This is a genomic window from Shouchella xiaoxiensis, assembly GCF_016907895.1.
In the GTDB taxonomy this organism is placed as follows: Bacteria; Bacillota; Bacilli; order Bacillales; family Bacillaceae_D; genus Shouchella; species Shouchella xiaoxiensis.
The window spans coordinates 1-54,178 of sequence record NZ_JAFBCV010000004.1 but is presented as its reverse complement, the minus strand read 5'-3'; the positions used below and the strand labels follow the sequence as shown (position 1 = coordinate 54,178).

At 40.5% G+C, this 54,178-nt stretch carries 72 protein-coding genes and 1 pseudogene (1 of these 73 cut by a window edge); 18 read left to right on the top strand and 55 right to left on the bottom strand.

Annotated features, from left to right (window positions below; genetic code table 11):
• The 15 genes from JOC54_RS07795 to JOC54_RS07725 all read right to left on the bottom strand — a co-directional run.
• Positions 1–130 carry the start of a hypothetical protein gene (locus tag JOC54_RS07795; protein WP_204465532.1) on the bottom strand. The gene continues 179 nt to the left of window position 1, outside the view, so 130 of the gene's 309 nt are visible here — the first part of the coding sequence; the start codon lies at positions 128–130; its stop codon lies off the left edge, out of view.
• Positions 120–344, bottom strand: a complete 225-nt coding sequence (locus JOC54_RS07790; RefSeq protein WP_204465531.1) for a hypothetical protein — start codon at positions 342–344, stop codon at positions 120–122. The genes JOC54_RS07795 and JOC54_RS07790 overlap by 11 nt, the downstream gene beginning before the upstream one ends.
• Positions 334–1,026, bottom strand: coding sequence for a hypothetical protein (locus JOC54_RS07785; protein WP_204465530.1), 693 nt, complete (start codon positions 1,024–1,026; stop codon positions 334–336). The genes JOC54_RS07790 and JOC54_RS07785 overlap by 11 nt, the downstream gene beginning before the upstream one ends.
• A gap of 14 nt (positions 1,027–1,040) precedes the next feature.
• Positions 1,041–1,805, bottom strand: coding sequence for a hypothetical protein (locus JOC54_RS07780; protein ID WP_204465529.1), 765 nt, complete (start codon positions 1,803–1,805; stop codon positions 1,041–1,043).
• Positions 1,805–1,948, bottom strand: a complete 144-nt coding sequence (locus JOC54_RS07775) for a hypothetical protein (protein ID WP_204465528.1) — start codon at positions 1,946–1,948, stop codon at positions 1,805–1,807. The genes JOC54_RS07780 and JOC54_RS07775 overlap by 1 nt, the downstream gene beginning before the upstream one ends.
• A 136-nt stretch (positions 1,949–2,084) precedes the next feature.
• Positions 2,085–2,303 (bottom strand): hypothetical protein, encoded by a 219-nt coding sequence (locus JOC54_RS07770; protein ID WP_204465527.1) that lies wholly within the window; start codon positions 2,301–2,303, stop codon positions 2,085–2,087.
• A gap of 67 nt (positions 2,304–2,370) precedes the next feature.
• Positions 2,371–2,577: a hypothetical protein gene (locus tag JOC54_RS07765; RefSeq protein ID WP_204465525.1), complete on the bottom strand. Its 207-nt coding sequence runs from the start codon at positions 2,575–2,577 to the stop codon at positions 2,371–2,373.
• Positions 2,578–2,799: 222 nt separating this feature from the next.
• Positions 2,800–3,024, bottom strand: a complete 225-nt coding sequence (locus tag JOC54_RS07760) for a helix-turn-helix domain-containing protein (RefSeq protein ID WP_204465522.1) — start codon at positions 3,022–3,024, stop codon at positions 2,800–2,802.
• A gap of 84 nt (positions 3,025–3,108) precedes the next feature.
• Entirely contained in the window at positions 3,109–3,612 is a 504-nt protein-coding gene (locus JOC54_RS07755; RefSeq protein ID WP_204465520.1) for a hypothetical protein, read from the bottom strand.
• A 556-nt stretch (positions 3,613–4,168) separates the two neighbouring features.
• Positions 4,169–4,609, bottom strand: coding sequence for a helix-turn-helix domain-containing protein (locus JOC54_RS07750; RefSeq protein ID WP_204465519.1), 441 nt, complete (start codon positions 4,607–4,609; stop codon positions 4,169–4,171).
• Complete coding sequence (locus tag JOC54_RS07745; RefSeq protein WP_204465518.1) at positions 4,609–5,403, bottom strand: ParB N-terminal domain-containing protein; 795 nt, start codon at positions 5,401–5,403, stop codon at positions 4,609–4,611. The genes JOC54_RS07750 and JOC54_RS07745 overlap by 1 nt, the downstream gene beginning before the upstream one ends.
• Positions 5,404–6,104: 701 nt before the next feature.
• On the bottom strand, positions 6,105–6,434 hold the full coding sequence (locus tag JOC54_RS07740; protein WP_204465516.1) for a hypothetical protein: 330 nt from the start codon (positions 6,432–6,434) through the stop codon (positions 6,105–6,107).
• Position 6,435: 1 nt separating this feature from the next.
• Entirely contained in the window at positions 6,436–6,825 is a 390-nt protein-coding gene (locus tag JOC54_RS07735; protein ID WP_204465515.1) for a hypothetical protein, read from the bottom strand.
• 158 nt (positions 6,826–6,983) lie between these two features.
• A complete protein-coding gene (locus JOC54_RS07730; protein ID WP_204465514.1) occupies positions 6,984–7,343 on the bottom strand; it encodes a hypothetical protein in 360 nt (119 codons plus the stop codon).
• A complete protein-coding gene (locus JOC54_RS07725) occupies positions 7,340–7,627 on the bottom strand; it encodes a hypothetical protein (protein WP_204465513.1) in 288 nt (95 codons plus the stop codon). Before JOC54_RS07725 ends, JOC54_RS07730 begins: the two co-directional genes overlap by 4 nt.
• Positions 7,628–7,746: 119 nt before the next feature.
• On the opposite strand from JOC54_RS07725, the gene JOC54_RS07720 reads away from it, so the two are divergent.
• Positions 7,747–7,905, top strand: coding sequence for a DNA-binding protein (locus JOC54_RS07720; protein WP_204465512.1), 159 nt, complete (start codon positions 7,747–7,749; stop codon positions 7,903–7,905).
• A gap of 28 nt (positions 7,906–7,933) precedes the next feature.
• On the opposite strand, the gene JOC54_RS07715 is transcribed toward JOC54_RS07720, so the two are convergent.
• The 3 genes from JOC54_RS07715 to JOC54_RS07705 form a co-directional block, all read right to left on the bottom strand.
• Entirely contained in the window at positions 7,934–8,632 is a 699-nt protein-coding gene (locus tag JOC54_RS07715; RefSeq protein WP_204465511.1) for a hypothetical protein, read from the bottom strand.
• 102 nt (positions 8,633–8,734) lie between these two features.
• Positions 8,735–9,499 carry a helix-turn-helix domain-containing protein gene (locus tag JOC54_RS07710; protein ID WP_204465510.1) on the bottom strand — a complete coding sequence of 255 codons (765 nt, stop codon included), beginning with the start codon at positions 9,497–9,499 and terminating at the stop codon, positions 8,735–8,737.
• A 166-nt stretch (positions 9,500–9,665) separates the two neighbouring features.
• A complete protein-coding gene (locus tag JOC54_RS07705; protein WP_204465508.1) occupies positions 9,666–10,721 on the bottom strand; it encodes a tyrosine-type recombinase/integrase in 1,056 nt (351 codons plus the stop codon).
• A gap of 295 nt (positions 10,722–11,016) precedes the next feature.
• Between JOC54_RS07705 and JOC54_RS07700 the strand changes: the two genes are divergently transcribed.
• Complete coding sequence (locus JOC54_RS07700; protein ID WP_035420982.1) at positions 11,017–11,205, top strand: hypothetical protein; 189 nt, start codon at positions 11,017–11,019, stop codon at positions 11,203–11,205.
• On the opposite strand, the gene JOC54_RS07695 is transcribed toward JOC54_RS07700, so the two are convergent.
• The 5 genes from JOC54_RS07695 to JOC54_RS07675 all read right to left on the bottom strand — a co-directional run bounded on the left by JOC54_RS07695 (position 11,185) and on the right by JOC54_RS07675 (position 15,706).
• Positions 11,185–11,346, bottom strand: coding sequence for a hypothetical protein (locus JOC54_RS07695; RefSeq protein WP_162472030.1), 162 nt, complete (start codon positions 11,344–11,346; stop codon positions 11,185–11,187). The genes JOC54_RS07700 and JOC54_RS07695 overlap by 21 nt on opposite strands.
• 56 nt (positions 11,347–11,402) lie before the next feature.
• On the bottom strand, positions 11,403–11,819 hold the full coding sequence (locus JOC54_RS07690; RefSeq protein WP_204465507.1) for a YugN-like family protein: 417 nt from the start codon (positions 11,817–11,819) through the stop codon (positions 11,403–11,405).
• 90 nt (positions 11,820–11,909) lie between these two features.
• On the bottom strand, positions 11,910–13,256 hold the full coding sequence (locus JOC54_RS07685; protein WP_204465504.1) for a glucose-6-phosphate isomerase: 1,347 nt from the start codon (positions 13,254–13,256) through the stop codon (positions 11,910–11,912).
• A 64-nt stretch (positions 13,257–13,320) separates the two neighbouring features.
• Entirely contained in the window at positions 13,321–14,427 is a 1,107-nt protein-coding gene (ddlA, locus tag JOC54_RS07680) for a D-alanine--D-alanine ligase (protein WP_204465502.1), read from the bottom strand.
• A 115-nt stretch (positions 14,428–14,542) separates the two neighbouring features.
• A complete protein-coding gene (locus tag JOC54_RS07675; RefSeq protein WP_204465499.1) occupies positions 14,543–15,706 on the bottom strand; it encodes an iron-containing alcohol dehydrogenase in 1,164 nt (387 codons plus the stop codon).
• A gap of 181 nt (positions 15,707–15,887) precedes the next feature.
• On the opposite strand from JOC54_RS07675, the gene JOC54_RS07670 reads away from it, so the two are divergent.
• The gene (locus JOC54_RS07670) at positions 15,888–16,121 is read left to right on the top strand and encodes a DUF378 domain-containing protein (RefSeq protein WP_054793293.1); all 234 of its coding nucleotides are present in this window, start codon (positions 15,888–15,890) and stop codon (positions 16,119–16,121) included.
• A 37-nt stretch (positions 16,122–16,158) separates the two neighbouring features.
• Here JOC54_RS07670 and yugI read toward each other — a convergent pair whose 3' ends face one another.
• The 5 genes from yugI to JOC54_RS07645 all read right to left on the bottom strand — a co-directional run bounded on the left by yugI (position 16,159) and on the right by JOC54_RS07645 (position 20,331).
• Positions 16,159–16,575, bottom strand: coding sequence for a S1 domain-containing post-transcriptional regulator GSP13 (yugI, locus tag JOC54_RS07665; RefSeq protein WP_204465497.1), 417 nt, complete (start codon positions 16,573–16,575; stop codon positions 16,159–16,161).
• A 72-nt stretch (positions 16,576–16,647) separates the two neighbouring features.
• On the bottom strand, positions 16,648–17,790 hold the full coding sequence (locus JOC54_RS07660) for a DEAD/DEAH box helicase (RefSeq protein ID WP_204465494.1): 1,143 nt from the start codon (positions 17,788–17,790) through the stop codon (positions 16,648–16,650).
• The gene (gene thiM, locus JOC54_RS07655; protein WP_054793292.1) at positions 17,787–18,611 is read right to left on the bottom strand and encodes a hydroxyethylthiazole kinase; all 825 of its coding nucleotides are present in this window, start codon (positions 18,609–18,611) and stop codon (positions 17,787–17,789) included. Before thiM ends, JOC54_RS07660 begins: the two co-directional genes overlap by 4 nt.
• Positions 18,612–18,643: 32 nt before the next feature.
• Positions 18,644–19,834 (bottom strand): aminotransferase, encoded by a 1,191-nt coding sequence (locus JOC54_RS07650; RefSeq protein ID WP_204465492.1) that lies wholly within the window; start codon positions 19,832–19,834, stop codon positions 18,644–18,646.
• The gene (locus JOC54_RS07645) at positions 19,834–20,331 is read right to left on the bottom strand and encodes an Lrp/AsnC family transcriptional regulator (protein WP_198316032.1); all 498 of its coding nucleotides are present in this window, start codon (positions 20,329–20,331) and stop codon (positions 19,834–19,836) included. Before JOC54_RS07645 ends, JOC54_RS07650 begins: the two co-directional genes overlap by 1 nt.
• Before the next feature lie 131 nt (positions 20,332–20,462).
• On the opposite strand from JOC54_RS07645, the gene JOC54_RS07640 reads away from it, so the two are divergent.
• Positions 20,463–21,011: a cysteine hydrolase family protein gene (locus tag JOC54_RS07640; RefSeq protein ID WP_035420975.1), complete on the top strand. Its 549-nt coding sequence runs from the start codon at positions 20,463–20,465 to the stop codon at positions 21,009–21,011.
• A gap of 35 nt (positions 21,012–21,046) precedes the next feature.
• Here the strand turns inward: JOC54_RS07640 and JOC54_RS07635 are convergent, their stop codons facing one another.
• Positions 21,047–21,517 (bottom strand): S-ribosylhomocysteine lyase, encoded by a 471-nt coding sequence (locus JOC54_RS07635; protein WP_204465490.1) that lies wholly within the window; start codon positions 21,515–21,517, stop codon positions 21,047–21,049.
• A gap of 128 nt (positions 21,518–21,645) precedes the next feature.
• On the opposite strand from JOC54_RS07635, the gene JOC54_RS07630 reads away from it, so the two are divergent.
• Positions 21,646–22,479 (top strand): YihY/virulence factor BrkB family protein, encoded by an 834-nt coding sequence (locus JOC54_RS07630; RefSeq protein ID WP_035420974.1) that lies wholly within the window; start codon positions 21,646–21,648, stop codon positions 22,477–22,479.
• 70 nt (positions 22,480–22,549) lie between these two features.
• Complete coding sequence (locus JOC54_RS07625) at positions 22,550–22,822, top strand: HU family DNA-binding protein (protein WP_035420973.1); 273 nt, start codon at positions 22,550–22,552, stop codon at positions 22,820–22,822.
• Positions 22,823–22,870: 48 nt separating this feature from the next.
• On the opposite strand, the gene JOC54_RS07620 is transcribed toward JOC54_RS07625, so the two are convergent.
• From JOC54_RS07620 to JOC54_RS07610, 3 genes are all read right to left on the bottom strand, one after another.
• A complete protein-coding gene (locus JOC54_RS07620) occupies positions 22,871–24,196 on the bottom strand; it encodes a Na+/H+ antiporter family protein (RefSeq protein WP_204465488.1) in 1,326 nt (441 codons plus the stop codon).
• A gap of 111 nt (positions 24,197–24,307) precedes the next feature.
• Complete coding sequence (locus JOC54_RS07615) at positions 24,308–24,586, bottom strand: hypothetical protein (RefSeq protein WP_035420971.1); 279 nt, start codon at positions 24,584–24,586, stop codon at positions 24,308–24,310.
• Between the two features lie 113 nt (positions 24,587–24,699).
• Positions 24,700–26,184 carry a leucyl aminopeptidase gene (locus JOC54_RS07610; RefSeq protein ID WP_204465486.1) on the bottom strand — a complete coding sequence of 495 codons (1,485 nt, stop codon included), beginning with the start codon at positions 26,182–26,184 and terminating at the stop codon, positions 24,700–24,702.
• 136 nt (positions 26,185–26,320) lie between these two features.
• Here JOC54_RS07610 and JOC54_RS07605 point away from each other — a divergent pair, with 136 nt between their 5' ends.
• Complete coding sequence (locus JOC54_RS07605; RefSeq protein ID WP_204465484.1) at positions 26,321–26,788, top strand: divergent PAP2 family protein; 468 nt, start codon at positions 26,321–26,323, stop codon at positions 26,786–26,788.
• A gap of 47 nt (positions 26,789–26,835) precedes the next feature.
• Here the strand turns inward: JOC54_RS07605 and JOC54_RS23155 are convergent, their stop codons facing one another.
• From JOC54_RS23155 to JOC54_RS07590, 3 genes are all read right to left on the bottom strand, one after another.
• Positions 26,836–27,459 carry a 3D domain-containing protein gene (locus tag JOC54_RS23155; RefSeq protein WP_204465483.1) on the bottom strand — a complete coding sequence of 208 codons (624 nt, stop codon included), beginning with the start codon at positions 27,457–27,459 and terminating at the stop codon, positions 26,836–26,838.
• 80 nt (positions 27,460–27,539) lie between these two features.
• Complete coding sequence (locus JOC54_RS07595) at positions 27,540–27,866, bottom strand: YuiB family protein (RefSeq protein WP_035420970.1); 327 nt, start codon at positions 27,864–27,866, stop codon at positions 27,540–27,542.
• 120 nt (positions 27,867–27,986) lie between these two features.
• Positions 27,987–29,189, bottom strand: a complete 1,203-nt coding sequence (locus JOC54_RS07590) for an NAD(P)/FAD-dependent oxidoreductase (RefSeq protein WP_035420969.1) — start codon at positions 29,187–29,189, stop codon at positions 27,987–27,989.
• A gap of 195 nt (positions 29,190–29,384) precedes the next feature.
• Here JOC54_RS07590 and JOC54_RS07585 point away from each other — a divergent pair, with 195 nt between their 5' ends.
• Positions 29,385–30,416: an NAD(P)/FAD-dependent oxidoreductase gene (locus tag JOC54_RS07585; RefSeq protein WP_200870835.1), complete on the top strand. Its 1,032-nt coding sequence runs from the start codon at positions 29,385–29,387 to the stop codon at positions 30,414–30,416.
• Positions 30,417–30,457: 41 nt separating this feature from the next.
• On the opposite strand, the gene JOC54_RS07580 is transcribed toward JOC54_RS07585, so the two are convergent.
• From JOC54_RS07580 to JOC54_RS07565, 4 genes are read right to left on the bottom strand one after another with little or no spacing between them, the layout of a single operon-like run.
• Positions 30,458–31,585: a mannitol-1-phosphate 5-dehydrogenase gene (locus JOC54_RS07580; protein ID WP_204465481.1), complete on the bottom strand. Its 1,128-nt coding sequence runs from the start codon at positions 31,583–31,585 to the stop codon at positions 30,458–30,460.
• Positions 31,585–32,016, bottom strand: coding sequence for a PTS mannitol transporter subunit IIA (locus tag JOC54_RS07575; protein WP_054793287.1), 432 nt, complete (start codon positions 32,014–32,016; stop codon positions 31,585–31,587). Before JOC54_RS07575 ends, JOC54_RS07580 begins: the two co-directional genes overlap by 1 nt.
• Entirely contained in the window at positions 32,013–34,070 is a 2,058-nt protein-coding gene (locus tag JOC54_RS07570) for a BglG family transcription antiterminator (RefSeq protein WP_204465479.1), read from the bottom strand. Before JOC54_RS07570 ends, JOC54_RS07575 begins: the two co-directional genes overlap by 4 nt.
• Before the next feature lie 58 nt (positions 34,071–34,128).
• Positions 34,129–35,853, bottom strand: a complete 1,725-nt coding sequence (locus JOC54_RS07565) for a PTS mannitol transporter subunit IIBC (protein WP_204465476.1) — start codon at positions 35,851–35,853, stop codon at positions 34,129–34,131.
• Positions 35,854–36,089: 236 nt separating this feature from the next.
• Here JOC54_RS07565 and JOC54_RS07560 point away from each other — a divergent pair, with 236 nt between their 5' ends.
• Together JOC54_RS07560 and JOC54_RS07555 are read left to right on the top strand one after the other, a co-directional pair.
• Positions 36,090–36,923 (top strand): transporter substrate-binding domain-containing protein, encoded by an 834-nt coding sequence (locus JOC54_RS07560; protein WP_035441783.1) that lies wholly within the window; start codon positions 36,090–36,092, stop codon positions 36,921–36,923.
• 12 nt (positions 36,924–36,935) lie between these two features.
• Positions 36,936–37,607, top strand: a complete 672-nt coding sequence (locus JOC54_RS07555; RefSeq protein WP_204465474.1) for an amino acid ABC transporter permease — start codon at positions 36,936–36,938, stop codon at positions 37,605–37,607.
• A gap of 31 nt (positions 37,608–37,638) precedes the next feature.
• Here the strand turns inward: JOC54_RS07555 and JOC54_RS07550 are convergent, their stop codons facing one another.
• Positions 37,639–37,992, bottom strand: a complete 354-nt coding sequence (locus JOC54_RS07550) for a HesB/IscA family protein (protein ID WP_035420963.1) — start codon at positions 37,990–37,992, stop codon at positions 37,639–37,641.
• Between the two features lie 72 nt (positions 37,993–38,064).
• Positions 38,065–38,238 (bottom strand): aspartyl-phosphate phosphatase Spo0E family protein, encoded by a 174-nt coding sequence (locus tag JOC54_RS07545; protein WP_081761198.1) that lies wholly within the window; start codon positions 38,236–38,238, stop codon positions 38,065–38,067.
• Between the two features lie 212 nt (positions 38,239–38,450).
• Between JOC54_RS07545 and mqnE the strand changes: the two genes are divergently transcribed.
• Entirely contained in the window at positions 38,451–39,545 is a 1,095-nt protein-coding gene (gene mqnE / locus JOC54_RS07540; protein WP_035420962.1) for an aminofutalosine synthase MqnE, read from the top strand.
• 47 nt (positions 39,546–39,592) lie between these two features.
• Here the strand turns inward: mqnE and dapF are convergent, their stop codons facing one another.
• Genes dapF through JOC54_RS07525 form a run of 3 tightly spaced genes read right to left on the bottom strand, consistent with a single transcriptional unit; the run spans position 39,593 to position 40,970 of the window.
• Positions 39,593–40,450: a diaminopimelate epimerase gene (gene dapF, locus JOC54_RS07535; protein ID WP_204465472.1), complete on the bottom strand. Its 858-nt coding sequence runs from the start codon at positions 40,448–40,450 to the stop codon at positions 39,593–39,595.
• A gap of 7 nt (positions 40,451–40,457) precedes the next feature.
• The gene (locus JOC54_RS07530; RefSeq protein WP_035420960.1) at positions 40,458–40,697 is read right to left on the bottom strand and encodes a hypothetical protein; all 240 of its coding nucleotides are present in this window, start codon (positions 40,695–40,697) and stop codon (positions 40,458–40,460) included.
• A gap of 36 nt (positions 40,698–40,733) precedes the next feature.
• Positions 40,734–40,970 (bottom strand): YuzB family protein, encoded by a 237-nt coding sequence (locus tag JOC54_RS07525; RefSeq protein WP_204465470.1) that lies wholly within the window; start codon positions 40,968–40,970, stop codon positions 40,734–40,736.
• A gap of 203 nt (positions 40,971–41,173) precedes the next feature.
• Here JOC54_RS07525 and JOC54_RS23500 point away from each other — a divergent pair.
• Positions 41,174–41,341 (top strand): annotated as a pseudogene (locus JOC54_RS23500) (TetR/AcrR family transcriptional regulator); the annotation flags it as partial.
• A gap of 396 nt (positions 41,342–41,737) precedes the next feature.
• A complete protein-coding gene (locus JOC54_RS07520) occupies positions 41,738–42,805 on the top strand; it encodes an NAD(P)/FAD-dependent oxidoreductase (RefSeq protein ID WP_437183524.1) in 1,068 nt (355 codons plus the stop codon).
• Between the two features lie 46 nt (positions 42,806–42,851).
• On the opposite strand, the gene JOC54_RS07515 is transcribed toward JOC54_RS07520, so the two are convergent.
• Positions 42,852–43,127, bottom strand: coding sequence for a hypothetical protein (locus JOC54_RS07515; protein ID WP_204465466.1), 276 nt, complete (start codon positions 43,125–43,127; stop codon positions 42,852–42,854).
• 237 nt (positions 43,128–43,364) lie between these two features.
• A complete protein-coding gene (locus JOC54_RS07510) occupies positions 43,365–43,679 on the bottom strand; it encodes a YuzD family protein (RefSeq protein WP_035420957.1) in 315 nt (104 codons plus the stop codon).
• Positions 43,680–43,817: 138 nt separating this feature from the next.
• Between JOC54_RS07510 and JOC54_RS07505 the strand changes: the two genes are divergently transcribed.
• Entirely contained in the window at positions 43,818–44,057 is a 240-nt protein-coding gene (locus tag JOC54_RS07505) for a NifU family protein (protein WP_035420956.1), read from the top strand.
• Positions 44,058–44,151: 94 nt separating this feature from the next.
• Here the strand turns inward: JOC54_RS07505 and JOC54_RS07500 are convergent, their stop codons facing one another.
• The 5 genes from JOC54_RS07500 to yutH form a co-directional block, all read right to left on the bottom strand.
• Positions 44,152–44,373 carry a transcriptional regulator SplA domain-containing protein gene (locus tag JOC54_RS07500; RefSeq protein ID WP_035420955.1) on the bottom strand — a complete coding sequence of 74 codons (222 nt, stop codon included), beginning with the start codon at positions 44,371–44,373 and terminating at the stop codon, positions 44,152–44,154.
• Positions 44,374–44,421: 48 nt separating this feature from the next.
• On the bottom strand, positions 44,422–45,315 hold the full coding sequence (thrB, locus tag JOC54_RS07495) for a homoserine kinase (RefSeq protein ID WP_204465464.1): 894 nt from the start codon (positions 45,313–45,315) through the stop codon (positions 44,422–44,424).
• Complete coding sequence (gene thrC, locus JOC54_RS07490; protein WP_204465463.1) at positions 45,316–46,383, bottom strand: threonine synthase; 1,068 nt, start codon at positions 46,381–46,383, stop codon at positions 45,316–45,318.
• On the bottom strand, positions 46,384–47,685 hold the full coding sequence (locus tag JOC54_RS07485; RefSeq protein WP_367617774.1) for a homoserine dehydrogenase: 1,302 nt from the start codon (positions 47,683–47,685) through the stop codon (positions 46,384–46,386). It lies immediately after the preceding gene.
• A gap of 88 nt (positions 47,686–47,773) precedes the next feature.
• Positions 47,774–48,805: a spore coat putative kinase YutH gene (yutH, locus tag JOC54_RS07480; protein WP_035441534.1), complete on the bottom strand. Its 1,032-nt coding sequence runs from the start codon at positions 48,803–48,805 to the stop codon at positions 47,774–47,776.
• Between the two features lie 125 nt (positions 48,806–48,930).
• Here yutH and JOC54_RS07475 point away from each other — a divergent pair, with 125 nt between their 5' ends.
• The gene (locus JOC54_RS07475) at positions 48,931–49,413 is read left to right on the top strand and encodes a phosphatidylglycerophosphatase A family protein (RefSeq protein ID WP_204465460.1); all 483 of its coding nucleotides are present in this window, start codon (positions 48,931–48,933) and stop codon (positions 49,411–49,413) included.
• A gap of 18 nt (positions 49,414–49,431) precedes the next feature.
• Here JOC54_RS07475 and JOC54_RS07470 read toward each other — a convergent pair whose 3' ends face one another.
• Together JOC54_RS07470 and JOC54_RS07465 are read right to left on the bottom strand one after the other, a co-directional pair.
• Positions 49,432–50,187: a TIGR01457 family HAD-type hydrolase gene (locus JOC54_RS07470; RefSeq protein ID WP_204465457.1), complete on the bottom strand. Its 756-nt coding sequence runs from the start codon at positions 50,185–50,187 to the stop codon at positions 49,432–49,434.
• A gap of 8 nt (positions 50,188–50,195) precedes the next feature.
• On the bottom strand, positions 50,196–50,663 hold the full coding sequence (locus JOC54_RS07465) for a DUF86 domain-containing protein (RefSeq protein ID WP_367617773.1): 468 nt from the start codon (positions 50,661–50,663) through the stop codon (positions 50,196–50,198).
• Between the two features lie 59 nt (positions 50,664–50,722).
• Between JOC54_RS07465 and JOC54_RS07460 the strand changes: the two genes are divergently transcribed.
• Positions 50,723–50,965 (top strand): hypothetical protein, encoded by a 243-nt coding sequence (locus tag JOC54_RS07460; RefSeq protein WP_035420949.1) that lies wholly within the window; start codon positions 50,723–50,725, stop codon positions 50,963–50,965.
• Positions 50,966–50,981: 16 nt separating this feature from the next.
• Here JOC54_RS07460 and JOC54_RS07455 read toward each other — a convergent pair whose 3' ends face one another.
• On the bottom strand, positions 50,982–51,272 hold the full coding sequence (locus JOC54_RS07455) for a YutD family protein (protein WP_035420948.1): 291 nt from the start codon (positions 51,270–51,272) through the stop codon (positions 50,982–50,984).
• Positions 51,273–51,435: 163 nt separating this feature from the next.
• On the opposite strand from JOC54_RS07455, the gene JOC54_RS07450 reads away from it, so the two are divergent.
• Positions 51,436–52,044, top strand: coding sequence for a YhcN/YlaJ family sporulation lipoprotein (locus tag JOC54_RS07450; protein ID WP_051991816.1), 609 nt, complete (start codon positions 51,436–51,438; stop codon positions 52,042–52,044).
• A 27-nt stretch (positions 52,045–52,071) separates the two neighbouring features.
• On the opposite strand, the gene lipA is transcribed toward JOC54_RS07450, so the two are convergent.
• Positions 52,072–52,986 carry a lipoyl synthase gene (lipA, locus tag JOC54_RS07445; RefSeq protein ID WP_204465455.1) on the bottom strand — a complete coding sequence of 305 codons (915 nt, stop codon included), beginning with the start codon at positions 52,984–52,986 and terminating at the stop codon, positions 52,072–52,074.
• Positions 52,987–53,160: 174 nt separating this feature from the next.
• Between lipA and JOC54_RS07440 the strand changes: the two genes are divergently transcribed.
• Entirely contained in the window at positions 53,161–54,165 is a 1,005-nt protein-coding gene (locus JOC54_RS07440; protein WP_204465453.1) for a M23 family metallopeptidase, read from the top strand.
• Positions 54,166–54,178 lie beyond the last annotated feature (13 nt).

Sequence of the window (54,178 nt, the reverse complement as noted above, 5' to 3'; positions counted from 1 at the left end):
GATCAATATAAGACTTATTAGTGTAGGCTGTAGTTGTAACATTCTCTCCTATCTTAATTTCAGTAGAAATATTGTGGTGGTATGTCGCATTCGGTCCTTCATTCTCTTTAAAAGTCAATTTAATTTCCATAATCAAGCCCCTTTGTGTGCTTTATTTTGCCTTCTTGTTTCAATTTCCTATATAGTTGAGCGCCATCGTTCGCTCGATCTATTGGAATTGGTTTTGCACGCCCCGGACCCGGATTACCAAAAAGTTTGAATGATGGGTCAACGCCGCTATACGAGTCTTCTCGCGATTTCTGTACTTTTGAGTTTACCTTGCTCTCAAACTCGTTACTTGCCATAGTTTTCTACCGTCTTCATAGTCTCGTATGCGCGGAAAGGACTGAACGATGTAGGTAGTTCACGCAAAATCTTGCAATTAAGAATTGCTTTTCCAGCACTATTAGCATACTTAGCAAACGGTTCTAGATATGGTTGATACTCTTTGGGAATGTATGTCTTAATACTCGGATAAGATAAGGCAAAAGCGTGCTTCTCTTCGTCTGACGCCGATTTTAGTCGAGCAATGAGTATATGTGATAGGTCGTCGCTGTTTATACCACTTGCAAACTGAGCCTTTACAGAATCAACGAAGCTCTGCGCATCAGGTGAAACGTCTACACTGAAAGCCTTTCCCGCCTCAATGCGATAATTAGCCTCTAATTCGACCGCATATTCCTCTTTTTTAGCTGAAATATAGTCGTCTAGCTCTTGTCTCACGGATTTCAACTGGTATTGGCGCTCACTCTCGTTAGAATCGTAGCGCTCTGACGTCTTAATCTCGTCGCGCTTCGCCTTGTAACGCTTAACCGCCTGCTCTGCATCGGATTTATAAGCGGATAGATACGGGAAATCAATATTCGCAGCTTTACCGCTAGTAACGAGCTGGTCAGCTTCTTCGTTTGAGAAGCTATAAATTCGATTTTCGTCGTATGTCCTACCCTGTTCATCATGACTACTTAACATAAATACTTGTTTTTCCATAAAAACGCCTCCAATTATTGTTTTATTTGTCCTTTTTCTGCCGCATCCAATTGCTCTTTGTCATGTATAAAGTAGATGGTTGCGCCATTTTCATTTCTAAATGTCTTAAGACTGTCCACACCACCCGAATACTTCGTGGCTTTATGATCCTCTAGCTTTACAATTTCACGACGTATTAAATTTAGTTCGTTCTGTACTGAGTCAATTTCAGACTGATTAGAAGCTTTACCGCCTATAGAAGGAGTAATTTTATATAGCTCATGTCCGAGACGTTCTTGCTCACGTCTAAGATAATCGACCCGCTGATTGAAAGGTGAGGATAGAATCTTTATCAAATCCTGAGCCTCCATTACCTCAGCATCATTCCTCGCCTTAATGTCATAATAATTTTTCTGTGCTTCTAAAAACGTCTTTTTGGCTTCTTCAATCTTATCTAGCGCTTTAACGGATGCCTCTTTGTTGGTAGCCGAGCTGTTTTTTAACTCTTGTCGTATCTTTTCTATTTCTTCAACTCGCGAATCATAGTCACCATCACTAGATTTATTTTTGTAAGAAGCTAACGCATCTAATTCTAGTTGGGCGGTTTCTATTGAACTTTCTAGCTTCTGTATTGGTTTAGGATCGTAAGGTTTCTCAGGATCGAAAGACGCCAATAAATCTTCTTTCTCTTGTTTCAGCTCTTCAATTTTCGTTTTAATTGCTCCTTGCCTATTGAATAAGGATTGCCGCTTCTCCTCAATACCACTTAGGAAATTCTTAGCCGTCGTAAATAATCCCATTAGTTAAATCCTCCTCTAGTTCCATAACCGATTCCTTTGATATGTTCGAGTGCTTCTAAAGCGACTGGATCGCCTCTCCATGTAAATTGCTCATGCCACACATGAGGTTCTTTATATTTCTTTTTCCATTTTTTATTTCTCACCTGATTGCCTCCTATAAATTAAATAATGGTTTAATGATGTATTGAAATGCTAACCCAACACCAATTGTTAGTATCAATAAAGTACAAACACCTACAATAATCTGTGATAAGATTAGACCAAATTTGTTGATATCCATTATTCCGCCTCCTCTCTTAGCATGTAATTTAATTCCGCCAGCTTCGCCTCTACGCGACTTTTGACGCTTGCCGTTACCCCGGAATGAGTCTTTCGCGGATGCTCCATTACTTCAAACGCCAACTGCTCGCCTGTCTCCGCGCACACTAGCTCATATACCGACTGATAGACGCCGACTCCCGCCACTTTTATCTCGAACTTTAACTTTGCTTCCCGCATAGATACCGCCTCCGTTTGTTAATAGTTTGACGCCATAAAACGGCTTACTAAGGTATTTGGTTCCGCGCTAATCAAACGTTGCTGTATCGTGCTTAAAACAAGGCGAGATCACGCATTTACGCTTCGAAAGATTAACTGTTACGTCTGTTTTTCGCCATACCTTCGCGACTTCTCGTACGTTTACGATCCGCAGCGCAATCCGGGCAATATTTCTGCCGATTCGATTTACGTTCGAAAGTGTCCGAACAGGCAGCGCAGGTTTTAACGTCGTCATAGACCGCGCCTCTTTGCGTCCAGTAGCGACGTTTTAGTGCTTCGTCCATTTCGAGAACAGCGTTTTGAAAGTAAATACAGCGCATCGGCTGACACGGCGCGTCGAGTACGTAGCACGTATTATCTGCGTTGTTATGGTTCGCGCAACCCGTGCGGGCTAATTTGTAAAACTCGTTATCACTCAATAGTCACCTCTTGCAATCTCCCTTCAATTGACATATAATTAAAATGGGTTACTTTGTAGTTTTTCGTATTGATCGAAATAAGTAAAATAAGATTCATCTAATGGATATTCCTGTGCTAACTTCGCGCGCACCTTATCACTTATATTTCTACGTCCTGTCTCAATAGCTTCAACCGACGAGGTAGACACTCCTAAAATAGAGGCAAATTCTTTTTGTGTTAGTCCCTCTTTTAATCGAAGTGCTCTAAATATCTCTCTATTCATTTCCTTCCCTCCCTTTCCTTACATAATGGTTAAATAAAATATTCATAGTTAGATAATTACCGCGCGCCAGTAATCATCCCTACATTAACTTATGGTTTTCTCTGTCCTTAAATCGGGCATTTTCTTCGCGTCTAACTGGCATTGCGACAGGTTTTTTGACGTACTCGCCGGCTGGCAATCGCAGCTAATCATACGTAAGTCATGAGCGTAAAAGGCGCCGCCACAGACGTCACATTCTCGGACTCTTGCGAGGTCTAATCGCTTAATCTTACCGACTACCTTCAACGGTTTTAGCCCGCGTTCTTCCGCCCAATCAGCCGCATAGTGACCAGCGTACATTTTCACATGCCGCAAGCTAGATCGGAACTCCTTGACCGTTGGCGGATCGATGCGCGGTTCCTCCTGTTTGATTTGATCTTCCGTTACTACAAAGCGCGGAATCTGCTTTCCTTCGGTGAGTCCGTCCTCCCATCCTTGAAAGTAAATGTGCCTCTCGTTTTCCTTGCGTCGCTTCGTTCGGGCGACTTCCATTTCTTGCGACCAGACCGGATACTCTTCGGCTTTCTCCGTAGACGTCAGCGGTCGCATGATAAAATCGCCGAGAACTTCCATTAGTGTGACGGACGCCTGTTTTACTTTCTTACGCGTAGCAGGATGAACGATAAACGGCTTGTCCAACGCGACCGAATCTACTGGCTGCATGGCTAGGAATTCCGCAACCAATTCGTTCCGGGCGTCTGTACCCGTAGGTTTCGTGTAGTGAGCGTCCCAAAATTTTCTAACGGCGTCCTGTAGCGCTTTTTCGCCTCGGGTCGGGCGATCGATGCGTTTACGTGTTTTCTCAGCGTTGTACATGCGAGTTCCCCTTTCGTGAGTAAAAGTTGGCGTCCCAAGCGGGACAGGCGAGCGGTGGCGTTACATTCTTTTATCGCGTTCGCTCTTTCTCTTATATTTAAAGATTTTCGCGGTTTCTATGGCTAAGGAAAGTGTTCTTCTTGACGCAAGCTGAGGGAAGTGGTCTTCTTCCCGAATTGCCTTTGCAATTACTTTAAATCTTGTTTATTAAATCTAGTTACTAAATATAGTTAACCGGGAAAAAGTTCCGACGTCATAAGGAAAATTTCCTCATACATACCGGGAAAATTTACCGGTACCACTTACTCCTTGCCCAATTTTCGGCGCCCCGCATACGCTCGTCCGACTCTTTTTTAACCACATCTTTATATCTTCGTTCAGCTTCGGGAGCCTGCGCCCACAATTCCTCTTGCGTAAGTGGGACAAGCGGGACATAAACTTTTGTTGGCGCCTCCTCCTCGTAATCAATCAACTTAACCTCGCGCAGCTTTCGAAGGTGATTCCGTAAGGTTTTTAGGTCCTTGCCGTATAGCCGCGCCAACCTTAGTTGCGATGGATAGGCGAAGCCTTTTTCTACGCTGAAATGATCGACAATTAGCGCGTATAGATAATTCATTTCGGCTTTGTAGCCGCTTATATAAACGTAGTGAGCAAGATTAGACGGTAGCTTAATAAAAAAGGAATCGTCCATCGGCTCAGTTTTTACGTATACTTTATGACTCCCCTCCACTAGGACACCTCCTTGTATAGTTGCTCGAATAATTCCCGCGATGCGTTATAGCGTTGCGATAACCAAGTAGAATCGGGATTGTCCGGATGAGCTTTCCCCTGCGCCTTTCGAAGCGATCTTCTTATCTCCGTGGCTGACGCTTCTTCTCTCTCGCCCACAAACTGCGCAAACACTCTTAGCCCGTTGTCGCTTCCTCCTGCGAACAATCTTGCAGAAAGTAGGTCCATTTCAAGCCGTTCGATGGTCCGTTCTTGGATTCTCTTTTGTTCTTTCAATGTTTGAATCTCCTTTCTAAGCGCTAGATTCTCATCTTGTGCTTGCGCGAGTTTTTCTTCACCCTTAGAAGGAGCTTTCTTTTTGTCAGGCTTACTATCACTTGTTTCGTTTAACCATCTTTCTATCGTACTTTTACCGACTCCTACATGTTCCGCTATCTTCCTATACGGTAGCTTATGGTCCTTACGTAACTTAAAAGCTTGCGCTTTCCTTTCTGCTTGCGTGATATTCCTCCTCGCTGAATTAGCTCTATATGCTATTTCAAGTTTCTCATCTTCCGATAGATCGAACTGAACATTTACGATTGCAAATTGTATGTTTAGCTTTTTCAATGCTCTTAGGCGGTGGTGCCCATCCAAAACCACATATTCCTCATCAACAATGATAGGGTTGTGTTGTCCGTGTTCGTTAATATCCGCCTCAAACTGTTCGTAAGTGCCTGCGTCCATCTCTGACCAAACTTGAAAATCAGAAACCTTTAGCTTAGCAACCTCTACTTTTTCATAATTGTTAACCACAGCAATCATCCTCTCGTTTTTTTGTTCAAAAGAAGTTCCCTATACTTACTGTATTGGATTGATACATTAGCAATTGGGACAAATATTTGGTTTTCGGGACAAAAGTATGATAAAAATATTTCTTATATTTATATAAACAACTAGAATTCTGGTTTCGCACAACTTAACACTAATTAACCCCCTTATATAATTTTGACGTATGCCAAATCGATATCGCACACCAAAAATTAAAAACTATACTAAATTATGTCCGGTGACTTATTGTTTTCGGACACTTATTCACTAAAATCATCTAATAATTACTACAACCTCCGAATTAAAAACGTGCACTTCTCGTCCCATTTGGGACAAATCTGATTTTCACTAAAAAAGTCTATACTAGTTATGCTATGTGACTTGGGCTTTTGGGTCATTTTTCACAAAAATTTTTTTTCGCAGATTCATTTAATACTACGACAGTCAACTTAGATTCGTGTACTTACGAAGAAAATACCTATACTAGTTATGCTATGTGACTTGGCTTCGTGGTTCACTTTTTTTTGAGAATTTTTCCTTATACTTATATATACGATGTGACTTTGCCTTTTCGCACACTTTTAATAAAACTTTTCGCTTATACTAATTATGTCCGGTGACTTATTGTTTTCGGACACTTCAAGCATAAAAAAAGACCTCCCCACCCGGAGAAGTCGTCGATTTGCCTATACAATTTCTTTTTCAAGCAGTCTCGCCTTTCTTAAATCGTTTTGTATGCGTACTCTATTCTCTTCCGCGCGCTTTAGCCTGTCCTTAACCTCGTCCCACTCATGTTTGAACATATCCCTAAGCGGTAGAAGCTGAACGACTCGCTCCTTTACTTCGCGACGCGCCTTAAGCATCATTTCTAACTCCTCGGCGTTCTGAGCGATGTGGTTACGATCTTGCAGAAGCTTGATGCGCTTATCTATCATACTTTGACGCGTGTTATAGTAGTTGAAATCCTCTTCAAGTTGCGTTTTCAAGTTTTCAAGCTCCCGGTAGAAGTTTCTCATTTCAAACAACTCCTCTTAGTCTAGAACCTTTAGTATCCATTTTAAGAAATCCGGATAGACGCAAATCGTTACCACCTATCTCACCACGCTCAGCTACGATGAAATCAAACAAGGATGCTGAATTAAGCTTCCGATGCCAACTAGTAGCATCATTTAGATTAAATTTAGTCGGATCTGAAATAGTTGCCAAGTGAATGTCGGTATCAGAGTCGGTTTGGTAAGTACCGTTCATTTCGTTTACAAGATAAGTATTGAGCATCAAACCGTTATCCTCTACCCAATAAACTACTTTTGATTCCTCAGAAAGATACCCGTCATAAATATCAACACATACAGCCCCATTCCACTCAATAAGAACCGTTTGAACTTTCACTTTGGTTAATTTAGGCATTATAGAACCCTCCATTTTTATGTTCTGTGCATCGTTTACTAAGTTCCGTCTTGTACGCCACCAACCGCGCGTTCCTGCGCTTCTTCTGCGTTCTGTCCTGCCGCACCACATCCGTAAAGTTCTCGTTCGTCTTCCGCAAATAGTAAGCTATCCGCGCGTCAAGGCTTTTCATCGAGAAGCGCCTCCAATCCGTAATTAAGTTCGGGGTCGCGCAGAGCCATTTCGTATAGGAAGCGGAGTAAGGACGTCTCTAGCAATTTCCGCCGCAATTCGTAAAATTCAGCATCCGAAAACGTCGCCGGGTCCACGGTTGCAATAACGACCTCACCGCCTACCTCGAATATGTCATTACGCCACTTCGCCGTAATATCAGCTTGTATTAGCTCGCGGTGCCAGTCGGAAACGAAATACACAACGCTCTCGCCTTCGTTAAACCACGCGTCATATGTGAACACTAGGTACGGCTCGCCTGCGTAGTTCTGAAAGGCGGTGACTTTGCGCCATTCCCCGCGGCTCACGACGTTGGCTCCGCATCGACCGCGAGGATCGAAAGTAGCTCAATCGCCTCGTAAGCGTCAATATCGTCGATTACCGCCCGCATCTGCGGCGTCCATGCGAAGGGCACCGTATGAGGTCCGAAGCAAAGCTCCGCATCTTCGTCGTCGTAAACCTTGACGCTGATTACGTCTGTTATTTCGTATGTAGCGATTACGATTGATGGCGAACCATCCTCGAAAGATACGATCTCGTACTCGTCAAACGGAATTGGTGCCGGTTTTGGTCCTAGTGATAAAACTGCCATTTTTAACACTCCTTAGTGAAAGTTGTATTTTCTTGTTGATATTAAGATACCATGGTGGTATCACTTTGTCTACACTAAATTTAAATTTTATGATATATTTATTTTGGGAGGTGTTTTTGTTGGCAATTGGTCCTGATAAAGCAAGAACTAACATCACGTTTGACATAGACCTAAAAAATAAGCTTACCAAGATGGCTAAAGAGGATAATCGCAGCTTAAATAACCTAGTCATTAAGGTATTACAGGACTATGTAAGAGAAAGAGAAAAGAATACATAGCTAAAGCCCCGCAATCGCGAGGCTCTTTTTAATTACTGAATGTAGGATGCTCCCAATAAGTATCTGCAACTGATGGGAGGTTATCATATAAGAAATTATCAAAATTTAACATATCAAGCGTTTCGCCGGATAGATTAATACGCAAGACCTCTCCGTCTTCTTCATTTCCGTACGTATCAACTAGTGGCATCTGCCATGACATCATAAGATCATGTATTTCAATCTCGCTATTCTTAAATGCCTCAGCTATTTTTTCAGAATCAATCAGCATTCCCTTATAAATCATGTTCTTTGTTAGATTATCGCTACCATTAATAGTAAGTAAAACCACTTTCGAATCGTTCTCAGGGTAATTATTGACCTCGATATTTGCGAGCATACCGTCTTTAAGGACGTCATTAGCCGTATTTGTCGCGATTTCTAGAGGGGTCAAAGGTTCTTCTTCTATATCTTTTTGCTCGTCGACTTCTTCGGTTTCTTCTATTACAGGTTCGTCCTCTTCCTCTTCTTCCACCGCCGGCTCTACTTCATTTTCCGCGGATGCCTCTGCCGGATCGTCGCTATTACCGCCACCAGTTAGACCAACCGCGAGGAATAACACAATGGTGGGCACGCCAAAACGTAGCATAGCTCCTTTTTTACTGACTTTAAATTTCTCAGGATTTTTGTATGCAAGAACAGAGAGTACAAAAAAGGAAATAAATAGAATTACAAAAATAGTTTGCATGAATATAGCCCCCTTATGATTTTATCCTAACATAAAATAATACAAAATTATCATAAATTTTACAGACGATTACAGACGGCAAAAGGACGAAACTAGGACGCTTTAACGTAACCAATCCATAAACGGTTGATCTGCCGCCACCTCTCGCCTTTTTTGCTCCGTCAATACCTGCCGGAATGTCCCGTAGACGTACGCATACAAATCGCCCTTGATCCGCTTCGTTTTCAGCGCAAACACCACCGTCTTAAGCGTTCGACAAACAAGCCCGTCATACTCCCGCAGCGGCGCCAGTAGATTCGCTTTTTCATAGGCAAGCTGAATACGTTGATGTACCTTGCTTATCTTCTCCGCGCCAAAGAACGGGGCTAACGTCTTTATGACCGCCTCTGAAACGTAATCAGGCGCAAATTCGGCTGGCAAATCGATAGCATTCCCCTCGCGCGCTACGTCTTTACTAACTCTTTTTTGTGCTTCGGTGCTTAAATTTGCTTCGGCGGGTTCAAACGACGGTTCATCGCCCGCCGCAGCGCTACTTTCAGCGATTTCCGGCGCGGACACTTCTGCGGACAGAAAGCGGACAACCGCGAGCTTGCCGACCTTAAGACGATCGATGACGCCGCACTTTTCTAGCCGCGCGAGTGAACGTCTGACCGTCCGCTCCGACTTCGCTATTAAACCCGCCATTGTGTCCGTCCGTAGCCAACTAACACCGGGCACGCGGCAGGAATGACCGCCGAGAAGACGAATAAGAGCGTGGTCCGTCGCGTTTAATGGTAACGTTGGATCATCTAAAGTTGCGTAGATGGTGCCGTTTAGAGTCGCTACGTCCGCGTGGGTTGCATATTGCCGTAATTTATCAATGTACATTCGTTTCCCCTCCGAGTGAGGGCGCTTACTTAAAAATGGCATCACTTAATAAACTTCTATTGACCTATTTTTGAAAAATTGATACAATAAAAGAAAGAGTAGAGAGTGTGTGCCCGCCAGTTGTTCCAGCAACTAGCATTAAGGGTGCGCCTCTTTTTTTGTTTAATTATCTTTTTCTTGGCTTGTTCATTTTTCCTATTACTTGATTCATTGGCGAATGTCTTTCATGAGACTTCGCGATGCTTCTTCCAGTTAAATGTGTGTATCTTTCGGTCATTCTTAAATCCGCATGTCCTAATATCATCTGTAGTCTTCTTATATCCCCTTCTGCCTCTAAGTACCAAGTCGCTCCCGTGTGCCTAAATAAGTGAGGATAAAAATACCGCTTCATGCCTGCTTTTTCCGCGTAACGTCTTAACTGAGTCCGAAAATGGTTCGTTGTTAAGCGCTCACCGTAATTCGCCACGAATACATATTCCGTATTAAATTCTCGATTCTCTTCGATCAACTCGCGCAGCATCTTGCCAGTACGTCTCTGAAACGGAACAACGCGAGACTTCCGATTCTTAGCAAACTCCGCGCTTATCCTAACGAAGTTCTGCGAAAAATCAAAGTCTTGCTCGCGAAGGTTCACCGCCTCATTAATGCGACACATTGAATCGAGCAGAAACGTCGATAGAACGTAATCTCTAAACTCCGAAAAGTTCCGCTGGTCAAGCGAAGAAAAGAAATGCCTAACCTCATCCGGCGACATTATTTCAATTCGCTTTTCTGTGTATTTAACCGCGTCGACCTTATCAAGTGGGGAACTGTCAATAAGCTCGTAGTCCATTGCATAGGCGTAAACCTGCCGCAGATTCTTAATGACGTCATTAGCTGTCCGCGGAGAAAGTCCCAACGTTTGATGCTCTTTCTTCTTGAATCGGTGTTTATCAAATTTAATATGATCCTCTAGCATGTAAACAATAAAATCTTGGAAATCTTCGGCTGTAAGCTTCTGCATGTCCATTTTCTCGCCTGTTACCGCTTCATAAGAGCGAACGATGCTTAGACGGCTCTTATACGACTCTAAAGTCCCTTGCGCACGTCCGGCGGCTTTCTTCGCGTGTATAAATCGCTCAAATACATCGATTAGGTTCGTAGTTGTCTTCCGCGCTATGACGCCAGATCGGACGTTCTTCTTCGTACGTCCCTTTCGTTTATCCGCGTTAACTGATTGCAACGCAAAAACGCCCCCTATCATCGGTAAGTCACCGGATAGAAGGCGTTCAGATTATCGTTTATATGAGCGAGACGCTACGGCTAAGTCACCGTTTAAGTCTTCGCTAAGCTATCGTATTTATTAACGTTTGGGGTACCGAGGCTAATACCGTCCTGCCAGCGTTGCGCTCTCCCAGCTGAGCTAAGGCCCCCGACTAACATAATATGTATACGTTCAGTTTAATATACTTTTACGCAAAATAAAAGGTTTTTCTTTTCATTAGATGTGGAATGAAGAAGAAAAAGGAGGGATTATGATGAATCCAGTTGTCGAATCTTTTTATTTATTAATTGTCACTGCAATCACGATGATGATTGCCTCATTAATTCTCTTTGGTACCATTTTTATCAAGCTGACATTACTATGTAGCCTTTGCGTTTTCTTTTGTGCGTTTGTAGCATATAAAGTCCTAAGAAAAAACCAATTAAGAGAGAATCAATCCTAGAAAATACCAAATTATACCTGCCACAACGCCAACAAATGCAGATTGAATAAAAACCTCTTTTGTAACAGCTTTCGTCTTAACAAAATCAAGTAGTAGCCATCCTAAAAATACCGCTATAGTTAATATGATTGCTTCCGTCATAAGCACCCCTCCAAGACTCCACTTTAACAAGAAGCAAGGAAGGCTGCAAGATGAAACTATCCTTTTAACGTTTGTTCCAGCTCATTAAGTAAGCTCTGTCCAATAACTTTATACTTTTCGTCAACATCAGCGTCTTTATCAATTGGTTTTTGGAATTGATTAATTAAACCATCGACTGCTGCTGGAATGTATCCACCTATTCGTTCATCATCGTTTTTATCTTGGTAAACATGATGAAGCAAATAGGGCCTATTGAGCTCAAATACTGCGTCATGACTTCCAATTTCTCCTTCAATAACTCGAAATGGGAGCCGTAAAAATGTATAACCACCTTCTTCCGATATCTTATAGTCATAACACCCGTGATCGTATTCCCAATTTCCACCCATTGAATAGCCAAGCGGCTGTAGTAATGATTCTAATTCTCTTGCTTTAACAGTAAGCCCTTCTATTGAAGATTCCAATTCAATCACAAATAACACCCCTTTATAAGGTTATTTTGTGAGCACATTTAAAACTTATACATAAAAAAGCACGAGCTAAATGCCCGCGCTTCAACTAAATTACAGTCGTTTTTCTAGCTTTTCTTTCTCTTCTTCAAATCCAGGTTTACTAAGTAACGCAAACATATTTGTTTTGTATGCTTCCACACCAGGCTGATCAAACGGGTTTACCCCGAGAAGGTAACCGCTAATCGCAACGGCTTTCTCAAAAAAGTAAACAAGATAACCGAAATGGTATGCACTTAATTTAGGAACAGAAACGATAAGGTTCGGTACACCACCATCTGTATGAGCAAGCATTGTCCCTTTAAACGCCTGCTTGTTTACAAAGTCCATCGTTTCTCCTGCAAGGTAATTTAATCCATCAAGGTCACTTTCCGCTTTTTCCAGCGTCACTTGCTTCTCTACTTCTTCAACGTGTAAAACCGTTTCAAACAAATCACGTCGTCCATCTTGAACATATTGACCCATTGAATGTAAATCAGTTGAAAAGTCTACCGATGCAGGATAAATTCCTTTTTGGTCTTTACCTTCACTTTCTCCAAACAGCTGCTTCCACCACTCGGACACGTAATGAAGTTTCGGCTCATAATTCACCATTAACTCAATCGTTTTCCCTTTGTTATAAAGAACATTACGAACTGCCGCGTATTGATAAGCAGCATTTTCCTTTAAATCAGGGTTTGAGAAGGCAAGACGAGCGTCTGCAGCACCGTCCATCATCTCATCAATATTTAATCCACTTACGGCAATTGGAAGCAGTCCAACTGCTGTTAACACAGAAAAACGTCCCCCTACATCATCTGGAATAATGAAAGACTCATATCCTTCTTCATTAGCTAATGTTTTTAATGCTCCGCGTGCTTTATCCGTTGTGGCGTAAATCCGCTTGCGCGCTTCTTCCTTACCGTATTTCTTTTCAAGGAAATCACGAAAAACGCGGAAAGCAATTGCTGGTTCCGTTGTGGTTCCTGATTTGGAGATAACGTTAATGGAAACATCTTTACCTTCTAGAAGGTCCATTACATCCCGAATATACGTAGAGCTTATATTCTGACCAACAAAAAGAACTTGTGGCGCATTTCTTTTTTCCTTAGGCAAATCATTAAAGAAAGAATGGTTTAACGCTTCAATTGCCGCTCGAGCACCTAAATAGGATCCACCTATCCCTGCTACAAGTAAGACATCTGAATCGTTTCTTATTTTCTCTGCGGCTTTTTTTATACGATCAAATTCTGCTTTATCGTATTCTACTGGAAGGTCAATCCAGCCTAAATATTCGCTGCCTGCTCCAGTTTTATTATGAAGGGAATCATGCGCTACCGTTATCTGATCCTGTAGATATGAAACCTCATGCTCTCCAAAGAAAGAAAGAGCTTTACTATAATCAAATTGTATCTGTGTCATAAAAAAAGAGCCTCCTTAAAATCGGTACGTATTAAATGTACCGAACAGAGGCTCAAAACACAAGTTAATCGCGGTCAAAAACAGAGCTTTTTAATTCTTTATCACGTTCATGACGTTTAATTGCTAATTCAATTAGTGTCGTTATTAATTCTTGGTACGTTACACCACTTGCTTCCCATAGCTTAGGATACATGCTAATCTGCGTAAAGCCTGGAAGTGTATTCACTTCATTAATGATAATCTCACCGGCAGTCGTTACAAAAACATCTACTCTGGCTAAACCTTCACAGTTTAGCGCTTTAAATGCTTTTTTTGCGATCTCTTGTACTTCAATGTTTATCTCTTCTGATAGATCTGCTGGAATGGCTAATTTAGCCCCGTCTTCACTAATATATTTCGCATCATATGAGTAGAAACCATCCTGAGGCAATATTTCGCCACATGTACTTGCTTTTGGTTCATCGTTTCCAAGCACGGCACACTCAATTTCTCTCCCTTGAACAGCTGCTTCAATTAAGATTTTATGATCGTAGTGAAACGCTTCTACCACTGCTTCTTCGAACTCTTTTTCATCTGTTGCTTTGCTTACCCCAACAGATGATCCTTGGTTTGCCGGTTTAATGAATAATGGCAACCCTAATTTTTCAGTAATTTGTTCGAAATCAATGGTTTTCTTTTGAGCACGTGTATAGCTAACACCACTGGCTACATTTAACCCTTCTGCTTTTAGAAGTTTTTTAGCGATGTCTTTATCCATACTAACTGCCGAACCAAGAACATTTGAACCTACAAATGGAAGGTTTGCCAGGCGCATCATCCCTTGCAGTGAGCCATCTTCTCCCAGAGTCCCATGAACAATAGGAAAAATAACATCGAGCTGTCCTAATGAACTTTCTGCACTTATTGGGACAAATTGATTTACTTCTTTACCAGGTACTAGAGAAATCCCTTGATTCGATTTATTTAATTCAATTAATGCTGGATTGTTTGCATGTAAGAGAAAGTTTGAAGCTTGGTTTAAATGCCATTGACCTTGTTTGTCAATTCCAATCAACGTGACCTCAAATCGTTCTTTATCAATTGCATCAACGATATTTTTTGCTGATTGAAGCGATACTTCATGCTCAGCTGATTTACCGCCGAATATTATTCCTACACGTGTTTTTGCCAAAATCGTTCACTCTCCTTCCCGTTCATTATACACGGAAAAAGCTTGTTACAGAATGAAGAATTAAAGAAAACAAGTCAAAAAAAGTGGCCGATTTGGCCACTTTTCATTCTCTTTTTTACAACGCTTGTGTTAGAATTTCCATCACTTCAGGTCTACCTATTTTATGGTAGTTCCCAAATACGCCATTTTCCGTTGCAATATCTGCAATCTGATCAATTTGCGTTTCATCAATACTGTAATCAGAAAGCTTTGATGGTGCGCCAATGCTTGTCCAGAAAGAGGACAGTTTTTCAATTCCTTCAAGTGCCACTTCACGATCTTCTTTTCCTTCACGACTTACGCCAAATACACGTTGCGCAAGCTGAGCTCCTCGCTCTGGATTAACATCCACACTATGTCGCATCCAATGAGGAAATAGGATAGCTAAACCACCAGCATGAGGTATATCTGAAACTGCTGATACGGCATGTTCTAAATTATGCGTACCCCAATCACCACGGGCTCCCATTTGTGTAATCCCATTCAGTGCCATTGTTCCACTATATAATATCGTTTCACGTAAGTTAATATCTTCTAGATCATTAATCAATTCAGGTCCACATTCCATTACCGTTTGTAGAATTGATTCACAAATGCGATCTTGTAGAGGTGTGTTTTCAGCAGGGTGGAAGTAGGCTTCCAGAACATGTGTCATCATGTCAACAATACCGTAAACCGTTTGGTCTTGTGGTACTGAAACGGTGTTGATTGGATCAAGAATTGAGAAGTTTGGAAAACTAAAGATTGATCCCCATCCTACTTTATGATGCGTTTCCCAGTTTGTAATAACGGACCCTGAATTCATTTCTGAACCTGTTGCAGCTAAGGTTAAGATCGTTCCGAAAGGCAGTGCGTCATCTGGTAGCACTTTTTTCATAATGACATCCCATATATCACCGTCAAAACGTGCGCCAACGGCAATTGCCTTCGTCGCATCAATGACACTGCCTCCACCAACTGCAAGGATAAAACCAATATTATGTTCTCGGCAAAGGTCAATTCCTTTTTGTACAGTTGTTAAACGCGGATTCGGCTCAACTCCTGCGAGTTCAACAACGGAACACCCTGCATATTCCAACTGTTCCATAACCGTGTCATAAAGACCATTCTTTTTAATGCTGCCCCCACCGTACACGAGCAGAACTTTTCTGTCATAAACAACTAGCTCATCGGCCAGTTCCTTTGTTTTTTCTTGACCAAATATTAATTTTGTTGGATTGTAAAATGTAAAAGCGTCCATAGAAGGAGCCTCCTTTTTGTTTATCTTTTCAATCGTAGCTGTTTTTAATATAGAAAGCAAAAACACCGCTCATTCATGACCGTTAATTGCCAAGCCCATTTGTGCATAATCAAGCTCATCAAACTCCACCCTATACATAGCACATAAATCTATGTGCACAAAGAAGATGGAGGTGAAACAAATGAGTGGGATTCAAAAAACAGCATTAGTACTTGCAATTATCGGAGCAATTAACTGGGGTCTTATTGGCTTTTTCCGATTTGATTTAGTAGCATTTATCTTTAACGGCCAAGCTGCTGCTATGTCTCGCCTTATTTATGCACTAGTAGGATTAGCAGGCTTATACGCCATTTCAATTTTGTTAAAACCAAAAGAAGAATTAGGTAGAGATCATGAGGTTGAACCTCAACGATAACAAAAAAGCAGCTAGTCAACACTAGCTGCTTTTTTATTTACTTCTTCGCGCGCTTATTTAAATCTGCTTGAATTTCATTCGATTGCTTTAACCATTCTTTTAGCTTATCTTCAAGCGTATTAAAGCCTTGTTGCTTTTGTTGAGGTGCTTGCGGCTTACGACCAACGCCAGCTCCACCAGTAGGACGTGGCTTGCTTTGTGGACGAGCAGGTGCTTCTTGAGTTGCACGGATTGATAAAGAAATCTTTCCAGACGACTCATCAACTGACATCACTTTTACTTTTACTTCATCTCCTACTGTTAATACATCAGCAATGTCTTTAACATAGCCGTGAGCGACTTCAGAAATGTGTACCAAGCCTTGTTTTTTCTCATCGATAGCAACGAAAGCACCGAAAGGCTTAATTCCGGTTACTTTTCCTTCAATAATGCTTCCTTCTTCATAATTGGACATTCATCACAACTCCTAAACATGTTTTAACCTTTTGATTTTACCATACGTTCTCCATTTGCGCAAAGACAGATCCTAATATTGTTTCGAAATTAATCTCCCTTTTGCTAATTCAACTGGTTCAATGGATATCGATAAGTGGTTTTCGTATTTTTCTTTTTTATAAAGCTCTCGTCGTTCAAATAATGAAATGACTTTACCAGATTGATTCATACGCCCTGTCCGACCTGCTCGATGTAAATAACTAGCGGCTTCATTAGGCGTTTCTAGTTGAATGATGTGAGTGACATCGGCTAAATCAAGACCTCTAGCTGCTACATCTGTCGCCACAAGAATAGATGCTTCATTTGACTTCATTGCTTGTATGGCTAATTCTCGTTCTTGCTTAGAGCTCTCAGAAGACAATCCAACTGCATCGATTTTACGGTAACGCAACTTTTCAACCGCCTCCGTTAACTTGTCCAGCTGATTGACAAACACAATTCCTTTTTTAATTCCTTCTGCGTGAATAAGACGACGAACCATATCAATTCGATCTCGTGCTTCAATCATGACGAAAACATGTTCCACTTGAGCAGGTACAACAGAACCATCTGCTTCAATTCGGACAATGTCTTTAACGAAGGATGCTAACTTCGTTTCTAATTTATCTGGGGCAGTAGCCGAAGCGAACATAAATTGAGCTGAATAACCAATACGTTTTCCTAATTCTTCTACTTCGGACCAAGACTTATCTTCAAGAACAAGTCGATCGACTTCATCTATTACGTAAAAACCAACATCTGCCAATTTTATTTTTTTTGTTTTAACCAGCTCTAAAACTCTTCCTGGGGTTCCAACAGCAATATGGGGTTTTTTCTTTTTTAACTTTTCAATCTGACGGTTAATATTTGCACCGCCAATAAATGTCTGACACGTTATGCCTGTATTCGCAATGGTTTCTTTAATGACTTGCTCAATCTGCACAGCTAACTCTTGCGAAGGCGCAATAATTAACGCTTGTGTCGTTAACTTTTCAGAATCAATTGAGGCTAGCAATGGAAGTGTGTACGCTAATGTTTTTCCTGAGCCTGTTTGCGAGCGTAGCAAGATATTTTTTCCTTCTAATGCTGCTGGTATTGCCGTCTTTTGAATGGGAGTTGGTGTTTGTATGCCTGCTTTACTTAAATTAGCTTCAATTTCATTTGGCCATGTTCCCATTGTAAAATGAGTAATCATTTTTCCTTCTCCTCTAGTTCGATCTCTTCGACCTGTTTGAAAAGAGCCGCTTCATCCTCGGTCAACTGACTAAGTTCATTAATAAATTGAATTTGAAATGAAGCAATTCCTTGTGTTTGTGTTTTTGTAAATGCACGTTCCGCCGCCACTCCATAGAAAACAAGCGCTTCGGTAGCCGCATCAATTAAAGACTCTGACTTAACCGCACTGTACGCGCAAATCACACCACCTAGTAAACAACCCGTTCCAACTACTCGTGTTAACCATGGATGTCCATTTTTTACTGTGACTGTTCTCATCCCATCTGAAATGACGTCTGTTGCACCAGTCACAACAATAACACAGTTTAACTGTTTTGCGGCTTTTATTGCAAGTTGAATCGGATCTGTTTTAATTTGCGCATCTACACCTTTTACCGTTCCAACCTCTCCTAAAATAGCGGCAATTTCGCCTGCGTTACCACGAATTAGAGCGACATTTACTTCATCCAGGATCTTACGAATGATGTGATTTCGAAAGGGAGTTGCTCCCGCACCAACGGGGTCTAAAATAACTGGGGTGCCCTGTGCATTTGCTGCTCTTCCAGCAATAATCATCGATTCAATAACGGCTTCTGACGGCGTACCAATGTTTAACAACAATCCGTCTGCAGCGCTTGCCATATCAGCTGTTTCCTCTTTAGAATAAGCCATTACTGGCGAAGCACCTATTGCTAACAAGCCATTTGCAGTAAAATTTGTAACAACCATATTTGTCATGCAATGAATAAGCGGATTTTCTTGTTTAATTGTTTTCATGTTAACACCTTCTTTCAATGAAATAAGGGAGACCAGAAGCGCGGTCCCCTTTCTTTTTAATTCCCTCTTATATCATGCGCCTCAAGAAAACGACCAATTCGTTTAAGCGCCTCTTCTAAATTAACAAGAGAAGTCGCATAAGAACAGCGGATATGACCTTCTCCACCTTTACCAAAAACCGAGCCAGGCACCACTGCCACTCGCTCTTCTATTAGTAGCTTTTCTGCAAATTCCTCTGACGTCCAACCAGTATGAGCGATAGATGGGAAAGCATAAAACGCTCCGTCTGGCTTATGGCAAGGTAAACCAATTTCTTTTGCCGTTTTAACGAAAAAATTTCGTCGCTGTTGATAGGACAACGTCATTTTTTCAATATCTTCCATTCCGTTTCTCATCGCTTCTAGTGCCCCGTATTGAGCCATGGTTGGTGCACACATCAAGCTATACTGATGAATTTTCAACATCGCATCTAATAGGTCAGGCGGAGCAAGAACAAAGCCAAGTCGCCACCCTGTCATAGCGAAAGCTTTGGAAAACCCATTAATGACAATGGTTTGTTCCTTCATAGCAGGCAATGAGGAAAAGCATACATGATCTTTTTCATAGGATAATTCCGCATAAATTTCATCTGAGAAAACAATTAAATCATGCGTTTTAACAATTGTAGCGATTTGTTCTAGTTTTGCCCGACTAATTGTAGCACCAGTTGGATTGTTTGGATAACAAATCATAATTGCTTTTGTTTTATCCGTTATCGCTGCCTCAATATCTTCTGGCAATACTTCAAAGTGGGATGCTGCTGTTGTACCGACAGCAACGGGGACTCCTCCTGCCATAGACACCAGTGGTGCATACGATACAAACGTAGGTTCAACAATAATCACTTCATCACCCGGATTAATAATTGAACGCATGCCTAGATCGATGGCTTCACTGGCACCGACCGTCACGAGCACTTCATTGTCGGGATTATAATCAACTTGAAATCGATTGTTCATATAGTCCGAAATAGCGACCCGAAGCTCTAAGAGACCAGCATTAGCCGTATAAGCAGTCATTCCACGTTCTAGCGACGAAATACTCGCTTCTCTAACGTTCCAAGGTGTAACAAAGTCTGGTTCACCCACACCAAGTGAGATAACGTTGTCCATTTTTGATGCTAAATCAAAAAAACGGCGGATGCCGGATGGTTGAATGGAACGGACACGCTGCGATAATCTAGTTTGTTTGTTTGCTGTTTGTTCCACTATGGACTCACCACAATTCTCTTATCCGTATCTGGTTCTTTAAAAATAACACCGTCATGTTTATATGTTTTTAATTGAAAATGAGTGGTTGTCGATAAAACTGAATCAATGGTTGACAAACGTTCGGAAACGAAGCGCGCTGTTTCTTGCATCGTTTTTCCTTCTACAACAACGGATAAGTCATAGGCACCCGACATTAAGTAAAGCGCTCGTACTTCTGGAAAACGATAGATCCGTTCAGCTACCTCGTCAAACCCTACGCCTCGTTTTGGCGCTACTTTTACATCAATCGTAGCGGTAACCGCTTCTTGTACTGGCAGTTTAGCCCAATCAATGACGGCAGAGTAACTAAGAATCACATTTTTTTGTTCGAGTTCTTTAATGGATTGATTTACTTCCTCCACAGATAAATCAACAAGTTTAGCGATTTTCTCTGAATCAAGACGTCCATTTGCTTCGATAATTTGTAAAATCTCGACTGATTTTTGATCAATCATACTAATGCGCTCCTCCATACAATGACTTCAAGCTCGAATGAGTATTGCTTTTTTGTCCATCCTAATCATAACATAGGATCTCCTACATTGGCTTTGTAAAAAGAAGGGACCAAGGAACGAGGTAAACTCACATGTTACAAGAACATAGTGCTTTATTAATTATTGATATGATTAATCCCTTTTCTTTTGAACATGGGGAACAGCTTTATCCTCAAGCAGAACAAATTACTAAAAAGATTCTACAGTTAAAGGAACTTATGCATAAACATAAAGCGCCTGTCCTATACATTAATGATAACTATGGAAAATGGCAGTCTGATTTCACTCAATTAGTAGACGATATTGCTTCAAGTGACGCGCTTGGCGCACCAATTGCCAAGCAGCTAAAACCCCTACCCACTGATTATTCTATTATTAAACCAAAATACTCAGGTTTTTTTGATACACCGCTTCATCTACTGCTCGAACATTTACAAATACACACATTGTTTTTAACAGGAATTGTTGGGAATATGTGTGTTCAGTTTACAGCGAATGATGCTTATACATTAGAATATGACCTTTGTATCCCTCAGGATGCTATTGCAAGCTTTACCAATCGAGACAATGATGTCGCCTTGCATCACTTTGAACAGATTCTTAAAGCAAATGTTAAGCCAACCTCGACCTGGCTTGAATAGAAAAAGTCGCAAGCATGGTATGCCTGCGACTTTTCTTAAAATACTTGCTTTAAGTTTTCTTTATCTTCGGCTAACCATTTTCTCATCCGTGCTTTTGTACCTTCTAGATCATGTAAAATCGCCTGGCCACACTCTTTTTCTGTAGCCGCAGGAACATCTTCCGTAGAAAGCGAATACTCCATAGTCTTTTCTAATACATCAATAATCTCACTCACTGCTGGGGTTCCACTCATAATTAAATAGTACCCTGTTTGACAGCCCATTGGTGAGATATCAATCACATCAAAGTGATCGTACTCTTCAGAGAAGCGACGAATGTTGATTGCGAGTAAGTGCTCTAGTGTATGAATCACTTCAGGCTTTAACGCTTCTTTGTTTGGTTGACAAAAACGAATATCAAACTTATTTACTTCACCGTCGCTACCAATTTTATGCGTCCCGCAATGACGTACGTATGGTGCTTTTACAATCGTGTGATCAAGTTCAAAACTCTCAACTGATGGCATCTAATCATCTCCTTTGTTTACTTACATTAAGTATAAAGGATAGCCGTTTGTCCTGTCGAAGGTTAGGTTTATCATTTTTTTTTATGGGTACAAGTTATAAGTTATGGCAGATTATCAGGGGGGCATTAATGTCGATACGTACTATCCGTTTATTTTCAAAAAAATTAATTGATCAAATTAAAGCTGATCCCATTCCAGATCTTGCAGCCACGTTGGCTTTTTATTTTATTTTAGCTATTTTTCCTTTAATGATTTTTGTTTTAGCTGGAGTTTCGTTGTTTGATATAGACACGGAAGAAGTTTCTATGATGATTTCTCAATTTTTTCCCGGTGAAATAGGTGATGCCTTTACAAACATTGTTTTGAATACGATAGGTACACCTCAAATTGGTCTCTTGTCAATCGGGTTTTTAGGAACACTTTGGTCTGCATCAAATGCTATTAATTCTTTTATTCGTTCTGTTAACCGTGCATACAACATCGAAGAAACACGGCATTTTCTAAAACTAAGAGGAACGGCAGTCTTATTAACGATTGCAATGGTTATTTTAATTATTGTGACCCTTGCTTTACCTGTTTTTGGTAATGTTATATTAGATGGATTAGAGAACTTCTTACGTATTCCTTCAGAGGTTGTATCTGTTGTGAGCAACCTTAGATGGGTTGTTGCATTTGTTGTTATGATTGCATCATTAATGGTGCTCTATTGGATTTCGCCAAATGAAAAAATTCAATTTCGTCATGCACTGCCAGGGGCCATTGTAGCTACAATTGGCTGGCAGCTCATCTCCTTCTTATTTTCAATTTATGTGAGTAACTTTGGTAATTTTGAAAGTACGTACGGTCCACTTGCAGGAATTATTATTTTGATGTTTTGGTTCTTTATCACAGGCATCATTTTAATAATAGGAGCAGAAGTAAACGCAACAATTCACCAAATGAAAAAGAAAATGACTACTTAATGTATAAAATAATGTGGATTGGAGATGATGGTAGCAGAACTTACTTAATCGTTTTCCAAGGAGTGTTAATATGAATAAAACAGAATTAATCAATTCACTAGCCGAAAGAGCTCAGCTTTCAAAAAAAGATGCAACGACAGCCGTCAATAGCATGTTTGATTTAATTACAGAGTCATTGGGTAAAGGTGAAACCGTCCAGTTAATTGGGTTTGGTAATTTTGAAGTTCGTGAACGCGCAGCTCGTAAAGGACGCAACCCTCAAACCGGTGAGGAAATTGATATTGCGGCAACAAAAACACCAGCATTTAAAGCAGGTAAACAGCTTAAAGACGCGGTGAAGTAAGTATAAAAAAGGAGTTTCGTCCCAATGGACGAAACTCCTTTTATTGTTTTAAAGAATTAGTGCAGCTACACAGCCAAAAATAAATAATGGAACGGTTAAATGCAAAAATGTTGGAACACATGAATCCCAAATGTGATCATGTTGACCATCGGCATTTAACCCAGCTGTAGGCCCTAAAGTCGAATCCGAGGCAGGTGCTCCTGCATCGCCAATCGCGCCAGCAGAACCAATTATCGCTATAATCGCCAATGTTGACAAGCCAACTTCTAAACCAAGAGGTACAAATAATGTGGCGATAATCGGAACTGTGGCAAATGAGGAACCTATTCCTAACGTGATTAATAAACCAACAGACATCATTAATACGACTGCAGCAAATTGATTATCACTAATTAATGTAGAAACGCTTGTAACTAATTGCTCCACATCTCCAGTGGCTCGAACGACTTCTGCAAAACCTGCCGCTGCTAGCATGACAAAGCCGATAAAAGCCATCATTTTTATTCCATCCGTAATGACTTCATCAGATTGTTTTAACTTGACGGTTCCGGAAAGGAGTAAAACAAATAGTCCCGATAAAGCTGCAGGTATCATTGAGTCATTGTATATTGTTTGAACTGTAACCGTAGCAATAACGGCTAAACTCGCTACAACAATTGACCAGGTTGTGTAGCTTTTTTCTTGCGTATCGTTTTTCTGGCTAACACCTTTATCTTTATATAAACGTTTCTGGCGGTACGTCACAAACACGGCAATTAACAAACCAATAAATGAACTTATTGTTGGAATTAGCATGGCCTGTGGGATCAAGCCCATGTCGATCTCCAAGCCACTCGCTGCCATATTTTCAGCGATAACTTTATGAAAAAGCTGACCGAACCCATAAGGTAGAAGCATGTAAGGAGCTGTAAGACCGAACGTTAAGATACAAGCGATCAATCGACGGTCCACTTGCAATTTATTTAATATCGATAAAATAGGCGGTATAAGTATAGGGATAAATGCAATGTGAATAGGTACAAGGTTTTGCGACATACACGCCACAACAAATAACATGATAAACAACAACATTCGTGTTAATGTGTCTCGTTCTGATTCACCATTTTTTTGAATTCGTTTTTGTAATTTCTCAACGAGAAAATCAGGCAACCCTGTTTGTGATAATGCAACGGCAAACGCACCAAGTAGCGCATAGCTGAACGCAATTTCCGCATTTTCGCCAAGACCTTCTGTAAAAATAGTAATTGTGTCTGGAAAAGCTAAGCCTCCAATCAGCCCACCTACGATGGCTGAAATCGTCATAGCAAGCACGACATGAACTCTTAATAAACTTAAAACAATCATTAATACAACTGCAACAATAACGGCATTCATCAAATCAATCCTTTAGTTTGCTAAATCACTAAAATGTTACACTAATTTATCATCGTTTTTGGGCGATGTCAACAAAAAAACGTAGAGAGCGATCGCTCTCTACGTTTTTCATTAAAATGCAATTTGAGTAAAAGAAAGTGATTTATCACGACAACCTTTTAACTGGTACGAAATCGTGTCACCTACTTGTACAGATAACTCGATTGGTTCTGTGATGGAGGCATCATTCGTTGCAAATAGCTTATGCGTACCTGCTGGAACTTCGATCGTCATTTTTTGTCTACGTTTTAAAGCCCCAACAAAGTGGTCGTTAATAAAGACGCGATATTTGCGATTTAACGCATAAAGCTCACGTGCACATTTTATTTCAACATAAGCAGTATCAATCATTTTGTTCCCCTTCCTTATACAGAAACATTCTGTTTGGCCAGGTTCATTATTTATTATCCTTCATTATAACTTTATGCAACCGAGCGTACAAGTATTATCTTTTTACGTCCCTATTAAGCGCGGTTTGAAATATATTCTGCAAGTGTTCGAGCCATTATACCCGTAGCACCGGCAGGCCCTATTGCTGTTTGTTTACTTGTTGATGACGTTCCAGCAATATCTAAATGAACCCAAGGAGTGTCCTCCGCAAATTCACCAATAAACAAACCTGCTGTAATGCTTCCTCCAGCGCGGCCAGGTGCATTGTTCAGATCAGCTACATCGCTCGTTTTTAACAAATCTTTATACGCTTTACTACTTGGAAACTGCCAAATTGGTTCTCCTACGTTCTCACCAGCCACACGAACAGCTTCCATTAAATCCTTATTATTTGTCACTGCTCCCGTTGTTTCTTGACCAAGTGCAACAATACATGCTCCTGTTAACGTAGCAACATCTATTAAACGTGAAGCGCCAAGTTGCTTGGCATAAGCAACGCCGTCAGCTAGAATTAACCGACCCTCAGCGTCCGTATTTCGAACTTCAATTGTTTTTCCACTCATTGCTCGTAAGACGTCACCAGGTTTCATTGCTGAACCATTAATTAAGTTCTCACTTGATGGAATAACGCAAAGGACATTTTGCTTCGGTTGTTCTTCACCGATAATTTGCATGGCTCCAAGAACGGCTGCAGCCCCACCCATGTCACCTTTCATTTCATGCATGTTTGCAGGTGGTTTTAACGAATAACCACCAGAATCAAACGTTAACCCTTTTCCAACAAATGCGGTTAGATCATCACTGGCTGGATTGCCTTCGTAACGCATAACAATCATTTTTGGTGGCTGATCGCTGCCTTGAGCAACTGCCAATAGAGCACCCATTCCTAGTTTTTCCATGTCCTCTCGTTCAAGAACACTAAATTCAAATCCATAGCTATCAGCTATTGTCTTTGCTTCTTCAGCCAAATCAGTTGGTGTTAACATGTTCCCTGGTATGTTCACAAGTTTACGAGCTGTATTCGTCCCATTTCCATATGTATACCCACGTTGTGCTGATTGTGTGAGCCCTTCTTCTACCGAATAGAAACGAATGGCTTCTACCATTTTTATCGGCTCATTGCTTTTTTCCTTATACGTCTGTTTATCGTATGACGCTAAAGCAAATGCTTCACCAACTGCAAAGGCAGCCTCTTCTTTTGAGATTGAACTTGAAGCAAAACTATCTAACAGAATACCTGCGCGCTCCATTTTTTCCTTTTTTAAAAGTAAACCAGCTTTTCCAAGTCCCGTTCTCAATTCGTCACGAGTAAGTGTTTCTTTATCTCCTAGATGGAGGACATACACTTTTTTAGTTGAAATAAGATTTAACGTATAGAAAGAAGTAAGCTCTCCTCTCTTCTTACCTAACGATCCTTGTTTTCTTAATTCCATTAATTGACCATTTAAAGCTTGATCCAACTTGCTAACATCTTCTGTAAACGTTGTACCGTTCCCAATCCCTACTAGTAACACATCATCTTCGTTATTGCTTGTCCAATTCGAATTTACACTAAACATTCTTACATCTCCCTTCAAACCTAGTATAGCACGGCTTAAAATACGTTCCAAAATGTAAAGGCCTTAGAAGGAAATCTCATTCTTCATATGTTATACTGAGGAAACGACAAACGACGATTAGCGAAAGGAAGAAACCATGGAGATTTTGCAAAACTTCCCGCTCTGGGCGGCATTTATAGCGATCATTCTTGCGCAATTGATAAAGATTCCTCTCGCTTTTTTTGCTACTAAAAAAATTGATTTAACCCTATTCACTAGTACGGGTGGGATGCCTAGTTCACACTCAGCAGCCGTGACCGCACTTTCAACAGCTGTTGCGATTGAACATGGTCTTGATTCATCATTGTTTGCTGTTTCAGCCGTACTTGGAATCATTGTAATGTTTGATGCAACTGGTGTACGTCGACACGCTGGTTACCATGCCACTGTTTTAAATCAGCTCGTGATGGATTTTAATCGGTTAGTTGAAGAAGTGAAAACATGGCCTAAAAAAGAAAACGAACAAAAATTAAAAGAATTACTTGGTCATCAACCAATAGAGGTGTTTTTTGGAGCTCTTCTAGGAATCATTCTTTCCTTATCGCTTTATCCTTTAATTGGATAAAAACATATAAAAAGACGGACAGGGCAATTCATGACCTGTCCGTCTCTTCATGTTCGTCTACTTTCTCTAAATCCATGTATTTGGTTGGCTGCATTAAATTCATCAAGCTGTTCTTGAGTTAGAGTACCGTTTCCTTCTTGAATTACATAAACTTCTACTTCTTTTTTGCCCCACTCATTAAAAACATCTTCCACCGTTTCGTAATACAAATCAATTTTATTTCCTTTAATGAGAGACCCCGTGTCGGCGACTACACCATAGCCATACTCTGGTATAAATAAAACGGTGCCAATTGGAAATACGTTTGGATCGGCCGCTACAGTCGAGTATGCGTCACGCAATACCGGTAGTCCTGAGAATGTAATGCCGTAAGCTGGGTCTCCAGGTCCTTTTCCAGTAGATTCTATACCTGCTGTATAGCCAGTCGCTATAACTGAAACACGTTCAAATTCTGTTGGATCTATTTCTTGCTCCATAAGTGAATAAGTTGATATCGTAATTCCAGGAATTTCTTTCTCATAAGTCGTAATACGCTTAACACCATTATCAGTTGAATAAAAATGAGAAAACGTTAAATTTGTGAAAACGTGAATGGTTGCTAGCACAGCCCCAATAAATAATAAACTCATTCCTACACGAAATAACCACTTCATCTTATGATTCAAATGCATTGACCTGTCACACTCCTCTCTTACAGCTTTTCCATTAAGAGAGACAATATGCAAAAAAAACAGACCTTATTAAAAGTCTGTTAAAACATTTGATAACCAGCTTTTCGCAAAAGCTTCATAATGATTCCCGCAGCAATTGCTCCAAGAAAACCACTAATTAAAATGACGATATCAGCAAAGTGCAAGGACGCAACACGCTCAAATAAAAGCGAGAACGCTTGACCTGGTTCTGTAAAAAAACGACCATATGGTTCTTGGTTTACTATAAACAACACAACAATGGGATAAATGACTGCCATGATCCACGTTAAGCGTAGTACCATGTTTAACAGAAAACCAATGCCTGCAAATAAAATAAAAAACAATAGAATCGAAACAACTAATTGTAGAATATGTAAATCTTCCATGTCTATGCCTCCCACTCATTCATTAGTTTACGAAAAAGCGCTTCCTTAAGTCAACTGCTTGCTTTTCATAAAAAGAAGCAGCAGGGTTTCACCCTGCTGCTCATTGATTAACGCTCTTGCTTACAAAGGGAATTTCCCTTTTTTCAACGCAAGCATTGGTCCACCTAAAACAAATAGAGCGCGGTTATCAATCATTTTTTTCATAAAGTTCGCTGTTCCACCATAGATCTTTTTGGAACCAACTACCCCAATTGCTTCTTTTCCGCCTAATGAAGCAACTGTTCCTTTAATATCTGGCTTAAAGCTTTCTAGTCCAGAGCCGCCTTTGTTTAGCGTTACAATATTGTTGGCACATGTTTTTGCCATTTGCATAGCAATTTGAGCGGTTGGAGGATACGGGCGATTAATTTCTTCATTAATAATTAACGCACAGTCACCAATAACAAATACGTCGTCATATCCTGGTGCACGTAAATCTGGATCTACCTTTACACGACCACGATTGGCTTCAAAGCCGGATTTTTCAATAACTGGATTTCCTCGAACTCCAGTTGCCCAAACGATTGTTTCAGATTTAATTTCTTCGCCTTCACCAACAATAACTCCAGTTGACGTTACTTCTTTAATTGGTGTGTTAATCTTAAACTCTACTCCACGGCTTTCCAATAAATTCATGCCGTATTCTACAAGCTCAGGGTCAAATCCTGGCAAAGCACTTGGTGCCGCTTCAACTACAAATAGGCGTACTTTTTCACGCGGAACATCATACGTTTTGCATAGTTCTGGGATTCGCTCAGATAATTCGCCAATAAATTCAATACCAGTGAATCCGGCACCTGCTACGATAAACGTTAATAGTCCTTCATGCTGATCATCGGTATTGTTATAATTTGCAAATTGAGCATCAATATGGTCTTTTACTTGACGAGCGCCATTAAGCGTCCATTTTGTGAATGCATGTTCATGTACGCCTGGAATACCGAATGTTTCTGCTGTTGCACCTAAAGAAACAACTAAATAATCGTACTCCAATTCGCCCTCTTTTAAAATGACTTTCTTGTCTTCTGTTTTAATTTCTAATACTTCATCTTGAACGAAATTCACTTTATTTGTGTTAAGCACATCAGAAATCTTTACACGAGTGCGATCTGGATCCATCGTTCCTGCTGCTGGTTCGTGCAACCAGGTTGTTTGATAGTGGTAATCATGCTTATTGACCAATGTAATTGAGGCTTCATTATGGCCCATCTTCTTTGAAAGCGTGACGGCAGTATTCATACCACCATATCCAGCGCCTACAATAACAATCTTTGCTTTGTTCACTCTAATCACTTCCAATTATCTTAGTTTAGTTTAAACAGCTGCTTATGTTTGTGATTTATTTCACGTTCTCGTTCAAAAAATCGTCATATGATCTAACACTCTAATGATAGTTGTTTTTTCATCAAAATTCAACTCCAATCTGCAAAAAAATTTCCTGTTTCAAGGTCTTTGTATTTGTTTCGTCCTCCATGTATAATGAGAAAGGATCTCAATACTCTCGGGGGTGTAGCAATCTTGCACGAACATAAGGATTTATACGATTTAACTATTATTGGCGGCGGCCCATCTGGACTTTTTGCCGCGTTTTATGCAGGTATGCGTCAAATGAAAGTAAAGGTTATTGAAAGTATGCCCCAATTAGGTGGACAACTTTCTGCTCTTTACCCTGATAAATATATTTATGATGTAGCCGGTTTTCCAAAAGTAAAAGCACAGGATTTGGTGGACCAATTGGCAGCGCAAGCTCAACAATTCAATCCTACACTCGTATTAGAAGAAGCTGTACAGACGTTAACAAAAGAAGAGGACGAATCGTTTACACTAACTACGGATAAACAAACGCATTATTCCAAAGCAGTCCTTATTACTGCCGGTGCTGGTGCTTTTGCTCCTCGTAAACTCCAAGTTGAAAAAGCGGATTTTTATGAAGACAAAAATATTCACTACTTCATTCGTGATTTATCCGCATTCACAGGGAAGCGAGTTGTTGTAATTGGGGGAGGCGATTCTGCAGTTGACTGGGCACTCATGCTTGAACCGATTGCAAAAGAAGTGACGCTTGTTCACAGGAGAGATGCTTTCAGAGCACATGAGCATAGTGTTGAACTGTTAAACAATTCAACCGTTCGAGTCTTGACGCCATATGAAACAACCGAACTTCATGGAGATGAACATGCTGTTTCCTCTATCACGTTCCAAAAGGTAAAAGGAGATGAAAAGGAAACCATTGAAGTGGACGATGTTGTTGTGACATTTGGCTTCGTATCGACGCTTGGCCCAATAAAAGAATGGAATTTGGATATCTTAAAAAATGCAATCCAAGTAAATTCGAAGATGGAAACGAATATTCCCGGTGTTTACGCCGCTGGAGATGTAAGCACGTACGACGGCAAAGTAAAATTAATCGCAACTGGGTTCGGTGAAGCACCTACAGCTGTTAATAATGCAAAAGTTTACATCGACCCTAAAGCACGTGTATTCCCAGGTCACTCTACAAGCTTATTTTAGATAAAAAAACGTTGGTTCTTAAGTAACCAACGTTTTTTGACTTATAATCTTTTTTCTAGCATCTTTATAAGTGGATGATCTCCTTCAACACCACTTACTTCTTGAAAAGCTCCTATGATTCCGTGCTCTTCGATAAGTTGCTTTAACGTCTCACTTTCTTGATCACCTTCAACATAAAAGTGAAGCGCGTCATAAATCGATTCAATTAACGCTTCGGGGTGAAAGCCTTTCTCTGCTAATTGTTTTGCTGGTTTAACAAGTCTATCTTGCGCGCCTAGTTTACGAATTGGACCTCGACCAACCCGCTCCACCAGGTCTTCCAAATAGGGATTTTCAAATCGAGAAATAATTTTATCAATATACGCCTCATGCTCGTCCGCGTCAAATCCATATACGTCTACTAGGATTGTTTTCGTTTCGTTTAAAGCTCCTCGAACACGGTGTTTGATATATGAGTCTCGCAGTGATTCTTTAATTGTTTTCTTTCCAGCTTGAAAACCAGCATACGCTGCAACTGCGTGTCCTGTATTAACCGTAAATAACTTCCGTTCAATAAATGGGTTAAGATCTTCAACGAGTTTGGCCTGTCCTAGCGAGACATTCGTGCCTTTAAGGGAAGGCTGTTCTACTACCCATTCAAAAAACGGTTCTACTGTTACAGCTAGCACATCATCTGATTGAACATTTGGGACAATTCGATCAACCGCAGCATCCGCGAAGCCCGTAATCGTCTCGACTTTTGTTTGTTCTTCAGCGGAGAGCTGTTCAAAGATTAATTTCTTTAACTGCGATGTAGCTCGAATTGCATTTTCACACGCAATAACATTTACGAACGTATCTGAGCTGCGTGCACTTAAGCCTTTTGCAATGGTTTTCGCGATCAATGGCAGAATTGTCGGGCCGACTGCTGTTGTAATAACATCCGCTTCAGCGATTGCCTCAATAAGCTTAGTCTCATTTGTTTGACTGTTTACTCCACTTACATTAGTGACAGTAAACTGTTGCTTTTCTTCAGCAGCTGTTGTGACCGTGTACTCACGTCGATCATTTAATGCTTGAATAACCGCTTCATTTACATCAGAAAAAAGAACGTCATAACCGGCCTCTGAAAGTACAGCTCCAATAAATCCTCTTCCAATATTTCCAGCGCCAAAATGAACAGCCCTCATTACTCAGCTACCTCGGAAAAGAAGTCTACTACTTCTTTCGCCGTTTTAGCTTTTACTAATTGACGTACGTTCTCTTCCTCTGAACAAGCGATTGCTATCTTAGAAAGGATTTCTAAATGCTCATTTCCTTTACCAGCAATTCCTATAACGAGTTGGACAGGGTTTCCATCCCAATTCAACTCATTTTCTAATAGCTGAATGGATAATCCAGATGATTTTACTTGATCACGGGCATCTTCAGTACCATGAGGAATCGCCAGCAGATTCCCCATATAGGTAGAAGTTACGTCTTCACGTTCAAACATTTTATCAATATATTGCTCACTGATATAGCCTTGTTGTGCTAACAGTTCACCTGCTTGTCTAATCGCTTCCTCTTTTGTTGCAACTTGTACATTTAGCTTAATATTTTCTTCTTTTAAAATGCTCATTCTGCTTCCACTCCTTTTGAAATATATGCGGCTAAAAACTCCCGGCATCTTTGATCAAGAACTTGTTGTATTGTTTCTATAGATCCTGATTTAAAAAGATTCGTTTGTTCTTCTGATTCAATCAGTAAGATACTTAAGAAACTCATGAATTCTAGCTTATCTTCACTTAAATCAACCGGTGCTAACATGACGAGAACACGTGAAATTTCTTCTTCTCCACTCGCCATCGAGGCTACGGTTGTTTTGTTTGTAAGTGAAACAACCGTGAAAATTGGCCTCATCACATCACTCGTTCTTGTGTGATACAAAGCTAGCTCAGCTCCCGGTATTGCTAACCCTCCCAGCTTTTCCCTCGCAAGCAATGCATGGTAAACGTGCTCCGCGTGGGTAATCGCTCCCGACGCTTCCAAAAGGCCGCACACTTCTAGAACGCCTTCCTGAAGATTGGTGCTTTTAATCTCAATGACAGATTCAAGCAATGCTTGAATAAATCGGCTCATAGCAGTTATTTCATGAAACGCAACACACTCATCATGTTCTCTTATGAGAGTTGGAGCCGTCATTGACATATGATTCTTTGATTGCGACTCAATAAAAGAGCGAATCAGAGTCACTTCTGCTTGTGTTAAAACAGGACTTACATGGATTGCGCCTTTACTTTTATCAAAGTTAACGGTAGAAATAAACAAATCAAATGTCTCAGGATCATACTGATCAAGCTCAAATAATGAGGCAATCGTAATTGATGTTACTTCTGCAAATTCTTGCTTTATTCGACTGGAAAGCATCTTTGCTGAGCCAATACCGCTCGAACACACGACTAGTGCTGACAACGAAGCAGGACTACTTTGTCGTGTTAAAACGGCTCCAAAATGCAACGTCAAAAAACCAATTTCTTCGTCTGGTAATACAATTGGTGCAAATGCTATATTTGCTTGTTTTTTTGTTGCAGCAAACAAACTAGGGTATTCCAATTGAATTCGCTCTAGTAGAGGGTTGTAAATCTTCATCTCTTGATTAACCCGATAAAGAGCCGGTGTTAAATGAGCAAGTAGACCTTGAAAAAAAGACGGTTCATTGAACCGAACCTCAAGTTGCTGTTCCATCCCCGAAATAAGATTTCTTAAACGAAACGTCAATTCAGCATTTCCGGCTTTTTCGCCAAAAGGGTTTAATGTGCGAGCACCACGTAAATGCATGATGAGATAGCCCACTTCTTCTCTTGGAATTGTAATGGCAAACTGTGCTTCAAGAGCATGCGCCACGCTTTGAGCAACTGGCAAGATTTCTTCAAGCTCAAGCACATGTAGCTGGTCTTGATCCATTTGAATTTGCTCGCCTTTTTTTATACGCTCTATTGCAAGTGTGACATGAACCACAAGAGCAATATAGGATTGATCGGTTATCTGCGGAAATTTATCTTGCTTTAATTTAGCAAGCGTCAATTGAACCAAGCGAATGGTTTGTAAATCAACGAAATGAAGCAACCGATTTGCCACTTCTTTTTCCATTTCACCTGAATAGACCGCTTGATAAAACGTTTCCTCTGTTAAGTGCTCAGACAGTATACTGGACATTGCGCGGCGGATCGCCGTCTCTGTTCCATGAACTTCAATTCCATATCCCCGTTTTCGAATTAATTCAATCCCAAAAGAGTGAAGCCATTCTTCCGCTTTCGTCAGATCGGCTCCTACGGTTGCTGAAGTTACATTTAATTCCCTCGCCAGTGTATATAACTTGATCGGCTCTTTTGAATCAAGTAGCTGTGCGATTAGCAGGCTAATCCGCTCTTCACTCGTAAAATCTTGATGTCTTTGTTCTGCAATATCCAGACGTAAGTGGCGTTTTGCCGCTTCAGTTCCTTTAAGGGTAAGCAACGGGGCACGCACCAATGTTAGATCATATGAAGAAAGCAACCGATCCAAACTGCGTAAGTCTCTTTGAATCGTTCTTACACTTACTGAAGCAGCTTTTGCTAACTCTCTTGCAAGTAATCCTTGCTCATTATCTAATAAGATTGTTAGCACTATACGTTCTCTTGCCGTTATGAACATAGACAGATCCCCTTACACATAAAACAGAGAGCACCCCCGAAATCGGGGATGCTATCATTTATTTTAACCGCTCAATCAATTCTTGATAACGAGGGCTGTTCATAAAATTCTCAACGGAAATATGTTCGGCATTTGGAAGCTTTTGTTTGGCACGATCCGTTAAATCCTTATGGGTAATCACAATATCTGCGTCAGAAGGAATTGAACTAATTGCGGTATTCGTTACAGATATACCCGTAATACCTGCTTTTTTAAACTTGTCTTTTAAAAGTGAGGCTCCCATTGCGCTTGAACCCATTCCAGCATCACATGCAAAGATGATTTTTTCTACATTCTCAGCTTTAGCGTGCTCTTCCGTTTCTGTTGGTTCAGCTTTAGCAGATTGAAGTTCCTCAATAATTTCATTATAGCGCGGGCTATTCATAAAATTATCTACAGATACATGAATGGCATTTGGACGTTTTTGCTTCGCACGATCTGTTAAATCTTTGTGTGTAATGACAAGATCGGCGTTATCAGGGATGTTACTAATTGATGTGTTTGATACAGAAACATCTTCAACTCCAGCTTTTTTCACGCGATCCTTCATAATTGAAGCGCCCATTGCACTTGAACCCATGCCTGCATCGCAAGCAAAGATAATGGTTGAGACATTTGCATATGCGTTTTGTCCTGCTTCAGGATTGTTTACTGTAGCAATAGCTGATGATTTCTTTCCTTTCATATCCTGCATCTTAGCTTGAGCTTCTTCAAGGTTTTCTTCTTCACCTTTTCGGTCAAATTTTAAGATTAAAGAAGCTATAGCAAATGAGATTGCTGTGGCAACAAGAATACTAAGTATAACACCTACATAACTACCCGATGCCGTAAGTAATAAAATTGAAATAACACTTCCAGGCGAAGGTACACTTACAAGCCCCGCTTCAAAAATGGTTAGGGTAAAAATTCCACCCATACCACCAAAGATAGCAGCAATAATTAAGAGAGGTTTCATTAGTACATACGGAAAGTAAATTTCATGGATTCCTCCAAAAAAGTGAATAATTCCAGCTCCGTAAGATGAGCCTCTAGCAGCTCCTTTACCAAAAATCATAAACGCTAATAGTATCCCCATACCTGGACCAGGATTCGCTTCCAGTAAATAAAGGATAGACTTCCCAGTTTCTGCTGCTTGACCTGCAGCGATCGGCCCTATAACACCATGATTTATGGCATTATTTAGAAATAAAATTTTCGCAGGTTCTATAAATAAGGAAACTAATGGTAATGCCCCGATACTTATAATTGCATCAACACCAAGTTCTAAAACGTTTGTAAAGCCTGCAACAAGAGGACCAACTGCAACTGAACCAAATAGCGCCAAAACAGCACCAATAATCCCTGCTGAGAAATTGTTTACAAGCATTTCGAATCCTTGTGGAATTCTTCCATCCATGAATTGATCAAATTTCTTAACCGCATATCCTCCAAGAGGACCCATAATCATAGCCCCAATGAACATTGGTATATCAGCAGCGACAATAACACCCATTACAGCAGTTGCCCCAACTACACCTCCACGAAAATCGTGAATCATTCTTCCGCCTGTAAAAGCAATCAATAATGGAAGCAAGTATAAAATCATTGGATCAACAAAGTTTTGAAACAGGTCAAGTCCTGTTGGAACGGCAATAGCCGTTAATATCCCCCAAGCAATAAACGCACCAATGTTAGGCATGATCATGCTGCTTAAATTACTACCAAATTTTTGTACACGAGAGCGGACGCTCTTTTTTTCAGCCATCCTGCTTTCCTCCTTTTCCTACGTATATAACGTTAATCGTATGGTAACGTTGTTTAGGGTGCCCTTCAATAAAAGGAAAATACAATTTCGTCGCATCCTTTGCGACAAAACTATATTTGAGGATAGTCTATATATATGGAAGAAAAAGTTTATAAGCTTGATTGTTTTTCCGATTAAATGCATACTTACAAATGGAATTTATTTTTTGTACATAGTTAAGGAGGCAACTGCACCTAATGAAAAAACAGCTAAGTCTATTTACATTAAGCTCTGCGCTTTTATTAACAGCTTGCGCGGACGGGGATGAACCTATTGAAGAAAGCGATCAAAATCAAGCATGGAACGATATACAAGATTCTGGTTCGATGACTGTCGCGACAGCAGGAACCTTATTTCCTACTTCCTATCATTCAGAAGAGAACGGTCTAACTGGGTATGAAGTAGAACTTGTTCGAGCTGTAGCTGACCAAATTGGCGTCGAGGTTGAGTTTGAAGAAATCGGTGTTGAAACAATGACACAGGCGTTAAACAGTGGAAGAGTGCATCTAGCTGCTAACAGCTTGGCCATTACAGAGGAAAGACAAAAGAATTTTGATTTCTCTACCCCATACAAGTTCTCATACGGAAGTGCAATTGTGCGTACTGAAGACTTATCAGGCATTGAGACAATGGAAGATCTTGAAGGAAAAATTGCGCTTGGGGCAATGAACACAACCTATATGCAAAAAGCAGAAGAATTTGGAGCGATTCCGACTTATTTTGAGAACGTAACAAATGATGTTTATTTACGTTCTGTAGAGAATGGACGAGGCGACCTCGTTTTAAATGATTATTACCTCCAGTCAATTACAGTTGATTCGATGCCAGAAATAGATGTCCAAATTCATCCAACTTTGTTTTATGATCCGACTGAACAGGGCTTTATGTTTGCGAAAGATGAGCCGCTTCTAGTAGATGCGATCAACGACGCCCTTGAAAAACTACTCGAAGATGGGACTGCCACAGCGCTTTCAGAAGAGTTTTTCGATGGTCATGATGTTACTGAACTTCCTGATATTGATTTTGAGTAAGGAGGATAATGAATGAGTTCATTTGATCTGTCTTTGGCAATTGAATCGTTCCCCTTTATCCTAAAGGGTCTTCAATATACGCTTTTAGTAGCTTTTATTAGCATGGGACTCGCTTTAATTCTTGGTCTTTTTTTAGCTCTTGGAAGAATGTCTTCACGAATCTATCTGCGTTGGCCTTGTATGCTGTTCATTTCATTTAATCGTGGAGTACCGATTCTTGTTCTGCTTTTTTTACTGTATGCAGCCTTACCGGAAATTGGCTTGAGCTTTAGTGCAGTTACAGCGGCAATCATTGGCTTTAGTTTAAACACAGCTGCTTATGTCGCAGAGGTCAATCGATCAGCGCTATCTTCTGTTCCTATTGGACAACAGGAAGCTGCGTCTTCTCTAGGCTTAAAAAAATGGCAGACAATGCGCTTTGTTATCCTCCCACAAGCAACGAGAATTGCTTTACCACCGCTGAGCAACGTGTTTTTGAGCTTAGTTAAATCAACATCGATTGCCTCAACGATTGCTTTGCCTGAATTGATGTACCAAGCAAGAATTATCGGTGGGAGAGAATTTAATTATTTTACCGTGCTCGTTGTTGCAGCACTCATCTATTGGGCGATTTGCTCGATTCTCTCATGGTTTCAGCGCTATTTGGAAAAACGTTTTAATACGTATGTTGATCCTTCAAACTAAAAAAAGAACCGACTCGAGTCGGTTCTTTTTGTTAACAATTTTCAGGAGTACCTGCATTGACGGCTGTGCGAAATGAAGATCCGCAGCCACAGTTGGCAATTGCGTTCGGATTATCAATTGTGAATCCGCCGCCCATCATGTTTTGCTTATAATCAATCACAAGCCCTTTTACAATTGGCTCGCTTTCCTTATCAACTAAAACATCCATACCATTTACATGGATAAGCGTGTCTTCCTCGCTCTTTTCGTTGTCAAAACCCATACCGTAAGAAAGACCCGAACAGCCTCCTCCTTTTACGCCAATTCGAAGCATAAGTGAATCATCGTCCTCGCCTTCTTTCATTGAAAGAATTTGAGCTACCGCTGCATCCGTTAGAGTAATCATGTTCATACCTCCCTAAGTTCAATCTTTAATCAGTATAAATCCTTTTTACGTTCATCTCAAGTCATCAGCTTCTCATCGTGTACGATATCGCTTCTCGAGCTTCATTAAGTCGTTATGAAGAAGATCAATTTCTTTGCTATATGTCAAAACAAGGGGGTGAGTTAAGCCATGCTTATTTGCAGCTTGAAGCATTTTTTCCCGTAGAAACTCTAATTTTTCTACATGCTTCTCGTTGTATGGAATCATTCCTTTGCCCCCTTAGTAATATCTATTCACTATTATGTATATTACCTGCATTTTACAGCAGGTGCAATAAGAAGATATTCACATTTTGAATCGCAACATAACAGATGTCGTTCCTTTCTTTCTGAAATATCTAGTAGTATAATAAACGGGAGCTAGAAAAATAGATTTCGTTTCTCGTATAGATAGCGATGTTCCAAAGGAGGACTACGAAGATGAGTGTGTTACTTACTGACACGAAGCTTCAAGGTGTTAAAGAGAAAGTGTTACACGGAGAACGCTTGTCAATTGAAGATGGGCTAACTTTATATGAAACCCCTGACTTACTAGGTGTTGCACAACTTGCCAATCTAGTAAACGAACGAAAAAATGGTCAGAACGTTTACTTTATTGAAAACCTCTATATTAACCCTACAAATGTGTGTGAAGCGAATTGTGGGTTTTGCGGGTTTAAACGAAAGCCCGGTGAAGAAGGCGCATATACAATGGATGAAGAGGCATTGTTAAAGTATGTTTCTGACCGTTGGAACGACAATATTCGCGAGTTTCATATTGTTGGTGGTCATAACAATGAAGTTGGATTTGACTACTACGTCAATATCGTTCGAACATTAAAGAAACATTATCCCCAGGTTACTGTCAAAGCATATACTGGTGCTGAAATTGAGTTCTTCTCACGTCTTGCCGGTATCTCAATGAAAGAAGTTATCCAAACGTTAATGGATGCTGGCTTATCGACATTAACTGGTGGTGGAGCTGAAATACTTACTGAGCGCTATCGCGCCATTATGAGTCCTGAAAAAGCTTCAACCGATCAATGGCTTGAGGCCCATGAAACTGCACATAACTTAGGTCTTCGGACTCACTCCACCATGCTTTACGGTTCTGTTGAATCAAGCGAAGAACGCTTAATCCATATGCAGCGTGTTCGGGAATTACAAGACCGCACAAACGGATTTATGGTTTTTATTCCACTGGCAATGCAGCCTAAGAATATTAAAGCCGGCTTAAATCGTCGTACATCAGCTTATGATGATATGCGTACAATCGCAGTTAGTCGCTTGATGCTTGATAACTTCCCGCATATTAAAGCCTACTGGATTAACATTGGTGTTCAATTGACACAAATGGCGCTGACGTTCGGTTCAAGTGATATTCACGGCACACTGATTGAAGAGCGTATCTCTCACTCTGTTGGAGCCCTTACTTCGGCTGGAATTACGCGTAAAGAATTAATTCATATGATCAAAAGCGCTGGCAAAAAACCGGTTGAGCGCGACACGTTTTACAACATCATTAAAGAGTATTAAAAAAAAAGAGAACCTGCTTGATCAAGCAGGTTCTCTTTTTCCTTTTTTTAAGAGTGCGTGTATACCGCACCTGTGCATATATATTCCGCCGGACCAGTCATTATTACATTTCCTTCACTCAACCAAGTAACCGTCAAATCGCCACCTAATAAATGAACCGTTACTTCTACATCTTGCTCGCTATATCCATTTAAAACACTAGCAACAACAGCAGCGCATGCGCCCGTTCCACATGCTTGCGTCACGCCAGTCCCTCTTTCCCACACGCGAAAATGAAGCTCCGACGGGCTTACAACTTCAACCCACTCGACGTTTACCCAGTCCGGAAATGCTTCATGCTTCTCCAGCAAAGGTCCATGTGCCATTATTGGAGCATTCTCAATCGACTCTACAAATTGAACGGCATGAGGGTTACCCATTGAAACAGCCGTTATTTCAACCATTTCACCGCTAATGTCCAGTTGTTCACCGACAACCTGATCATGTCTTTGTGTTCCAACCATTGGAATCTGACTTCGTTTTAACTGTGGCTGCCCCATGTTAATTGTTACGTTTTGTACCATTCCTTGCTCGTCTGGATAAACAGTTGCTTGAACAGGTCCACCTAGTGTTTCAATCGAAAATTGACTTTGATGGACAAGCCCTTTGTCAAAGCTATATTTCGCGACACAGCGCAAACCGTTTCCACAATTCTTTGCTTCTGAACCATCATTATTAAATACACGCATTTTGACAGCGCACGATGATGAAGGCATAATTAAAATCATTCCGTCCGCGCCAATACCTCGATTTGGATCTGCCAAATGAATCGCTGTTTCAGCCAGCTTCTCTTCGGGTATGTTTTCTTCAAACATGTTTATATAAATGTAACTGTTTCCTAAACCATGCATTTTTGTGAAATTCATTTTATACTCACTTTCTTAAGGGTTCATTCGCCCAAAAATAGTCTGAATCTGCCTCTACTATCGTCATTACACGATGACAACATGGCATAACAAGACGCACTTTAAACTGTTCTTTTGCTAGCTTTAACTCTCGAGCCTTCATATGTGTAAGCACATGTTCTTCTCCACAATAGGGGCATTGTTCAACATAGATATCCTTGCCTTGCTGTTCATAAGGCCATGTATGACTAAAGGGTAAAAAGTCCATAAGTCGCACTCCTTCTTGTGCCACGATCTTTTTTTGCTAAAACTCTTCGTTTTCATCTATATAAGTATAGCTGTTAATGACTAGCTCTTTTGGCGTATCACCAGTAATGGCTTTGCCTAAAACAAGTGCAAAATGTTCTTGATTACATAAGCCACAATGGCTCAAACAGCCATACTCAACTGTGTCAACATTCGGGTCTCTCTGAAATTCCTCCATGGCATCATGAGAACCGTTTGCTAAATTACTAAGACAGAATTCGATTAATGGTCTCATATGCGTCACCTCAATTGTTATGCTACTTTGTCACTATCGTAAAGTCAATCTGTTCGATTACTCTTTTAAAAAGAAACGTCGAAATACGGGTTGTCGAATGTCTTAGCAATCGGTATAATCAAAACTGACCAGGGTCATTTTTGAGTGGTTGGATGCAATAAAGCGAGGTGAACTTGCCACCGCTTCTCTTGTGGCCGAATGTAATGACAATTATCCAAAAAAAATCTCGAACTCGAACAGCCATTTTAGCTGCAGCTGTTACTTTATTCTATGAAAAGGGATTTCAATCCACGACCGTCCAAGAAATTACGACAAAAGCAAAAGTGGCCAAAGGAACTTTTTTTAATCACTTCCCGACTAAAGAATCTGTTTTGCATGCGCTTGCAGAAGAACGCTTAACTGATTTACCACAGTTCCGGGCTACGATCCCAGCTCATTCGTTTTCAATCTTATCTCAGATTCGTGCTACATTCTTATTTCTGTTGAAGGATTACGACATTCACCCTGCTTTAACGGCGCAGATATGGAAGCAAGTTGCTGAGAATGCACCTATTCTGCTCGAACATTGGACGCTGCTATTAAGGGAAGCAGAACTGGAATTGTCTCGGGAACAAACGATTCATTTTTCCCATATTGTTAATAGCCATATGGCTTATACCATGCACGCATTTAAAAATGAGCCTACTCGCTTAGGGCTTGTAAAAAAAGTCATGGCTCTCATTGAAACAAGTTTTGAAGCTATTTCATACAAAAGGAGACCGCTTTCCATGAAGAAACTCGTTGTACTAGGAGCAGGATACGGAGGCATGCGCGTTTTGCAGCGATTGCTTCCAAATGATCTTCCTAAAGATTGGGAAATCATATTAGTCGACCAACTGCCATACCATTGTTTAAAAACAGAATACTATGCACTTGCAGCCGGAACAGCATCTGATCACCATCTGCGCGTATCTTTTCCAGAAGATGGTCGTTTGCAAATAAAATATTCAACAGTAACCGCAATTCATCCAAAAGATCATTTTATTGAACTTGCTAATGGCGAATCACTGCAGTTTGACAAATTAGTGATCGGTCTCGGCTGTACAGATAAATACCACGGCGTTCCAGGAGCCGATCAGTATACGCACAGCATTCAAACAATGGGTGCAACTCGTCGTACGTATGAAGCACTTAATAATGTACGACCAGAAGGCATAGTCTCCATAGTTGGCGCTGGATTAAGTGGGGTTGAGCTTGCAAGTGAGCTTCGTGAAAGTCGTCCTGATTTAACGATTCGCTTGTTTGATCGTGGCGATTCTGTCATGTCTCAATTTCCCAAGAAGCTTAGCTCCTATGTGCAAAACTGGTTTGTTGAACACGGAGTTGACGTGAGTAATAATTCAAACATTACTAAGGTCGAGCCAGGGGCCTTATACAATCATGACGAACGGATTGAAAGCGATGCTGTTATCTGGACAGCTGGTGTACAGCCAGTTGATGTCGTTCGCGAACTGGATGTCGAAAAAGACCGCTCTGGTAGAGTTGTCTTAACGCCACAGCACTTTATTCCAAATCAGCCGGACATCTTTGTTGTTGGTGATTGTGCGAGCTTACCACAAGCGCCTAGCGCCCAGCTTGCTGAAGGCCAAGCCGAGCAGATTGTGACGATCTTGAAATTACAATGGAAAGACGAAGCTTTACCCGAACAAATGCCTCGTATTAAATTAAAAGGCGTGCTTGGATCACTCGGCAAAAAGCATGGTTTTGGTATGATGGGTGAACGCCCTCTAACAGGTCGTGTAGCTCGCATGTTAAAAAGCGGTGTTCTCTGGATGTACAAATACCACTCAGGTTAATTCGATAATGAAAAGCGCTTTAGGTAATGGACCTAAAGCGCTTTTTTTAGTCAATTGGTAACTCTAGTAATACAGCTAAATGAATGCCTTCCACTGGATCCAAATAGCGACCAATAACCCCTCCAAAGCTTCTATCTTCTTCGTAATAGCCTAACTCTTGAATGACTTCATCGTTACTTAGAAAGGCAATCGAATAGTCAGGTGAGGGCAAGTCTAGATTCGATACACTTGCTGTGTCAGCTTGATTTAATTCATTTGCAAGATTTTTAATAAAATCAGCATCTTTAATGACAGCAATCTCCTCACCAGTTGATGCTTGCATTACTGAAATAGCCTCGCTAGGTTCGAGGAATAAATGATTATTTTGACAAGCTCCAAGCGTTAGAAGGATAAAACAACCAATGATTAATCTGCTAGAATGTTTTATTCAATCTCCACCTAACCTTTAACCAAAATGAATGAACTCGGAATAAATGTTTATCTACACAAAATCTCTTTCATCTGTAATTATCTATTGCTAGGAATTTTTTATACTTCTCGGTTCTTTTCTTCAACTTCTTTAAGAATTAGCAAACAGCTCATCGACTTTCTGGGAAACCATTTTTAAGTTTGGATTTCCTTCTGCAACAACGTCGCCATTTAGAATGACAAGCGGATAAAAATACTCGTCGTTTAAGATTGCCTCAGCGAACTTCTGCTCTTCTTCCGTAATCGGTTCCTCAATATCGACGTAGTGAAACGTCATTGGCTTTTCTGGATATTTTCTTACTAATGCAGCCTCTAGCCATTCCATTGTTTCCCGAGCACTTGGCAAATGGACACATGATGCGCACTTTTGCTCTGCACCATAAATTGTAAATTGGATTGTAGCCATAAAGACCCTCCTCTTCTTCTTTTTAGAGTACACGAACACTGTTTAACTAGGCAACGAAAAATTTAATACAGCAGATGCATGGATTTTTTTTAATTCGCCTATTATAATGGAGTATAAGAAAGAAAGGAGTGATTTCTAATGGAAACAAGCACGGATATGATTGAACAAGTTCAGGAAGTATTAGATAAACTTCGTCCGTTCCTACTACGTGATGGTGGAGACGTGGAGCTTGTTGATGTTGAGGATGGAATTGTTAAAGTACGCCTTTTAGGCGCTTGCGGTTCTTGCCCAAGTTCAACAATTACGCTAAAAGCCGGTATTGAGCGCGCACTTCTTGAAGAAGTTCCTGGCGTTTCGGAGATCGAGCAAGTTTTTTAAACACCATTTATTCAGCAACAAAGGCTTCTTCCTTTGTTGCTTTTTTATGATTAAAAAGACAGTCTCTTAAGCATGAGAGACTGTCTTTTTCTTTTTACATAATGTATTGATTGTACACATTCTCAGCTTCTTCGTAGGAAGCAAACACCGCATCATCATCTTCAAGCGTATGATAATAGTCATACACGACAACAGATGCTCCCAACGCATCAATTGAAATATACCCTTCCTGAATTGTAGAGACTGTTGGTGTATGGGGATTGCTATAAATAATAAACACTGTTTGACCATCTTTTAACTCACTAATTTGTAGCATCCATTCTTCCTCCCTTTTTGACGATTAGTATGCCATCAATAAGAAAGACTATGCTTGTGCGACTGAAATTGCTGAACCAAGTAATGCGGGTTTTATTTCTTCAGCAATATGAGTAGGAAATGCATCATTGACTTTGTAAGCGACGCTAGCTGTAGCTCCTGGTTCAACAAAACACAATAAAATTGGACCTGCTCCACTTAATGCAGCTCCGAAAATCTGACTATCTTCTTTAGCAAATTGAAATAGCTTATCCATCTCTGGAACAACGGTGTTTCTATAAGGTTGATGAAATTGATCCTCCATCATTAATTTACCTGCTAATTTCCAATTATTCATTACACAAGCAGCTGTCACGACATTTGCCAACGCGCTTGCTTCAACAGCTACACTAAAATCCAATTTCTTTGGTAACAACGCCCGTGCTTTTTTTGTTGCCAACGTCTCACTTGGGATGACTGCAACCATTTCAACCTCGGGATTTTCAATATGAATAATATCTGTATCATCCTGCCTGTGCGCACCAATGACAAGTCCTCCGTAAATGGATGCTGCCACATTATCTGGATGACCTTCCCACAATGAAGCAATCCGGGCTTTGTCCGCTTTTGACACAGCTGACCTACAAAAATAACTTGCTAATTCAATACCTGCAACAGTCGCCGCTGCACTAGAACCAAAGCCTTTTGCAAGAGGGATTTCATTTTCCATTTTTACATGACAAGGAGGAAGCGAACTCCCAAAATGCTTACTGGCAAATGAAGCAGCTTCTGTGATTAAATTTGTCGGCTTGAGGTTTGTTAACCCTGGCGAATCGCACTCAAACACCCATTGCTCCGCTTGAGATCCTTCTAAATACAGGTATTTGTTAAGCGCCAGTCCAATTGAATCGAAGCCTGGCCCTAAATTTGCCGTGCTAGCTGGAACCGTTATCGAAAACATCATTTACACCAGCGCTTCCTGTTGAACTAAGTATGTGTGCAAGGCTTCTTTTGATAGTTCAAATGCAAGCGGTTTAACATTTGATACATCCAAAGCGGTTGTTGGATCTTTTAGACCGTTTCCTGTTAAAATCGCTACAACTTGCGCTTTCTGTTTAATCTTCCCGGATTGTACTTGTTTTTTAACACCCGCGATTGCGGCACAAGATCCAGGTTCAGCAAACACGCCTTCTTTTGAAGCAAGTTCTTTGTATGCAGCTAGTATTTCTTCATCACTAACTTTATCAATGACCCCGTTGGATTCATTTAAAGCAACAACAGCCTTTTCCCAACTTGCAGGGTTACCAATTCGAATTGCACTAGCAATCGTTTCTGGGAAGTCAATTACTTTGTTGTGCACGATAGGTGCCGCACCAGCAGCTTGAAATCCATGTAATTGTGGCAGACCTGTTTGTGATGCATGATTAAATTCTTTAAATCCTTTCCAATAAGCGGAGATATTCCCTGCATTTCCGACTGGAATAGCTAGTATTTCTGGTGCTTTTCCAAGCTGTTGACAAATCTCAAAAGCTGCCGTTTTCTGACCTTCAAGACGATAAGGATTAACAGAATTAACAAGGGCAATTTCTTTTGACTCACTTAGTTCTCGAACAAGAGCGAGAGCATGATCAAAGTTGCCTTCAATCTCAATCATTTCAGCCCCATACATCGCTGCCTGAGCCAGTTTACCTTGAGCGATTTTTCCTTTAGGCATTACAACCACGACTCGAAGATTTGCTCGAGCACCATATGCCGCCGCTGACGCTGCCGTATTTCCCGTTGAGGCACAGATAATCGTTGTTGCACCTGCTTCTTTCGCTTTTGCAACAGCCATAACCATTCCGCGATCTTTAAAAGATCCTGTTGGGTTTGCACCTTCATATTTTATATGCAACTGAATTCCCCATTCGGCTGAAAGAGTATCCAGACGAATGAGTGGGGTATTTCCTTCTCCTAACGATAACGCAGGTGTTTGTTCTGTCATTGGCAAATACGAGCTGTATTGTTCAAGCAACCCTTTCCATTGATTCATCTACTCTCCTCCTTCAACGCGATAATAACTTGCAACTTTATCAACTGCACTAAGTTGATTTAAAGCGATCAATAATTTTTTTATAATGGCTACGCTTGAGCTGTGAGTAACGAGAACAATCTCTGCAAGTTCAGTCTGATTCTCTAGAGGCAGCTGTAGTAATTTTTCAAAACTAACGTCATGTTGTGCAAAAAGATTCGTTACCGCTGCAAATGTGCCTGCTCGATCGTAAACATGCAAACGAATAAAGTACTGAGATTGAATTTCATCTTCTGTTTTAAATGTTGATTGAAATAGCGGTGTTTGATAAGAATAACCATTCACTCGTCGCTGCATATTTTTCATTACAGCTACTAAATCACTTACAACGGCTGTAGCAGTAGGAAGTGAGCCTGCGCCTGGTCCATAAAACATCGTTTCGCCAACAGCCTCGCCGTGAACAAGAACGGCATTAAACTCGTTATGCACATTTGCTAATGGATGAGCGTTTGGCAACAAGGTAGGCTCAACCCGAACTTCAATCTGACCTTCATCTTTTTGCGCCACCCCAATTAGCTTCATAGTATAACCGAGCTGTTGACAGAAAGCTAAGTCAACATCGGATACTTGCCGAATACCTTTGACAGAAACATCTTCTATTTGTACGGGTGAGGAAAAAGCAAGCGAGGAAAGAATAGCCATTTTTCTTGCGGCATCAATTCCATCCACATCGGCAGTTGGATCTGCTTCTGCATACCCAAGTTCCTGCGCTTCCAGTAAAACATCATCAAAAGTTCGGTTATTTGCACTCATTTTTGTTAACATGTAGTTCGTTGTTCCATTCACAATCCCCATTATTTTCGTTAACTTATCTGCTGAAAGTCCTTCAGATATCGTTCGTATAATGGGTATGCCTCCAGCTACACTTGCCTCGTAAAAGAGATCGCACTTTTGCTCATTAGCCATTTGTAATAATGTTGATCCGTGTTCAGCCATTAAGTCCTTATTTGCAGTAATGACATGTTTTTTTTCTTTTAAAGCTCGCTCGACCAGCAAACGAGTTTCTTCTATTCCACCCATTACTTCAATTACAGCCTCAATCGAAGGATCTTCAATAATATCATTGGCATTTTCCGTTAATTCAAGATTAGACAACCAGCTTTCTCGCACTTTTTTTTTATCTTTTACAAGTGCTCGTTTGATAACAATTTTTCTGCCAATTTGATGAGATAAGGTTTCTTGGTGATGCTTGATAATAGATGCGACACCTGTTCCAACTGTTCCTAAACCTAATAAACCTACTTGAATTTCTCTCTCCTCCACTTTATCACCCCGTGTCCTCTTTAAAAAAACAACTGTATATATATAATGGACATTATAGAGTGTATTCTTTTTCATATCAAGACTTTTTTCAAAGCTTTTGACCAATTAACCAATCTAACTCTGGGAAAGACCGGTTTCTACTTAACTTTGCCTCTTCAGCAAATTCTCCTAGAAAAGTCGTATTTGTTTTTTCTACATCCAAAAATGCTTGAAACTGTTCAGTAAACAGAGTTTGTTCATGTGGCAATTGTGCACGATAATAATTTTCAAGAATTTCAAAGTAATGTAAGGGGAACAACAACCTAGAAAACATGAGTTGCCATGTATATGCTGATAATATTTGTGTTTGTTCATACCCTTCTAAAAACGTTGATAGTTCATTCCGTGAATTTTGTTCTAGCCGTTTACTCCGCATCCATTCTGCTAGGTCACGAGCGGGGTGGTCAAACAAGAATGAGGTAGGCGGTTTAATAATTTGACCATTTTCAGAAATGCGCATCCAGCTTTTTTCACTAAAACGACGATGGCAAATGGTGCCTACATCTCGAGGCTCCATTGGCACATCCAGTTGCGTATCAACAGCATACTGAATTGCATTTTCTGTTATGCCCATAAAATAAGGGTACGTATATAAAAAAGCTTCATCTGTTCCTGTTTTAGGCCCCTGTGAATTGACTTGTTGATACCATCCCTCTAGCTGTTCAAGCCTTGTTGACCACAATGTAGGCCATGGAGAAATAGTGGCTTTTCTCCATTGATCGAATCCTTGCTGTCCTTTTTGATGCCAAGTATGCAATTGATTACCGAGATCCCAAGATGATTGGATGCGAATTCCCCTATCTTCCCCCCAATTAGGTAAGCGAAAAAGATAGACCTCCTGTCCATCCACTAAAGTTGAATTCTGGTTCGTATTGTTTAAAATTAATTCCAAAACAGATTCGTCGCCAGTCTGACGCATAAAGGTGGCGAATGCGACCATCACGCTCTCTTCGGTTTGCATCTCATCCTTCGGTACAATTAAATAGGCTTGGTTATTCGCAATAAAACCTTCATAGTCACCAATAGAAAACCGCTCTTCACAGTAAAGTTTATATTGATCATACACATTTCGTTCGAGCACGTTTTCCCCTCCTCAGACGTCTATCCTTTTATCTAGTCTATGACCCAACCGCATAAAATGTGTGCACACACGTAGACTAGAAATAAGAATGCTCTGAAGTTGTTTTTTATGAGGGGGAATTACACTTGGATGAAGTTGAACAGACAGCCCGTGCTTTATTAACGGACCGAGGCGTGTTGCTTTCTGACATCGCAGCGCTCGTATACGAATTGCAAGCACACTATCACCCAGGCTTAACGTTAGAAACCTGTCTAGCAAATGTAGATCGTGTTTTATCAAAACGCGAAGTACAAAACGCCGTGATTACTGGCATTCAATTAGATATATTGACGGAAAAAAAAGCACTGGATGAACCGTTGCAAAGCATTTTAGAACGAGATGAAGGACTTTACGGAGTAGATGAAATTATTGCTTTATCGATTGTCAATGTTTACGGATCAATCGGATTTACTAATTATGGCTATATCGATAAACTAAAACCCGGAATCCTTCAGCGACTAAATGATAAATCAAGTGGCATTTGCAATACGTTCTTAGATGATATTGTAGGCGCGATTGCGGCAGCTGCATCAAGTAGACTTGCACATAGAAAAGCACACGTCGAATAATAATCGACGTGTGCTTCTTTACAACAAGCTCCAATTAATTAGCGAAGGAATACTATATGTAGGCTGTTCATCAAATGATTGACAAGATACGGTAACACCTGTCTGAACATGAATCGTGTCCATCTTAGCGCGAATACCAGCTAAAATATCCGTTTCGTAATTATCCCCAACAAAAACGGTCTCTAGCGCATTAAAACCCAACTGATTAACAGCCGTATGAAGAATTTCTGCACTTGGTTTTCCAATAACAACAGGTTCTGTATTTGCAGCGTATGCAATGGCTTGTGCAATTGCCCCGTTGCCGCAAACGAGTCCATTTTCCTGTGTAATCATTCGATCAGGGTTCGTTGCAATAAAAGTAGCACCATTCACGATACATCTCGCTGCTACGCTCATCTTATCGTGGGTTATTTTTCGGTCTAATCCTACCACAACAAGGTTCGGGCGAATTGAATCTTGCCTATACTGTGAGAACGCTTCCTGAAGACCGACCTCGCCAATAACAAAAACAGAGACATCTCTATAATGCTTGCGTACATACGCTGCCGTAGCAATACTGGACGTTACAACTTGCCGCGCTTCCACTTTTACTCCTAAGTTAGTTAATTTCTTCGCAACCTGATCTGGGGTTTGCGTGGAGTTGTTCGTCACAAAGCCATAGGGAATGTTTTTTAACTCCAATTGATTTAAAAACTGGATTGCACTGGAAATCGCTTTATTTCCGTGGTAAATCGTACCATCTAAGTCAAATAAGTAACTTTTGTATGCCTTCATTGTTTTTTCTACTTTCTTTCAGTCTCAGAATCGGGAATAAACGCAGTAATTACCCCTAACTCATTTTGCAAATAAGCTCTAATTTGTATTGGAAAGGCCTTTACACTGTTATGACTCGCTCGTAATTGTTTCGCTAATCGTTCGTAGTCTAGCTCTCTGTAATTGTAAGAAAGTTCTTTTCGAACCCGAATTAACGCTTTTAGATGAATAGCATCCTCTGAAGAAATAACTCTCTCATCAAGCATGATGTCAATTATATCCTCATATCCACCTGGATCTCGCATAATAAATCCGTCAATCATTTGGTTTCCCACATCAATAATTGATTCAATTAAGACCGACGCTATTCTTTCTAAAGCTAACTGATCAATCGGAGCAGTTGAAAACGTATGTGTTTCTTGTAAATCAACGAGTTTCTCTATATATAGCAGCTCTTGTTCAATACGGTTTTGATCAATAAAATACAACTGACTCACTCCTTCGTCTTCCTCATTATATCTTCTGTTTTGGACAAGCTAGTAGCGGGGGTGACGAAATGACTAAGAAACGCTATACAGACTTTGAGAATGTCGAGGCAGGCCATAACTATATTGTTCCTGAAGCAACTCCTGAAGGTCCTTATGGCTCACCATTCAATAAGGATACTCCTGTTGTAAATAAACAAACGGAATGGGAAGAGGGTCAGCGAGAATATAGCGCGTTTAATTATCTCGATAAGAAACAACACGCTGGCCTGCCAAGAAAATACCCAAATCATCACCCTACACATGATGAGTAAAAGCGAAATCCCGCTTTTACTCTTCTTTTGCTTGTTTTTTTATGCGACCTAAAACAAAATACGCACAGCCAAAATTACAATACTCATATAAATAATCTGGCAACGTACTGATCTTCTTATCAAATGTTGATTTTTTATTTTTATCATCAAAGAAACCACGGAGACGCAATTGATTGTAGCCCCAATCGCCAACGACATAATCATATTTATTTAGTACATCACTATAACGAGCTTTGAACGCTTCTTCGTCCCAACCCTCTTTTTCATTTTGTAAAATTTCATAATCGACACCGCAAATGCTAATCATGTATCCACCTCTAATTAACTCATTATCCATTTATTTTAACATATTTCTTCCCACATTTTCTCATCTTCATTATAAAGCAACTAACCATAATTTGTTACCTCTAAGCCAACTAAATCGTGGCATGCTACTAAAAAGCTTTTACAAGAGAATGGAGGATTATTACATGAAAAAAAGGTTAAGCTTATTGCTATTTTTACTGTTAGTAACGGCATGTAACCAGCAAAGCAATGATGGCATGTATCAAACAAATGAAGCTCGTCAAACACCTCGCGGCACAGAGTATGATTCCAATCAAATGGCTCGTGGCTATGGTTATTCACGTCATACTTACGAAGAAATGCAACAAAATAACGATCATGCCGGTGCTCTTGTTGTTAACCGCGATATGCTTGCAGAGGGTATCTCTCGCATGCTTGTCGACAATCGCTCCATTAATGAAGCCGCCGTTTTGATTACTGATAAATATGCGCTTGCTGTATATGAACAACAAGATGATGGTCAACCCGAAAACTTAGTTGCCGATCAGGTAAAACGGTCTGTTATGGCGTCGATTCCTAGCTTTTACGAAGTCTACGTCTCAAATGATCCATCTCATATTAAAGAAATTGCACGTTATGAAAACGTAACTGCTGGTAGCAAAGAGTACGCTTGGATGATTAAGGAAACAATTGAAGAGATGAAAACACGACCTCAAGGAAATGTCGATATTGAAATGGATAAAGATATGGATATTATGCGGAAAAAACAAGAGGAGTTACGACAAGGAAATTAACGGACATGCTCTGCATGTCCGTTCGTTTTATACCTCTTGATTTTGCACTTTTTTTGCTTCTAAATTTACTTGAGCTTGGTTTACTTGTTCATCTGCATGATAAGAAGAGCGAACAAGTGGACCTGCTTCACAATGACTAAATCCTTTTTTTAACGCAATTTCCTTTAATTCAGCAAATTCATCAGGGTGATAGTATTTAATTACGTTTAAATGTTTTTTTGTCGGTTGCAAATATTGTCCAATCGTTAAAATATCCACATCATGAGCCCGCAAATCATCCATCGTTTCAATAATTTCTTCTTTCGTTTCACCAAGTCCAATCATGATACTTGATTTGGTTGGTATGTCTGCATGCATCTCTTTTGCTCGTCGCAAGAATTCAAGCGTGCGATCGTACTTTGCTCTGGCTCGTACTTTTGGCGTTAATCGACGGACTGTTTCAATATTATGATTCATAATATTAGGACGAGCATCCATCAAAGTTTGTAAGCTTGCTTCATTCCCTAACATATCTGAGGGAAGGACTTCAATCGTACAGAAGGGGTTTTTTCGTCTAATCGCTCGGACTGTTTCAGCAAATACAAACGAGCCCCCATCTTTTAAATCATCCCTAGCGACTGCCGTTATAACCACATGTTTTAAGCCCATCATTTCAACAGAATCCGCAACACGTTCCGGCTCCTCTAAATCCAATTCTGTTGGCAAACCGGTCTTTACCGCACAAAAACGGCAGCCTCGTGTACAAATATCTCCTAAAATCATAAACGTAGCTGTTTTTCTAACAGCCCAGCATTCATGAATATTCGGACACCTAGCTTCTTCACAAACCGTATGTAATTTTTTTTCGCGCATCATTTTCTTTAAACCCGTGTAGGATTCATTTGTATTTAATTTAATTTTTAACCATTCAGGCTTTCGTTGATACTCATCTTTTTTTGTCATAACCAGCATCCCTTCTTTGGGAATTTTCATAATTAATGATGTCTGTCTAATCGTACCATGTTTTAAAGTGTTGACCAACCTTCTTTTTAGACAAATTTGGTAAGCATTTTTAGACATGATTTTTATTGTTTTTACGAAACCTAACAAAAAGCTTTAGAAAGGAGTCTGTATGATATGTTCACTTTACGACGAATAATCTGCTTGTTATTAGCCCTATTCCTTTACTTATCGTCGTTACCTCCTCTTACAGCTGAAGCAGCTGACGTCAATCCTTATCAGGAACGACTAGCATTATACAAAAAGATGGAAACAGTCACGAATGTTCCTTGGTATTATTTAGCAGCGGTAGATTCTTATGAACGTGGATTACGGAAAGCACGGCGTGATCGACCAGATGCAGAAGGTTTTATTTCCATTTATTATGCACAGGAAGAGTGGGTTGGTCCGTTAAATCCGAATAAAGATGATGTCGATCCTACTACAATTAGCTTGTTTGAAGGAATTGGATTAGATGGGAATGGCGATGGCAAAGCGCTTTTATCGGACGATGAAGACGTGCTCTATACTTTAGCTCGCTATCTTGAGTCATATGGATTTACAGAGGAAGATTTCCGCATAGCACTTTGGCATTTTTATCAACGTGAGCAAAGCGTTACAATCGTGTCTGGTCATGCATTAATTTATAAACAACACCAACGATTAGATTTACACAACCACGCTTTTGTGATGCCTCTTAACCATAACTACAGCTACAAAAGTACATGGGGTGATCGCCGCGGCTGGGGCGGCAGACGGATTCATGAAGGTACTGACCTCTTCGCTAATTACAACGTACCGATCCAGTCAAGCTCTCACGGTATAGTAGAAACAATTGGCTGGAATCCATATGGAGGTTGGCGTGTAGGAATACGTGATTTAGATAATATTTATCATTACTATGCTCATCTAAATGGGTTTGAAAAGGGAATTGAGAAAGGTACGATCGTGGAGGCTGGTCAAATTATAGGCTACTGCGGATCATCTGGATACGGAAAGCCCGGAACACAAGGAAAGTTCCCACCTCACTTACATTACGGAATGTATCGTGACAATGGCATAACAGAGTGGTCTTTTGATCCGTTTCCATCCCTCAAACAATGGGAACGAACGGCCAAGCAAGCAAAAAAGAGCAAAGCATAATGAATGCTTTGCT

What these genes read in the sequence shown, in the direction of transcription:
- JOC54_RS07675 (WP_204465499.1), bottom strand. Translation starts at nt 15,706, where the DNA reads ATGGACGCTTTTACATTTTACAATCCAACAAAATTAATATTTGGTCAA.
- JOC54_RS07455 (WP_035420948.1), bottom strand. Translation starts at nt 51,272, where the DNA reads ATGATTAGCATTTGCGGTGTCGATTATGAAATTTTACAAAATGAAAAA.
- JOC54_RS07670 (WP_054793293.1), top strand. Translation starts at nt 15,888, where the DNA reads ATGAGTGGGATTCAAAAAACAGCATTAGTACTTGCAATTATCGGAGCA.
- JOC54_RS07580 (WP_204465481.1), bottom strand. Translation starts at nt 31,585, where the DNA reads ATGAGGGCTGTTCATTTTGGCGCTGGAAATATTGGAAGAGGATTTATT.
- thrC (WP_204465463.1), bottom strand. Translation starts at nt 46,383, where the DNA reads ATGAATCAATGGAAAGGGTTGCTTGAACAATACAGCTCGTATTTGCCA.
- JOC54_RS07525 (WP_204465470.1), bottom strand. Translation starts at nt 40,970, where the DNA reads ATGAGACCATTAATCGAATTCTGTCTTAGTAATTTAGCAAACGGTTCT.
- JOC54_RS07685 (WP_204465504.1), bottom strand. Translation starts at nt 13,256, where the DNA reads ATGACACAGATACAATTTGATTATAGTAAAGCTCTTTCTTTCTTTGGA.
- JOC54_RS07755 (WP_204465520.1), bottom strand. Translation starts at nt 3,612, where the DNA reads ATGCGACCGCTGACGTCTACGGAGAAAGCCGAAGAGTATCCGGTCTGG.
- JOC54_RS07605 (WP_204465484.1), top strand. Translation starts at nt 26,321, where the DNA reads ATGGAGATTTTGCAAAACTTCCCGCTCTGGGCGGCATTTATAGCGATC.
- yugI (WP_204465497.1), bottom strand. Translation starts at nt 16,575, where the DNA reads ATGTCCAATTATGAAGAAGGAAGCATTATTGAAGGAAAAGTAACCGGA.
- JOC54_RS07510 (WP_035420957.1), bottom strand. Translation starts at nt 43,679, where the DNA reads ATGGCTACAATCCAATTTACAATTTATGGTGCAGAGCAAAAGTGCGCA.
- JOC54_RS07740 (WP_204465516.1), bottom strand. Translation starts at nt 6,434, where the DNA reads ATGAGAAACTTCTACCGGGAGCTTGAAAACTTGAAAACGCAACTTGAA.
- JOC54_RS07460 (WP_035420949.1), top strand. Translation starts at nt 50,723, where the DNA reads ATGACTAAGAAACGCTATACAGACTTTGAGAATGTCGAGGCAGGCCAT.
- JOC54_RS07450 (WP_051991816.1), top strand. Translation starts at nt 51,436, where the DNA reads ATGAAAAAAAGGTTAAGCTTATTGCTATTTTTACTGTTAGTAACGGCA.
- JOC54_RS07500 (WP_035420955.1), bottom strand. Translation starts at nt 44,373, where the DNA reads ATGCTACAAATTAGTGAGTTAAAAGATGGTCAAACAGTGTTTATTATT.
- JOC54_RS07515 (WP_204465466.1), bottom strand. Translation starts at nt 43,127, where the DNA reads ATGCAAGCATCAACTGGTGAGGAGATTGCTGTCATTAAAGATGCTGAT.
- JOC54_RS07790 (WP_204465531.1), bottom strand. Translation starts at nt 344, where the DNA reads ATGGCAAGTAACGAGTTTGAGAGCAAGGTAAACTCAAAAGTACAGAAA.
- JOC54_RS07610 (WP_204465486.1), bottom strand. Translation starts at nt 26,184, where the DNA reads ATGTTTAGTGTAAATTCGAATTGGACAAGCAATAACGAAGATGATGTG.
- JOC54_RS07710 (WP_204465510.1), bottom strand. Translation starts at nt 9,499, where the DNA reads ATGTACATTGATAAATTACGGCAATATGCAACCCACGCGGACGTAGCG.
- JOC54_RS07695 (WP_162472030.1), bottom strand. Translation starts at nt 11,346, where the DNA reads ATGACGGAAGCAATCATATTAACTATAGCGGTATTTTTAGGATGGCTA.
- JOC54_RS07645 (WP_198316032.1), bottom strand. Translation starts at nt 20,331, where the DNA reads ATGATTGATCAAAAATCAGTCGAGATTTTACAAATTATCGAAGCAAAT.
- JOC54_RS07625 (WP_035420973.1), top strand. Translation starts at nt 22,550, where the DNA reads ATGAATAAAACAGAATTAATCAATTCACTAGCCGAAAGAGCTCAGCTT.
- mqnE (WP_035420962.1), top strand. Translation starts at nt 38,451, where the DNA reads ATGAGTGTGTTACTTACTGACACGAAGCTTCAAGGTGTTAAAGAGAAA.
- JOC54_RS07560 (WP_035441783.1), top strand. Translation starts at nt 36,090, where the DNA reads ATGAAAAAACAGCTAAGTCTATTTACATTAAGCTCTGCGCTTTTATTA.
- JOC54_RS07700 (WP_035420982.1), top strand. Translation starts at nt 11,017, where the DNA reads ATGAATCCAGTTGTCGAATCTTTTTATTTATTAATTGTCACTGCAATC.
- JOC54_RS07545 (WP_081761198.1), bottom strand. Translation starts at nt 38,238, where the DNA reads ATGATTCCATACAACGAGAAGCATGTAGAAAAATTAGAGTTTCTACGG.
- JOC54_RS07565 (WP_204465476.1), bottom strand. Translation starts at nt 35,853, where the DNA reads ATGGCTGAAAAAAAGAGCGTCCGCTCTCGTGTACAAAAATTTGGTAGT.
- JOC54_RS07785 (WP_204465530.1), bottom strand. Translation starts at nt 1,026, where the DNA reads ATGGAAAAACAAGTATTTATGTTAAGTAGTCATGATGAACAGGGTAGG.
- JOC54_RS07570 (WP_204465479.1), bottom strand. Translation starts at nt 34,070, where the DNA reads ATGTTCATAACGGCAAGAGAACGTATAGTGCTAACAATCTTATTAGAT.
- JOC54_RS07725 (WP_204465513.1), bottom strand. Translation starts at nt 7,627, where the DNA reads ATGGCAGTTTTATCACTAGGACCAAAACCGGCACCAATTCCGTTTGAC.
- JOC54_RS07660 (WP_204465494.1), bottom strand. Translation starts at nt 17,790, where the DNA reads ATGATTACTCATTTTACAATGGGAACATGGCCAAATGAAATTGAAGCT.
- JOC54_RS07440 (WP_204465453.1), top strand. Translation starts at nt 53,161, where the DNA reads ATGTTCACTTTACGACGAATAATCTGCTTGTTATTAGCCCTATTCCTT.
- JOC54_RS07520 (WP_437183524.1), top strand. Translation starts at nt 41,738, where the DNA reads ATGAAGAAACTCGTTGTACTAGGAGCAGGATACGGAGGCATGCGCGTT.
- dapF (WP_204465472.1), bottom strand. Translation starts at nt 40,450, where the DNA reads ATGAATTTCACAAAAATGCATGGTTTAGGAAACAGTTACATTTATATA.
- JOC54_RS07505 (WP_035420956.1), top strand. Translation starts at nt 43,818, where the DNA reads ATGGAAACAAGCACGGATATGATTGAACAAGTTCAGGAAGTATTAGAT.
- JOC54_RS07575 (WP_054793287.1), bottom strand. Translation starts at nt 32,016, where the DNA reads ATGAGCATTTTAAAAGAAGAAAATATTAAGCTAAATGTACAAGTTGCA.
- JOC54_RS07770 (WP_204465527.1), bottom strand. Translation starts at nt 2,303, where the DNA reads ATGCGGGAAGCAAAGTTAAAGTTCGAGATAAAAGTGGCGGGAGTCGGC.
- JOC54_RS07615 (WP_035420971.1), bottom strand. Translation starts at nt 24,586, where the DNA reads ATGATTGATACTGCTTATGTTGAAATAAAATGTGCACGTGAGCTTTAT.
- JOC54_RS07640 (WP_035420975.1), top strand. Translation starts at nt 20,463, where the DNA reads ATGTTACAAGAACATAGTGCTTTATTAATTATTGATATGATTAATCCC.
- JOC54_RS07760 (WP_204465522.1), bottom strand. Translation starts at nt 3,024, where the DNA reads ATGAATAGAGAGATATTTAGAGCACTTCGATTAAAAGAGGGACTAACA.
- JOC54_RS07765 (WP_204465525.1), bottom strand. Translation starts at nt 2,577, where the DNA reads ATGACGACGTTAAAACCTGCGCTGCCTGTTCGGACACTTTCGAACGTA.
- JOC54_RS07550 (WP_035420963.1), bottom strand. Translation starts at nt 37,992, where the DNA reads ATGATTACTCTAACGGATGCAGCGGTAGCTCAAATTCTTTCAATGAAA.
- thrB (WP_204465464.1), bottom strand. Translation starts at nt 45,315, where the DNA reads ATGATGTTTTCGATAACGGTTCCAGCTAGCACGGCAAATTTAGGGCCA.
- JOC54_RS07635 (WP_204465490.1), bottom strand. Translation starts at nt 21,517, where the DNA reads ATGCCATCAGTTGAGAGTTTTGAACTTGATCACACGATTGTAAAAGCA.
- JOC54_RS07630 (WP_035420974.1), top strand. Translation starts at nt 21,646, where the DNA reads ATGTCGATACGTACTATCCGTTTATTTTCAAAAAAATTAATTGATCAA.
- JOC54_RS07715 (WP_204465511.1), bottom strand. Translation starts at nt 8,632, where the DNA reads ATGCAAACTATTTTTGTAATTCTATTTATTTCCTTTTTTGTACTCTCT.
- JOC54_RS07555 (WP_204465474.1), top strand. Translation starts at nt 36,936, where the DNA reads ATGAGTTCATTTGATCTGTCTTTGGCAATTGAATCGTTCCCCTTTATC.
- JOC54_RS07620 (WP_204465488.1), bottom strand. Translation starts at nt 24,196, where the DNA reads ATGAATGCCGTTATTGTTGCAGTTGTATTAATGATTGTTTTAAGTTTA.
- JOC54_RS07780 (WP_204465529.1), bottom strand. Translation starts at nt 1,805, where the DNA reads ATGGGATTATTTACGACGGCTAAGAATTTCCTAAGTGGTATTGAGGAG.
- JOC54_RS07735 (WP_204465515.1), bottom strand. Translation starts at nt 6,825, where the DNA reads ATGCCTAAATTAACCAAAGTGAAAGTTCAAACGGTTCTTATTGAGTGG.
- JOC54_RS07585 (WP_200870835.1), top strand. Translation starts at nt 29,385, where the DNA reads ATGAGAAAGGATCTCAATACTCTCGGGGGTGTAGCAATCTTGCACGAA.
- JOC54_RS07530 (WP_035420960.1), bottom strand. Translation starts at nt 40,697, where the DNA reads ATGGACTTTTTACCCTTTAGTCATACATGGCCTTATGAACAGCAAGGC.
- JOC54_RS23155 (WP_204465483.1), bottom strand. Translation starts at nt 27,459, where the DNA reads ATGCATTTGAATCATAAGATGAAGTGGTTATTTCGTGTAGGAATGAGT.
- lipA (WP_204465455.1), bottom strand. Translation starts at nt 52,986, where the DNA reads ATGACAAAAAAAGATGAGTATCAACGAAAGCCTGAATGGTTAAAAATT.
- JOC54_RS07470 (WP_204465457.1), bottom strand. Translation starts at nt 50,187, where the DNA reads ATGAAGGCATACAAAAGTTACTTATTTGACTTAGATGGTACGATTTAC.
- JOC54_RS07595 (WP_035420970.1), bottom strand. Translation starts at nt 27,866, where the DNA reads ATGGAAGATTTACATATTCTACAATTAGTTGTTTCGATTCTATTGTTT.